The sequence below is a fragment of the Streptomyces neyagawaensis genome (assembly GCF_023516595.1).
Classification (GTDB): domain Bacteria; phylum Actinomycetota; class Actinomycetes; order Streptomycetales; family Streptomycetaceae; genus Streptomyces; species Streptomyces neyagawaensis.
The window spans coordinates 1-55269 of the sequence record NZ_JAMGBG010000137.1; the positions used below are offsets into that span (position 1 = coordinate 1).

At 71.7% G+C, this 55269-nt stretch carries 57 protein-coding genes and 1 riboswitch (1 of these 58 only partly in view); of the genes, 30 read left to right on the forward strand and 27 right to left on the reverse strand.

What is annotated here, in order from left to right:
• Positions 1-168 precede the first annotated feature (168 nt).
• Positions 169-1593 carry a DNA polymerase IV gene (locus tag M8J73_RS37130; protein WP_249829607.1) on the forward strand — a complete coding sequence of 475 codons (1425 nt, stop codon included), beginning with the start codon at positions 169-171 and terminating at the stop codon, positions 1591-1593.
• Between the two features lie 70 nt (positions 1594-1663).
• Here M8J73_RS37130 and M8J73_RS37135 read toward each other — a convergent pair whose 3' ends face one another.
• Positions 1664-2032, reverse strand: coding sequence for a PRC-barrel domain-containing protein (locus tag M8J73_RS37135; RefSeq protein WP_249829608.1), 369 nt, complete (start codon positions 2030-2032; stop codon positions 1664-1666).
• Positions 2033-2158: 126 nt separating this feature from the next.
• Positions 2159-2255: riboswitch (glycine riboswitch) on the forward strand.
• Between the two features lie 171 nt (positions 2256-2426).
• On the opposite strand from M8J73_RS37135, the gene gcvP reads away from it, so the two are divergent.
• Complete coding sequence (gene gcvP, locus M8J73_RS37140) at positions 2427-5312, forward strand: aminomethyl-transferring glycine dehydrogenase (RefSeq protein WP_055538556.1); 2886 nt, start codon at positions 2427-2429, stop codon at positions 5310-5312.
• Positions 5313-5429: 117 nt separating this feature from the next.
• On the opposite strand, the gene M8J73_RS37145 is transcribed toward gcvP, so the two are convergent.
• Positions 5430-5636, reverse strand: a complete 207-nt coding sequence (locus M8J73_RS37145) for a DUF5999 family protein (protein WP_055514925.1) — start codon at positions 5634-5636, stop codon at positions 5430-5432.
• Positions 5637-6038: 402 nt separating this feature from the next.
• Complete coding sequence (locus M8J73_RS37150) at positions 6039-6623, reverse strand: hypothetical protein (protein WP_055538555.1); 585 nt, start codon at positions 6621-6623, stop codon at positions 6039-6041.
• A 567-nt stretch (positions 6624-7190) separates the two neighbouring features.
• On the opposite strand from M8J73_RS37150, the gene M8J73_RS37155 reads away from it, so the two are divergent.
• Together M8J73_RS37155 and M8J73_RS37160 are read left to right on the forward strand one after the other, a co-directional pair.
• Positions 7191-8708, forward strand: a complete 1518-nt coding sequence (locus M8J73_RS37155; protein WP_055538554.1) for a glutamate-cysteine ligase family protein — start codon at positions 7191-7193, stop codon at positions 8706-8708.
• Positions 8709-8830: 122 nt separating this feature from the next.
• Positions 8831-9631, forward strand: a complete 801-nt coding sequence (locus M8J73_RS37160) for a CPBP family intramembrane glutamic endopeptidase (protein WP_055538558.1) — start codon at positions 8831-8833, stop codon at positions 9629-9631.
• A gap of 131 nt (positions 9632-9762) precedes the next feature.
• On the opposite strand, the gene M8J73_RS37165 is transcribed toward M8J73_RS37160, so the two are convergent.
• On the reverse strand, positions 9763-10572 hold the full coding sequence (locus tag M8J73_RS37165; RefSeq protein ID WP_055538553.1) for a PhzF family phenazine biosynthesis protein: 810 nt from the start codon (positions 10570-10572) through the stop codon (positions 9763-9765).
• Between the two features lie 89 nt (positions 10573-10661).
• Positions 10662-11552, reverse strand: a complete 891-nt coding sequence (locus tag M8J73_RS37170) for an aminoglycoside phosphotransferase family protein (RefSeq protein ID WP_055538552.1) — start codon at positions 11550-11552, stop codon at positions 10662-10664.
• Positions 11553-11751: 199 nt separating this feature from the next.
• Between M8J73_RS37170 and M8J73_RS37175 the strand changes: the two genes are divergently transcribed.
• Entirely contained in the window at positions 11752-12402 is a 651-nt protein-coding gene (locus M8J73_RS37175; protein WP_249829609.1) for a PadR family transcriptional regulator, read from the forward strand.
• Between the two features lie 164 nt (positions 12403-12566).
• On the opposite strand, the gene M8J73_RS37180 is transcribed toward M8J73_RS37175, so the two are convergent.
• The gene (locus M8J73_RS37180; protein WP_055541159.1) at positions 12567-12995 is read right to left on the reverse strand and encodes a type II toxin-antitoxin system Rv0910 family toxin; all 429 of its coding nucleotides are present in this window, start codon (positions 12993-12995) and stop codon (positions 12567-12569) included.
• A 216-nt stretch (positions 12996-13211) separates the two neighbouring features.
• Between M8J73_RS37180 and M8J73_RS37185 the strand changes: the two genes are divergently transcribed.
• On the forward strand, positions 13212-13742 hold the full coding sequence (locus M8J73_RS37185; RefSeq protein WP_063799276.1) for a Clp protease N-terminal domain-containing protein: 531 nt from the start codon (positions 13212-13214) through the stop codon (positions 13740-13742).
• Positions 13743-13857: 115 nt separating this feature from the next.
• On the forward strand, positions 13858-14871 hold the full coding sequence (locus M8J73_RS37190; protein WP_055541157.1) for an EamA family transporter: 1014 nt from the start codon (positions 13858-13860) through the stop codon (positions 14869-14871).
• Between the two features lie 14 nt (positions 14872-14885).
• Here the strand turns inward: M8J73_RS37190 and M8J73_RS37195 are convergent, their stop codons facing one another.
• Together M8J73_RS37195 and M8J73_RS37200 are read right to left on the reverse strand one after the other, a co-directional pair.
• Positions 14886-15542, reverse strand: a complete 657-nt coding sequence (locus M8J73_RS37195; protein ID WP_055541156.1) for an FMN-binding negative transcriptional regulator — start codon at positions 15540-15542, stop codon at positions 14886-14888.
• Entirely contained in the window at positions 15542-16228 is a 687-nt protein-coding gene (locus M8J73_RS37200; RefSeq protein WP_055541155.1) for a pyridoxamine 5'-phosphate oxidase family protein, read from the reverse strand. The genes M8J73_RS37195 and M8J73_RS37200 overlap by 1 nt, the downstream gene beginning before the upstream one ends.
• Before the next feature lie 35 nt (positions 16229-16263).
• Between M8J73_RS37200 and M8J73_RS37205 the strand changes: the two genes are divergently transcribed.
• Positions 16264-17598 carry an aminotransferase class I/II-fold pyridoxal phosphate-dependent enzyme gene (locus M8J73_RS37205; RefSeq protein WP_249829610.1) on the forward strand — a complete coding sequence of 445 codons (1335 nt, stop codon included), beginning with the start codon at positions 16264-16266 and terminating at the stop codon, positions 17596-17598.
• Between the two features lie 117 nt (positions 17599-17715).
• Here M8J73_RS37205 and M8J73_RS37210 read toward each other — a convergent pair whose 3' ends face one another.
• Entirely contained in the window at positions 17716-18645 is a 930-nt protein-coding gene (locus tag M8J73_RS37210) for a DMT family transporter (protein ID WP_055542512.1), read from the reverse strand.
• A 75-nt stretch (positions 18646-18720) separates the two neighbouring features.
• Between M8J73_RS37210 and M8J73_RS37215 the strand changes: the two genes are divergently transcribed.
• Both M8J73_RS37215 and M8J73_RS37220 read left to right on the forward strand, forming a co-directional pair.
• Positions 18721-19626 carry a LysR family transcriptional regulator gene (locus M8J73_RS37215; protein ID WP_055542513.1) on the forward strand — a complete coding sequence of 302 codons (906 nt, stop codon included), beginning with the start codon at positions 18721-18723 and terminating at the stop codon, positions 19624-19626.
• A gap of 146 nt (positions 19627-19772) precedes the next feature.
• Complete coding sequence (locus M8J73_RS37220) at positions 19773-20453, forward strand: hypothetical protein (protein WP_249829611.1); 681 nt, start codon at positions 19773-19775, stop codon at positions 20451-20453.
• A 151-nt stretch (positions 20454-20604) separates the two neighbouring features.
• Here M8J73_RS37220 and M8J73_RS37225 read toward each other — a convergent pair whose 3' ends face one another.
• Complete coding sequence (locus M8J73_RS37225) at positions 20605-21072, reverse strand: pyridoxamine 5'-phosphate oxidase family protein (protein WP_055541771.1); 468 nt, start codon at positions 21070-21072, stop codon at positions 20605-20607.
• Between the two features lie 156 nt (positions 21073-21228).
• On the opposite strand from M8J73_RS37225, the gene M8J73_RS37230 reads away from it, so the two are divergent.
• On the forward strand, positions 21229-21894 hold the full coding sequence (locus tag M8J73_RS37230) for a cysteine hydrolase family protein (RefSeq protein ID WP_055541770.1): 666 nt from the start codon (positions 21229-21231) through the stop codon (positions 21892-21894).
• Between the two features lie 14 nt (positions 21895-21908).
• Here M8J73_RS37230 and M8J73_RS37235 read toward each other — a convergent pair whose 3' ends face one another.
• The 5 genes from M8J73_RS37235 to M8J73_RS37255 form a co-directional block, all read right to left on the reverse strand.
• Positions 21909-22409, reverse strand: a complete 501-nt coding sequence (locus M8J73_RS37235) for a Rieske (2Fe-2S) protein (RefSeq protein ID WP_055541769.1) — start codon at positions 22407-22409, stop codon at positions 21909-21911.
• A 206-nt stretch (positions 22410-22615) separates the two neighbouring features.
• Positions 22616-23758 carry a CU044_5270 family protein gene (locus M8J73_RS37240; protein WP_249829612.1) on the reverse strand — a complete coding sequence of 381 codons (1143 nt, stop codon included), beginning with the start codon at positions 23756-23758 and terminating at the stop codon, positions 22616-22618.
• Positions 23755-24318: an RNA polymerase sigma factor gene (locus tag M8J73_RS37245; protein ID WP_055542620.1), complete on the reverse strand. Its 564-nt coding sequence runs from the start codon at positions 24316-24318 to the stop codon at positions 23755-23757. The genes M8J73_RS37240 and M8J73_RS37245 overlap by 4 nt, the downstream gene beginning before the upstream one ends.
• 139 nt (positions 24319-24457) lie before the next feature.
• The gene (locus M8J73_RS37250) at positions 24458-25165 is read right to left on the reverse strand and encodes a TetR/AcrR family transcriptional regulator C-terminal domain-containing protein (RefSeq protein WP_240501735.1); all 708 of its coding nucleotides are present in this window, start codon (positions 25163-25165) and stop codon (positions 24458-24460) included.
• Between the two features lie 52 nt (positions 25166-25217).
• Complete coding sequence (locus M8J73_RS37255; RefSeq protein ID WP_055542622.1) at positions 25218-26837, reverse strand: gamma-glutamyltransferase family protein; 1620 nt, start codon at positions 26835-26837, stop codon at positions 25218-25220.
• 249 nt (positions 26838-27086) lie between these two features.
• Between M8J73_RS37255 and M8J73_RS37260 the strand changes: the two genes are divergently transcribed.
• The 10 genes from M8J73_RS37260 to M8J73_RS37305 all read left to right on the forward strand — a co-directional run bounded on the left by M8J73_RS37260 (position 27087) and on the right by M8J73_RS37305 (position 36295).
• Positions 27087-27959 carry an ABC transporter substrate-binding protein gene (locus M8J73_RS37260; RefSeq protein WP_055542623.1) on the forward strand — a complete coding sequence of 291 codons (873 nt, stop codon included), beginning with the start codon at positions 27087-27089 and terminating at the stop codon, positions 27957-27959.
• A 100-nt stretch (positions 27960-28059) separates the two neighbouring features.
• Positions 28060-28923, forward strand: coding sequence for an amino acid ABC transporter permease (locus M8J73_RS37265; RefSeq protein WP_063799332.1), 864 nt, complete (start codon positions 28060-28062; stop codon positions 28921-28923).
• A gap of 124 nt (positions 28924-29047) precedes the next feature.
• Positions 29048-29791 carry an amino acid ABC transporter ATP-binding protein gene (locus M8J73_RS37270; protein WP_055542631.1) on the forward strand — a complete coding sequence of 248 codons (744 nt, stop codon included), beginning with the start codon at positions 29048-29050 and terminating at the stop codon, positions 29789-29791.
• Between the two features lie 254 nt (positions 29792-30045).
• Complete coding sequence (locus tag M8J73_RS37275; RefSeq protein ID WP_055542624.1) at positions 30046-30801, forward strand: HipA family kinase; 756 nt, start codon at positions 30046-30048, stop codon at positions 30799-30801.
• On the forward strand, positions 30798-31208 hold the full coding sequence (locus M8J73_RS37280) for a DUF3037 domain-containing protein (RefSeq protein ID WP_055542625.1): 411 nt from the start codon (positions 30798-30800) through the stop codon (positions 31206-31208). Before M8J73_RS37275 ends, M8J73_RS37280 begins: the two co-directional genes overlap by 4 nt.
• Positions 31209-31413: 205 nt before the next feature.
• Positions 31414-32175 (forward strand): 3-oxoacyl-ACP reductase FabG, encoded by a 762-nt coding sequence (gene fabG, locus M8J73_RS37285; protein WP_055542626.1) that lies wholly within the window; start codon positions 31414-31416, stop codon positions 32173-32175.
• A gap of 12 nt (positions 32176-32187) precedes the next feature.
• Positions 32188-32955 (forward strand): SDR family oxidoreductase, encoded by a 768-nt coding sequence (locus M8J73_RS37290; RefSeq protein WP_055542627.1) that lies wholly within the window; start codon positions 32188-32190, stop codon positions 32953-32955.
• Between the two features lie 224 nt (positions 32956-33179).
• The gene (locus M8J73_RS37295) at positions 33180-34760 is read left to right on the forward strand and encodes an ABC transporter substrate-binding protein (RefSeq protein WP_055542628.1); all 1581 of its coding nucleotides are present in this window, start codon (positions 33180-33182) and stop codon (positions 34758-34760) included.
• Positions 34761-34933: 173 nt separating this feature from the next.
• Positions 34934-35617 carry a uracil-DNA glycosylase gene (locus M8J73_RS37300; RefSeq protein WP_055542629.1) on the forward strand — a complete coding sequence of 228 codons (684 nt, stop codon included), beginning with the start codon at positions 34934-34936 and terminating at the stop codon, positions 35615-35617.
• A 189-nt stretch (positions 35618-35806) separates the two neighbouring features.
• The gene (locus M8J73_RS37305) at positions 35807-36295 is read left to right on the forward strand and encodes a hypothetical protein (protein WP_249829621.1); all 489 of its coding nucleotides are present in this window, start codon (positions 35807-35809) and stop codon (positions 36293-36295) included.
• A gap of 210 nt (positions 36296-36505) precedes the next feature.
• On the opposite strand, the gene M8J73_RS37310 is transcribed toward M8J73_RS37305, so the two are convergent.
• Both M8J73_RS37310 and M8J73_RS37315 read right to left on the reverse strand, forming a co-directional pair.
• Positions 36506-37003: a hypothetical protein gene (locus M8J73_RS37310; RefSeq protein WP_249829613.1), complete on the reverse strand. Its 498-nt coding sequence runs from the start codon at positions 37001-37003 to the stop codon at positions 36506-36508.
• An 84-nt stretch (positions 37004-37087) separates the two neighbouring features.
• A complete protein-coding gene (locus M8J73_RS37315) occupies positions 37088-37600 on the reverse strand; it encodes a DinB family protein (protein WP_055541150.1) in 513 nt (170 codons plus the stop codon).
• Between the two features lie 79 nt (positions 37601-37679).
• On the opposite strand from M8J73_RS37315, the gene M8J73_RS37320 reads away from it, so the two are divergent.
• The gene (locus tag M8J73_RS37320; RefSeq protein WP_055541149.1) at positions 37680-38597 is read left to right on the forward strand and encodes a Gfo/Idh/MocA family protein; all 918 of its coding nucleotides are present in this window, start codon (positions 37680-37682) and stop codon (positions 38595-38597) included.
• On the opposite strand, the gene lnt is transcribed toward M8J73_RS37320, so the two are convergent.
• Together lnt and M8J73_RS37330 are read right to left on the reverse strand one after the other, a co-directional pair.
• The gene (lnt, locus tag M8J73_RS37325) at positions 38509-40083 is read right to left on the reverse strand and encodes an apolipoprotein N-acyltransferase (RefSeq protein ID WP_055541148.1); all 1575 of its coding nucleotides are present in this window, start codon (positions 40081-40083) and stop codon (positions 38509-38511) included. The two genes, M8J73_RS37320 and lnt, sit on opposite strands and share 89 nt — an antisense overlap.
• A gap of 231 nt (positions 40084-40314) precedes the next feature.
• Entirely contained in the window at positions 40315-40809 is a 495-nt protein-coding gene (locus M8J73_RS37330; protein ID WP_249829614.1) for a nuclear transport factor 2 family protein, read from the reverse strand.
• Positions 40810-40954: 145 nt separating this feature from the next.
• On the opposite strand from M8J73_RS37330, the gene M8J73_RS37335 reads away from it, so the two are divergent.
• Positions 40955-41548, forward strand: coding sequence for a DUF4291 domain-containing protein (locus M8J73_RS37335; RefSeq protein WP_055542930.1), 594 nt, complete (start codon positions 40955-40957; stop codon positions 41546-41548).
• Positions 41549-41682: 134 nt separating this feature from the next.
• Here the strand turns inward: M8J73_RS37335 and M8J73_RS37340 are convergent, their stop codons facing one another.
• Together M8J73_RS37340 and M8J73_RS37345 are read right to left on the reverse strand one after the other, a co-directional pair.
• Positions 41683-42873 (reverse strand): serine hydrolase domain-containing protein, encoded by a 1191-nt coding sequence (locus M8J73_RS37340; RefSeq protein WP_249829615.1) that lies wholly within the window; start codon positions 42871-42873, stop codon positions 41683-41685.
• A 134-nt stretch (positions 42874-43007) separates the two neighbouring features.
• Positions 43008-43976 (reverse strand): expansin EXLX1 family cellulose-binding protein, encoded by a 969-nt coding sequence (locus M8J73_RS37345; protein ID WP_055542486.1) that lies wholly within the window; start codon positions 43974-43976, stop codon positions 43008-43010.
• A 247-nt stretch (positions 43977-44223) separates the two neighbouring features.
• On the opposite strand from M8J73_RS37345, the gene M8J73_RS37350 reads away from it, so the two are divergent.
• A complete protein-coding gene (locus M8J73_RS37350; RefSeq protein WP_249829616.1) occupies positions 44224-44964 on the forward strand; it encodes a glucose 1-dehydrogenase in 741 nt (246 codons plus the stop codon).
• A gap of 78 nt (positions 44965-45042) precedes the next feature.
• On the opposite strand, the gene M8J73_RS37355 is transcribed toward M8J73_RS37350, so the two are convergent.
• From M8J73_RS37355 to M8J73_RS37365, 3 genes are all read right to left on the reverse strand, one after another.
• A complete protein-coding gene (locus M8J73_RS37355; RefSeq protein ID WP_055536985.1) occupies positions 45043-45636 on the reverse strand; it encodes a chloramphenicol phosphotransferase CPT family protein in 594 nt (197 codons plus the stop codon).
• On the reverse strand, positions 45633-45812 hold the full coding sequence (locus M8J73_RS37360) for a hypothetical protein (protein ID WP_079054655.1): 180 nt from the start codon (positions 45810-45812) through the stop codon (positions 45633-45635). The genes M8J73_RS37355 and M8J73_RS37360 overlap by 4 nt, the downstream gene beginning before the upstream one ends.
• Before the next feature lie 162 nt (positions 45813-45974).
• Positions 45975-46850: an undecaprenyl-diphosphate phosphatase gene (locus M8J73_RS37365; RefSeq protein ID WP_055536984.1), complete on the reverse strand. Its 876-nt coding sequence runs from the start codon at positions 46848-46850 to the stop codon at positions 45975-45977.
• A 359-nt stretch (positions 46851-47209) separates the two neighbouring features.
• Between M8J73_RS37365 and M8J73_RS37370 the strand changes: the two genes are divergently transcribed.
• Genes M8J73_RS37370 through M8J73_RS37380 form a run of 3 tightly spaced genes read left to right on the forward strand, consistent with a single transcriptional unit; the run spans position 47210 to position 50051 of the window.
• Complete coding sequence (locus tag M8J73_RS37370) at positions 47210-48412, forward strand: Gfo/Idh/MocA family protein (protein WP_206187750.1); 1203 nt, start codon at positions 47210-47212, stop codon at positions 48410-48412.
• Positions 48409-49344, forward strand: coding sequence for a DUF6807 domain-containing protein (locus tag M8J73_RS37375; protein WP_055536982.1), 936 nt, complete (start codon positions 48409-48411; stop codon positions 49342-49344). Before M8J73_RS37370 ends, M8J73_RS37375 begins: the two co-directional genes overlap by 4 nt.
• Positions 49338-50051: a cupin domain-containing protein gene (locus M8J73_RS37380; RefSeq protein ID WP_055536981.1), complete on the forward strand. Its 714-nt coding sequence runs from the start codon at positions 49338-49340 to the stop codon at positions 50049-50051. The genes M8J73_RS37375 and M8J73_RS37380 overlap by 7 nt, the downstream gene beginning before the upstream one ends.
• 138 nt (positions 50052-50189) lie before the next feature.
• On the opposite strand, the gene M8J73_RS37385 is transcribed toward M8J73_RS37380, so the two are convergent.
• Positions 50190-50636: an anthrone oxygenase family protein gene (locus M8J73_RS37385; protein ID WP_055543315.1), complete on the reverse strand. Its 447-nt coding sequence runs from the start codon at positions 50634-50636 to the stop codon at positions 50190-50192.
• Positions 50637-50730: 94 nt separating this feature from the next.
• On the opposite strand from M8J73_RS37385, the gene M8J73_RS37390 reads away from it, so the two are divergent.
• On the forward strand, positions 50731-51309 hold the full coding sequence (locus M8J73_RS37390) for a TetR/AcrR family transcriptional regulator (RefSeq protein ID WP_055543316.1): 579 nt from the start codon (positions 50731-50733) through the stop codon (positions 51307-51309).
• 236 nt (positions 51310-51545) lie between these two features.
• On the opposite strand, the gene M8J73_RS37400 is transcribed toward M8J73_RS37390, so the two are convergent.
• A complete protein-coding gene (locus tag M8J73_RS37400; protein ID WP_055543317.1) occupies positions 51546-52328 on the reverse strand; it encodes a TVP38/TMEM64 family protein in 783 nt (260 codons plus the stop codon).
• A gap of 510 nt (positions 52329-52838) precedes the next feature.
• Here M8J73_RS37400 and tuf point away from each other — a divergent pair.
• Both tuf and M8J73_RS37410 read left to right on the forward strand, forming a co-directional pair.
• Complete coding sequence (gene tuf / locus M8J73_RS37405; protein ID WP_249829617.1) at positions 52839-54008, forward strand: elongation factor Tu; 1170 nt, start codon at positions 52839-52841, stop codon at positions 54006-54008.
• Positions 54009-54195: 187 nt separating this feature from the next.
• Positions 54196-55041: a spermidine synthase gene (locus M8J73_RS37410; protein ID WP_055541741.1), complete on the forward strand. Its 846-nt coding sequence runs from the start codon at positions 54196-54198 to the stop codon at positions 55039-55041.
• Here M8J73_RS37410 and M8J73_RS37415 read toward each other — a convergent pair.
• Positions 55003-55269 carry the 3' end of an MFS transporter gene (locus M8J73_RS37415; RefSeq protein WP_283947389.1) on the reverse strand. Its footprint extends 981 nt past the window's final position, so 267 of the gene's 1248 nt are visible here — the last part of the coding sequence; its start codon lies beyond the right edge, outside the window — the gene reads right to left on this strand; its stop codon occupies positions 55003-55005. The two genes, M8J73_RS37410 and M8J73_RS37415, sit on opposite strands and share 39 nt — an antisense overlap.

Sequence of the window (55269 nt, forward strand, 5' to 3'; positions counted from 1 at the left end):
GGCGGGCCCGAGGGACGGGCGGCGGTGGGCCCGAGTGGCGGGCGGCTGCCCCCCCCGGGGTCGGGATCGCCGCCGGCCCGCGACCGGGCGGGGGTTGTCCGTGGCGTCAGGGCCTCGCCCTCGGGTTGTGGCAGGGCATTGTCAGTGGTGTAGGGCAGCATCGGAGATGTGAGAACCGCGCCCACGATCCTGCATCTCGACATGGATGCCTTCTACGCCTCGGTGGAGCAGGCGTCCAAGCCGAGTCTGCGCGGGAGGGCCGTCATCGTGGGCGGGATCGGCCCCCGCGGTGTGGTCGCCACCGCCTCCTACGAAGCGAGGGTCTTCGGGGTGCACTCGGCGATGCCGACGGCGCAGGCCCGTCGTCTCGCGCCCAACGCCGCGTACCTCACGCCCCGCTTCACGTTCTACCGGGCGATCAGCCAGCAGGTCATGGGGCTGCTGCACGGCCTGTCGCCCCTGGTGGAGCCACTGAGCCTGGATGAGGCCTTCGTGGACCTGGAGGCCGGGGGAGTGGCCTGGGACGAGGCCTCGGCGCGTGGGACGGGCGTGCGGCTGCGTCAGGAGATACGGGAAGTGACCGGGCTGACCGGGTCAGTGGGGCTCGCCGCGTCCAAGATGCTCGCGAAGATCGCCTCCGAGCAGGCCAAGCCGGACGGCCTGGTGCTCATCGAGCCCGGCACCGAGCGGGCACTCCTCGGGCCGATGTCCGTGCGGATCCTCCCCGGAGTCGGGCCGGCCACCGGGGACCATCTGCGGCGCGCGGGGATCACCACCGTCGAGGAGATTGTGGAGGCCGGCGAGGACGAGGTCGTACGGCTGCTGGGGAAGGCCCACGGGCACGGCCTGTACGCGATGGCGCTGGCGCGCGACGACCGGGCCGTGGTCGCCGAGCGGGACGCCAAGTCCGTGTCCGTGGAGGACACCTATGACGTGGACATCCACGACCGGGTGCGGGTCCGGCTGGAGGTGCAGCGGCTCGCCGACCGGTGTGTGCGGCGGCTCAGGGGGGCCGGTCTGTCGGGGCGGACGATCGTGCTGAAGGTACGGCGGTACGACTTCTCGACGCTGACCCGGTCCGAGACGCTGCGGGGGCCTACGGACGACCCCTCCGTGGTGCGGGAGGCCGCGGCTCGGCTGCTGGAGGCCGTCGACACCACCGGTGGGGTGCGGCTGCTGGGGGTCGGGGTCAGCGGGCTCGCCGACTACACGCAGGAGGACCTGTTCGCCCAGGCCGCGGGGGAGCCGGAGCTTCCGGAGGAGGAGACGGTGGAGGAGGCCGTCGCGGAGGAGAGTGCTGGGCATGCCGTCGAGCGTCGGTGGTCGGCCGGGCACGACGTACGGCACCGCGAGTACGGGCACGGCTGGGTGCAGGGGAGCGGGCTCGGGCGGGTCACCGTGCGGTTCGAGACGCCCGAGGACAAGGAGCCGGGGCGGGTGCGGACGTTCCGGACGGACGACCCGGATCTTGAGGCGGTGGATCCGCTGCCGCTGGTGCCGGGCGGGCCGGCGCGACCGTCGGAGGCGGTGCCCGTGCCGGGGCCGGGATCGGAGCACGGGGGAGGGGCGGGGAGGGTGTCGGCGTCAGGATGAGGGGGTGTCGGCTGAAGGGGCTGGTGTCGCGGGCGGCTTCGGGCTGGGGTGGGGTGAGGCCGGAGCGGAGTCAGGGGTCTTCCTGGCTTGCCACGTTGCCGAAGTCGTGGTCCAGCGGGGGCGGCGGGGCTATGTCCAGGCCGTAGTGGTGGTAGAGCTGGAGTTCCTGTTCGGGGGAGAGGTGGCGGCCGACACCGAAGTCGGGGGCGTCCTTGATGAGGGCGCGGTCGAAGGGGACGCGGAGGGTGCCCTCGACGAGTTCGCTGGGCTCGAGGGGGATGAAGGCGTCACGGCCGAAGAGGCCCATGCGTATCGCGGCCCACTCGGGGACGCCGGTCGCGTCGTCGAGGTAGACCTCGTCCACGGTGCCGATCTTGGTGCCCTTGCGGTCGAACGCCTTGCGGCCGATCAGATTACGCGGATCGATGTCGGTCTGCACGGGCCCTCCAAGTGGTCTCCATGGGGGTTTGCAAATCCTTCCTCACCACTACGAAAAGGCACAACCGGGACGGCGGCCACTCGAAGGCGCGTGCGTTGACCGCGCTGATACGCTGGCATCGGCTGTTGAACCCGTGCGGGAGAGTCCTCCGGACACCATCCGGAGGCGCCGAAGGAGCAAATCCTCCCCGGAATCTCTCAGGCTCACGTACCGCACGGACGAGGTCACTCTGGAAAGCAGAGCGGGTGTCGACGGTTTCCGCTCTCACCGACGGTGAAAGCCGGCCCGTACCCGGGCCGGTGAAGCTCTCAGGTCGAGATGACAGAGGGGGAGGCCGTCGGGCACCCATGCCGTGGTGCCCTCGAAGGTCGTGTCAGACCAGGAGGCCTCCGCAATGACCGCCCACCGCATTCCGCTCACAGAGCTCGAACAGGGCATCCCGTTCGAGCGGCGTCACATCGGACCCGACGCCGAGGCCCGGGCCAAGATGCTCGCCCACGTCGGATACGGCTCGCTCGACGAGCTGACGGCCGCCGCGGTCCCCGATGTGATCAAGAACGCCGAGGCGCTGAAGCTGCCGGGCGCCCGCACCGAGGCCGAGGTGCTGGCCGAGCTGCGCTCGCTCGCCGACCGCAACCAGGTACTGGGCTCCATGATCGGGCTCGGCTACTACGGGACCTTCACCCCGCCGGTCATCCTGCGGAACGTCATGGAGAACCCCGCCTGGTACACGGCCTACACGCCGTACCAGCCCGAGATCTCCCAGGGGCGGCTCGAAGCGCTGCTCAACTTCCAGACCATGGTCGCCGAGCTCACCGGGCTGCCCACCTCCGGTGCCTCCCTGCTCGACGAGGGCACGGCCGCCGCCGAGGCCATGTCCCTGTCCCGGCGCATGGGCCGGAACAAGAAGGGCCTCTTCCTGGTCGACGCGGACACGCTGCCGCAGACCATCGCCGTGATCGAGACCCGCGCCGAGCCCACCGGGGTCGAGGTCGTCGTCGCCGACCTCAGCGACGGCATCCCCGCCGACATCGCCTCCCGCGAGATCAACGGCGTGCTCCTGCAGTACCCGGGCGCCTCCGGTGCCGTACGCGACCTCAAGCCCGTCATCGAGCAGGCCCACGGCCTCGGGGCGCTCGTCACCGTCGCCGCCGACCTGCTCGCCCTCACTCTGCTGACCCCGCCCGGTGAGCTGGGCGCCGACATCGCGGTCGGCACGACGCAGCGGTTCGGTGTGCCGATGGGCTTCGGCGGGCCGCACGCGGGCTACATGGCCGTGCACGAGAAGTTCGCGCGCAGCCTGCCCGGACGGCTCGTGGGCGTCTCCGTGGACGCGGACGGGCACAAGGCGTACCGGCTTGCCCTCCAGACCCGTGAGCAGCACATCCGCCGGGAGAAGGCGACCAGCAACATCTGCACCGCCCAGGTGCTGCTCGCCGTGATGGCCGGCATGTACGCCGTCTACCACGGCCCCGAGGGACTGCGGACCATCGCCCGGCGCACCCACCGGTACGCCACCGTCCTCGCCGCGGGGCTCGCCGCGGGCGGCGTCGAGGTCGTGCACGGCGCGTACTTCGACACGCTCACCGCGCGGGTGCCGGGACGTGCCGCGGAGGTCGTCGCGGCCGCGCGGCAGCACGGTGTGAACCTGCACCTCGTGGACGCCGACCAGGTGTCCGTCTCCTGCGACGAGACCACCACCCGGGCTCAGCTGGGTGCCGTGTGGACGGCGTTCGGGGTGGAGGGCGACGTCGAGGACCTCGACGCCGTCGCCGAGGACACACTGCCCGAGGCGCTGCTGCGCTCCGACGACTACCTCACTCACCCCGTGTTCCACGAGCACCGGTCCGAGACCGCGATGCTGCGCTACCTGCGCCGTCTCGCCGACCGGGACTACGCGCTCGACCGGGGCATGATCCCGCTGGGCTCCTGCACGATGAAGCTCAACGCGACCACCGAGATGGAGCCGGTGACCTGGCCCGAGTTCGGGCAGCTGCACCCCTTCGCGCCCGCCGCGCAGGCGCAGGGCTATCTGACGCTGATCCGCGAGCTGGAGGAGCGGCTCGCCGAGGTCACCGGATACGACAAGGTGTCGCTCCAGCCGAACGCCGGCTCGCAGGGTGAGCTCGCGGGGCTGCTCGCCGTACGCGGCTACCACCGGGCCAACGGTGACGACCAGCGCACCGTGTGTCTGATCCCGTCGTCCGCGCACGGCACCAACGCCGCGAGCGCCGTGATGGCCGGCATGAAGGTCGTCGTCGTGAAGACCGCCGAGGACGGTGAGATCGACGTCGAGGACCTGCGGGCCAAGATCGAGCAGTACCGCGACGAGCTGTCCGTGCTGATGATCACCTACCCGTCGACGCACGGTGTGTTCGAGGAGCACGTCGCCGACATCTGCGCCCAGGTGCACGACGCCGGCGGCCAGGTGTACGTCGACGGCGCCAACCTCAACGCGCTGGTGGGTCTCGCCAAGCCGGGTCACTTCGGCGGTGACGTCTCGCACCTGAACCTGCACAAGACGTTCTGCATCCCGCACGGCGGCGGCGGTCCCGGTGTCGGGCCCGTGGCGGTCAGGGAGCACCTGGCGCCGTATCTGCCGAACCACCCGATGCAGCCCGCGGCCGGCCCGGAGACCGGTGTGGGCCCGATCTCGGCCGCCCCGTGGGGCTCGGCGGGCATCCTGCCGATCTCGTGGTCGTACGTCCGGCTGATGGGCGGCGAGGGCCTCAAGAGGGCGACGCAGGTCGCCGTGCTCAGCGCCAACTACATCGCCAAGCGGCTGGAGCCGCACTACCCCGTGCTGTACACCGGTCCGGGCGGGCTCGTCGCGCACGAGTGCATCGTCGACCTGCGGCCGCTCGCGAAGACGACCGGGGTCAGCGTCGACGACATCGCCAAGCGGCTGATCGACTACGGCTTCCACGCGCCGACGATGTCGTTCCCGGTGGCGGGGACGCTGATGATCGAGCCGACCGAGTCCGAGGACCTCGCCGAACTGGACCGGTTCTGCGACGCGATGATCGCGATCCGCGCGGAGATCGAGAAGGTCGGGTCGGGCGAGTGGCCCGCCGAGGACAACCCGCTGCGGAACGCGCCGCACACCGCGGCCGCGCTCGGCGGCGACTGGAACCACGCGTACACCCGTGAGGAGGCCGTGTTCCCGGCCGGGGTCAAGCCCGCCGACAAGTACTGGCCGCCGGTGCGCCGGATCGACCAGGCCTTCGGCGACCGGAACCTGGTCTGCTCCTGCCCGCCGCTGGACGCCTACGAGGAGTAGTCGCCCGCGGATACGCGTCGGGGCCGGTTCGGAGAGTGCTTCTCCGGCCGGCCCCTCTTCGTGTCCGGGCGGGCGTCCGCCTGCGGGAACGCTCGCCCTGTGCGCACCTCTCGCGGCTCAGGCCGCCGTCATCACCGTGCCACTGCCGAGCGGGCGGTGCGGGGCGATGATCTGGCCGTCGGGAAGGAGCTCACCGGTGTCCTCGAAGAGCAGAACGCCGTTGCAGAGCAGGCTCCATCCCTGCTCCGGGTGGTGCGCCACGAGACGGGCGCCCTCCCGGTCGGCGGATTCGGCGGTCGGGCACGGTGGCTGGTGCTGGCACATGGTTGTGGGGATCTTTCGCTCTGTCGTGAGTGGTGAGATGGCTGTCGTGTCTGTATCGCGGCGTGAAGCCTCGCTCATGGCCGCCCCCCGTTGTGATAATTCGGTCCGGTCCCAGTGTTGCCCCACGGGCGTCAATCCGCAGGCATTTCGCAGCACGGCTTTCTCACAGGTTGATGACGCATCCTCCCCGCGCACGGTTCATCGCAACGCCCCTGTCCGTTCGGGTGGTTCGCCATGGTCGGATGGGGCTAGTCCGACGTGGGACGCGGACTATGAATGGCTCGTACGAGCGTATTGCCGCGCGTAAGAGCGGAATGCCGCGCTGATGACAATGGCGTACCCCGCCGCCCGGATATCGGCGGCGGGGTACGCGACGGTGCGAATGAGGTGGCGGCCCTCGGTTCAGGCGGGCGATCCCATGAGGGGTGCGGGGGTGAGGCGGGTGGTCAGGACCGGCAGGAGGTCGGCGACCCGGTGCGGACGGTGGGCCGCGATCCCGGGTGGTGCGGGCGCCAGCGGGACGAGGAGGTCGGTCGGTGCCGGGACGCCGGTGGCGCCGTCGGCGGTGGTGTCCGCGTGCAGCCAGAGGGTGAGCATGTACAGCTCGGGCACGGAGAGCAGGCGGGGCTGGTAGGGCTGTTGCATGAGGTCGGCCTGGCGCAGGGCGAGTTCGGTGGACGCGAGGTACGGCCCCTCGAAGAAGTGCGAGAAGGCCCAGCCGTCCGGGGTGAGGCGGGTCTCGGCGGCGGCCAGGGCGCGGTCGCCGGAGCGGATCAGGAAGCGCCAGCCCGCGAGCCGTGTGCGGCCGGCGCCCTCGGGGGTGATCCGGGCGAGCACGTGGACGGGCAGCGGGAGCTCGGGTGCGGCGGGACCTTGGGCGCTTCGCAGGGAGGGAGTTCGGGCCTCGCTGACGGCGGTGGGAGATCCGAGTGCCGTGAGGACGGTGCGCAGGGCGGGCGCGGGAGCCGGGGGGACAAGCAGCGGCATGGTGGGTCGCCTCTCATTCGACAGGCACGGTGGCGCGAGGGCGGGGGCGGACGGCGCTGTCAGCTCTCGGGGATCGGAGAGACGGGTGCCCGGGGTCCGGTGCGTGGGTTGGGGGTCCGCCGTGCGAGCTCCGACGACAGGACCGAGGACCGCGAGAGCCGACTCTCAGCCTCGTTTGCGGAGTTTATACGACGCGTGTTCAAGGAGTGTTTCGTCTAGCCGTCTTCGATATGAAGAGCAAGGCGGTATCCGGTCGCTGAATCGCGGGAATCATCCCGATTTTCTCTTGGGAGCGAGAGGATGACCTCGGATTACCGTCGCGTAACGGTAGGCCGGTTCTCATCGGCGCTTTTCACGAATCTCCCGGCATGGAAAGCGCGTGCTCTTTCGTGCCCCGTGAATGTGCCAGAAGCACGTCGCGTCCATTACGTGGAGGGTGACCGCGCTCAGCCTAGCGGGCGCAGGTCTCCCGCGGGACGTTATCGGCGGCTCTGCCTGGGCATCATCATCCGTGAACCGCAGTCGTGGCCGGCTCATCGGCCTGCCCATCCGAGGAGGGACACTTCGATGGGGGAGAAGGTCGTGGCGGGGTCGTTCGGCCTGTCCGACCGTCAGCTCTACCGTGACAAACTGCGGCAGTGTCTGGCGGGACTGGAGCGCCTGTTGGAGGAGAAGCGGTTCGATCGCCCCAAGAACCTGATGGGTGTGGAGATCGAGCTGAACCTCGTCGGGGCGGACGGTCTGCCGAGAATGATGAATGCGCAAGTACTCGAACGGATTGCGAGCCGAGATTTCCAAACAGAACTCGCCATGTTCAATCTGGAAGTCAACATCGCTCCACACCGGCTGGGCGGCCGGGTATTCGACCAGCTTTCCGAGGAGCTGCGTACGTCCCTGGCGTATGCCGACCGGAAGGCCGGGGAGGTGGATGCCGGCATCGTGATGATCGGTATTCTGCCGACGCTCGGCCGGGACGATCTGGTCTCGTCCAATCTCTCCGAGGGCGACCGCTACACCTTGCTCAACGATCAGATCGTCGCCGCGCGGGGCGAGGACTTCACGCTCGACATCGAGGGTGTGGAACGGCTCGTGTGCACCTCGAAGTCCATCGCGCCGGAGGCCGCCTGCACCTCCGTGCAGTTGCACCTCCAGGTCACCCCCGAGCGCTTCGCGGACGTGTGGAACGCGGCCCAGGCGATCACGGCGGCGCAGGTCGCCATCGGCGCCAATGCGCCGTTCCTGTTCGGGCACGAGCTGTGGCGTGAGTCGCGGCCGCCGCTGTTCCAGCAGTCCACGGACACCAGGCCGCCGGAGCTCCAGGCCCAGGGGGTACGGCCGCGCACCTGGTTCGGGGAGCGGTGGATCTCCTCGGCGTACGACCTCTTCGAGGAGAACCTGCGTTTCTTCCCGGCGTTGCTGCCCATCTGCGACGACGAGGATCCGCTCGGCGTCCTCGACGCGGGCGGCGTGCCGAAGCTCGCGGAGCTGACCCTGCACAACGGCACGGTCTACCGCTGGAACCGGCCGGTGTACGGCATCGCCGACGGGGTCCCGCATCTGCGGGTCGAGAACCGGGTGCTGCCCGCCGGTCCCACCATCACCGACGTGATCGCCAACGCGGCGTTCTACTACGGGGTCGTACGCGCTCTCGCCGAGGAGTCGCGGCCCGTGTGGACGCGGATGCCGTTCGAGACCGCGGCCGCGAACTTCGACGAGGCGTGCCGGCACGGCATCGACGCGCGGTTGCAGTGGCCGCGCCGGGGCCGGTACGGCGGGGTGGGTCCGGTGGACGCCGTGAACCTCGTACGGGAGGAGTTGCTGCCGCTCGCCGAGGCTGGGCTGGACGCGTGGGGTGTCGAGCCGGTCGACCGGGACTTCTATCTCGGGGTGATCGAGGAGCGCTGTCGGCGGCGGGTCAACGGGGCGTCCTGGCAGGTCGAAACGTTCCACCAGGCGCTGGACAAGGGCCTCGGACGAGACGCGGCGCTGGCTGCCACCACACGGAGGTACTGCGAGCTGATGCACGCCGGGGAGCCGGTCCACACGTGGCCGGTGGGGTTGCCGGAGCCGGTGCCGACGGGCTGAGGAGCCGGGCCTCGCTTCCGGCTCCGCCGGTGTGCCGAGCCCTGAACGTACGCCCCTGGAAAGATCCGTGGCGCCGCAGGCGATGATGGTCCTCCGGTGGGAACGGACCAGTGGAGGCGTGGGTGCAGGGGCAGGCGGAGTCGGTGGACGGTGCGTTGCCGCGGGAGCGGCCGACCCGGCGGATACTCAGGGACGAGACCCTGCTCGTGCTGGGCCTCTCGCTCGGCGCGAGCGGGGTGTCCGCGCTGATCAGCTTCATCGGTTCGGTCACCAAGCCGGGCGGGCTGAAGGACCAGGCGGCCACCATGAACGCCTCGGCGGCGCCCGGCCGCCCATGGCTCGACCTCGCGTGGCAGCTGTTCGGGATCACGACCGCCCTGGTTCCGGTGGCGTTGGTCGCGCACCTGCTGATGCGGGAGGGCGCGGGGCTGCGGACGCTCGGGTTCGACCGTACGAAGCCGTGGTTCGACCTCGCCCGGGGTGCGGCGATCGCCGCGGTGATCGGCAGCACGGGTATCGCCTTCTATCTGGCGGCCCGAGGCCTCGGCTTCAACCTCACCGTGGTGCCGGAGGCGCTGCCCGAGGTCTGGTGGAAGTACCCGGTGCTGATCCTCTCCGCGATCCAGAACGCGGTCCTCGAAGAGGTGATCGTGGTCGGGTATCTGCTGCGCCGACTCCAGCAACTGGGCTGGTCCCCGGGAGGCGCGCTGGCCGCCAGCTCGGTGCTGCGCGGCTCGTACCACCTCTACCAGGGCATCGGCGGGTTCGTCGGCAACATGGTGATGGGCGTGGTGTTCGTCTACCTGTACCGGCGGTGGGGTCGGGTCGGCCCGCTGGTCGTCGCGCACTCGCTGCTCGACATCGGGGCGTTCGTCGGATACGGGCTGCTCGCCGGCAAGGTGGGGTGGCTGCCGACGCCTTGACGGGGCGAGGGCGCCGTCACCAGCTCGCGCGGGTAGGGGCGTACGGCTGATTGCGTACGCCCCTGTGGTGTTCTTACGCGCCTGGGGTGGTCGTGGGCCCCTGCGGTGTTCGTGCGCCCCGTGGTGCGTCGTCAGGCCAGCAGTTCGCCGTCGATCACCGTGATCGCTCGGCCGATCAGGAGGGTGCGGTCGCCGCGGAGCTCCGTGCGGACGTGGCCCGAGCGGGCGGAGGCCTGGAGGCCGGTGAGGGCGGGGCTGCCGAGGCGCTCGGACCAGAACGGGGCGAGAGCGGTGTGGGCGCTGCCGGTGACCGGGTCCTCGTCGATGCCGACGTTGGGGAAGAAGCAGCGCGAGACGTAGTCGTGGCCGGCGGAGGGGTCCTCGGCGCGGGCGGTGGCGATGACGCCGCGCCGGGAGTGGCGGCCGAGGGCCCGGAGGTCGGGGGCGAGACCGCGGACCGTCTTCTCGTCGGCCAGCTCCACCAGCAGGTCTCCGACCTGGGGGCCGGTGTCGAGCACGGTGAGCGGTTCGGCGCCCAGAGCCTCGGCGAGGCCGTCCGGGGCGGTGACCGGGGTGAGGGGCGCGGTCGGGAAGTCGAGTGTGAGGGAGCCGTCCGGCCGGGGTGTCGCGGTGAGGACGCCGCTGCGGGTGGCGAACCGTACCGGGCCTTCGTGCGAGCCTGTGGATGCCAGCACGTGCGCGGTGGCCAGCGTGGCATGGCCGCACATGTCCACCTCCGTGACGGGTGTGAACCAGCGCAGCGCCCAGTCCGCCTCGCCGCCCTCGGGGAGCGGGTGCGCGAAGGCGGTCTCGGCGTGGTTGACCTCGCGGGCGACGTTCTGGAGCCAGGCGTCGTCGGGGAAGAAGTCGAGGAGGAGGACTCCGGCCGGGTTGCCGTGGAAGGGGCGGTCGGTGAAGGCGTCGACGATACGAATACGCATGGGACGACGCTAGAGGGCCGGTGGAGGCGCGGGCCAAGGCCAATCCACGGGCACTGGACCGATCACTGGATCCGACGATCGGAGCGCTCTCAGTCCAGCGACTCCACGATGCGGTCCAGGGTCCGGCGCCCCAGTCGGCTCATCGCCGGGTTGCTCTCGACGTAGTACCAGACCAGGCCCATCGCCTGTTGGAACGCCCACGCCTTGCCGCGCTCCCACTCCAGATCGTCGCAGGCCAGTGTCCGCCGGAGTACGTTCCGCGGGCCCCGCCGCAACAGGTGCCAGGCGCTCACCAGATCCAGCGCGGGGTCGGCGGGGCCGAAGCCGCCCGTGTCGAGTACGCCGGCGAGGCGGTCTCCCGCGACCAGGACATTGCCGGGGATCAGGTCGCCGTGGCTCATCACGTTGGGATCCGTGCGGGGCAGCTCCCGGAAGTGCTTCCACGCCTGGCGCAGCGGGGCCACGTCGAGCAGCGCCTCGCTCTCCACGAAACACTTCGCCATCCAGTCGTCGTGGTCGGTGAGAACACCGCCACGGCCCTCGCCGCTGAAGCGCCGCCCCCGCGTCTGCGCCTTCCGGAGGGTCGCGATGAAGGCCCCGAGGTCTTCGGCGAAGGCTTCCGACCCGCTCGGATCGGCATCGAAGGCGACCGTTCCCGGTATCCAGGTCTGGATCGACCACGGCATGGGGTAACCCGCTCCGGGTTTCCCCAGGGCGACGGGCTCCGGGGCGGGGAACCGGGACATCTGCGCCAGCTCGGCGCTCGCCCGCGCTTCCTGTTCCAGGATCGCCGACGCCTCGGCCACTTCGGACGGACGCAGGGGGAGGCGTGCGGAGAGGCTGTTTCCGATGCGGAAGATCGCGTTGACCGTCCCGGTCGACGACACGGGGCGGATCGCCTTGTCGCTCCACTGAGGGAACTGATCTCGGATCAAGGTCGCAACGACGTCGATGGTCACGTCCAGTTGGTCGTCGTGCACGGCCGCCTCTCTCGGGGGCTGAGGTGAGGGCGGCCAGTATGACTGCGCCAGGGCCGGGGCCACCGAGATTTTTCGGTAGCCCCGCATGTCTCGACCGTTGCGGGGCGGGTCGGCACGGCGAAGGGGGCTTGTCGTGCGACTGGTTCCGATATATCGTTGAAGCATCGCGACAGATCAACGATGGAATGGAGTGATCGTGATGCGTTCCCGTGGACAGGACTACGGACAGGGCTTCGGTTTCGAGCGGGGGCATGGGCGCCGTGGTGGCGGCCATCCGTTCGGCCGGGGTGACGGTGAGGCGCCGCGCGCCGCGTTCGGACCCTTCGGGCCGGGCCATGGCGGCCCCGGCCCCTTCGGGCCATTCGGTCCGGGGCCCTGGGGTGGACGAGGCCGGGGCGGTCCCCGGGGGAGGGCGCGGCGGGGAGACGTACGCGCGTCGATCCTGGCCCTCCTCAAGGACCGGCCGATGCACGGCTACGAGATGATCCAGGAGATCGCCGAGCGCAGCGGCGGGGCGTGGAAGCCCAGCCCCGGCTCGGTGTACCCCACCCTCCAGCTGCTGGAGGACGAGGGGCTGATCGCCAGTGCGACCGAGGGCGGCAAGAAGCTGTTCTCGCTCACCGAGGCCGGTCGTACCGCGGCCGAGGAGGGGCCCGAAGCCCCTTGGGAAGAGGCCTCGCGCGGGGTCGACTGGGAGGCTCTGAGCGAGATCCGGCAGGCCGGGTTCGGTCTGATGGAGGCGTTCGGCCAGGTCTGGAAGACCGGTGACAAGGATCAGCGCGACAAGGCGCTGGCCGTGATCAACGAGGCCCGCAAGAAGCTGTATCTCATCCTCGCCGACGAGGACTGAGGCAGGAGGCCGGGTCAGGGGGCCGGGTCAGGTCCTCTGTGGCAAGGGTCCGGGTGAGGTCTTCCTCGCTGTGGCTCGGGGTGCCCCGCGGAGTGGTTTCCGCGGGGCCTTTTCCATGTTTCGGTGGTGGGGGTGCGGGTGTGAGGTGGGGCCGTGAGGCGCTCTCACTTCACCAGGGCGTCCAGCTTGCGCAGGGACTCGCTGAGGGCGGCTGTCGCGGAGTCCTTGAGTTTGCCCGCCATGAGGGAGACGGCCGCGCCGGTGAAACTCCCGTCTATGCGGACCGTGGTGGTGTCGCCGTCGGGGGTGAGGGTGTAGCGGGTGGCCAGGTCGACGGCCATCGGGCCCTTGCCGCGGATGGCCAGCACCCTGGCCGGCTCCAGCTCGGCGATGGTCCACACGACCTCCGCCGGGAAGCCCATGAGCTTCAGGTTCTCCTGGAAGGTGCCGCCGACCGCGAGCGACTGCGGGCCGCCCTTGGGGAAGCCGGTGTGGGTCGTGTTCCACTCGCCGTGCGAGGGCCAGTCCACGAGTCGGGCCCAGACCTGCTCGGCCGGTGCCCCGATGCGTGCCTCCGCGCTGACATCGGCCATGCGACAACCCCTTCGTCTCGGACGGTGGTGTCGCGGAACGTAGCCGCGAGGGCCGAAACATTCAATACTGATGAACTGTCAGAAAGCTTGCGTGGTCAGGGTCGCGTCTCATCCGTAGGGAGGAGGCGGGAGTAGTCCTTACGCAACCTGCGTGGGACGCGAAGATGGTTCGTTTCGTGGATGCCCTCCGCCCCTGTGGCTGATGGGGTGGAAGGCGTGCGATCCCGTATTCCCCGGCAGGCGGCCGTCGGTGACGGTCTGAATCACGCGGAGCTCGAGAGCAGGCTCACGGACGAGCTGGCCTCGGTGGTCGGTGGCGCGCGCAGACGGGCGCTGCGGGACGGGGACCGGCAGATCGACACGGCTCATCTGCTGCACTCCCTCCTGGAGTCGGACCCGCAGGTACGGGCCACCTTCGACCCGCCGCAGATCGCCCGGCTTCTCGGCTATCTCGTGCAGCGGAGCATCGGGTACGGGCTGCGGTGGCAGATCGGCGTCGAGGACTCGGGGGCCGGCCCCGTCGCACCCGGCGTGCCGGGCTGGTCGCCGGTGGCGGCCCGGGCCATGACGGAGGCGTACGAGCGGGCGGCGCGGCGCGGTGCCGACCGGGCCCACGGGATCGATCTGCTCGCCGCGATCGTCTCGGTGCCGGCTTCACGGGCGGTCGAGGTACTCGGGCACGCCGGTGTCGATGTCGGGGCCACGGGTCTGCGTGGTGCGGGGTCCGGGGGTGGAGTCGAGGGCTGACGGTTCCGGGCTGAGATGTCGGGGGGTGAGAGTTCGGGGCTGAGAGTTCGTCGGGCGTCCGAGCGGTGAGACAGGAGCAATGGGGGGTGACGCTCCTGTTCTCGCCTGTCATCATGTGCCGGTGCATACGTCTGAGAGCAGCAAGGGGCAGGGCGGGCGCGTCGGACTGGGGCTCGCGCTCGGGTCCGCGTTCGCCTTCGGCGGGTCCGGCACCGCTGCCAAACCACTCATAGAGGCGGGGCTCGACCCGTTGCACGTGGTGTGGCTGAGGGTCGCGGGCGCCGCGCTGGTCATGCTGCCGCTGGCCGTGCGGCATCGGGATCTGGTGCGGCGGCGGCCCGCGCTGCTCGCCGGGTTCGGGCTGCTCGCCGTGGCCGGTGTGCAGGCCTTCTACTTCGCGTCCATATCCCGGATCCCCGTCGGCGTCGCGCTCCTCGTCGAGTACCTCGCTCCGGCGATGGTGCTCGGCTGGGTGCGGTTCGTGCAGCGGAGGCCGGTGACCCGGACCGCCGCCGCGGGGGTCGTCCTCGCCGTCGGAGGACTCGCCTGCGTCGTCGAGGTGTGGGCGGGGCTGAGCTTCGACGTGCTGGGCCTGCTGCTCGCGCTCGGCGCAGCCTGCTGTCAGGTCGGGTACTTCGTCCTCTCCGACCAGGGGAGCGACGCCGGGAACGAGGCTCCGGATCCCCTCGGCGTCATCGCCTACGGGCTGCTCGTCGGCACGGCGGTGCTCACCGTGGTGGCCCGGCCCTGGGGCATGGACTGGGCGGTGCTCGGGGGGAGCGCCCGGATGGACGGCCGACCGGTGCCGGCCTGGCTGCTGCTCGGGTGGGTCGTGCTGATCGCCACGGTTCTCGCCTACGTCACCGGGGTGGTGAGCGTACGGCGGTTGTCCCCGCAGGTGGCGGGTGTCGTCGCGTGTCTGGAGGCGGTCGTCGCGACCGTGCTCGCCTGGGTGCTGCTCGGCGAGCATCTGTCGGCACCGCAGGTCATCGGCGGGGCGGTCGTCCTGGTGGGGGCGTTCGTGGCGCAGCGGTCCGTGCCCGGGAAGGGGGCGGCCGGAACGGCTGAGGTGGTGGCGTCCGGCGGGGAGGGCGTCGAGCGGGGCGAAGTGTCCGCCGGACGCCGTTAGCTCGCCGGTGGCCATTAGCTCGCCGGTGGCCAGATGCCCCTGCGGTTCAGTTGGTGGTCGCGGGCTGCCGCGTCGCCCGGCCCACCTCGGGTCGTGAGGCCGGCCACGATACGGTCCTGGACCTCCTCGGGGCGGTGGGCGGCGTACTTGAACTTGGCGCGTACGGAGGTCACTTCGAGACGCAGGCCCCGAATGCCGGGGAGAAGGCGCCCGTAGGGCGCCTCGTCGACGGTCGCGGTGGCGGAGCCTCCCTCCGGCTGGAAGTGGGCCAGTTGGCGGTTGAGGAGAGCGGCCTTCTCCGCCGGGTCGTCGATGACGTGGGCCGTGCAGCGGAGTTGGACCGCCGCGTAGAAGCTGGTCGGAGTGCCGTGCTCCGGTGGGGCGTCCGGTGGCGCCTGCCAGGGGCCGGGGATGTAGACGTAGTCGTCCACGACGCTCAGCAGGACATCGGGCGCGGCCTCCAGCGCCGGCCACAGCGGGTTCGGGCGGGCCAGATGGGCGAGGGCGACGCCGTGTTCGCCCTCGTGGGGGTCGTAGGAGAAGTGCATCGGCTGGACGTGGGGCGGGTCGCCGGGCAGGCCGTTGACGGCGAGCTGGCCGAAGTCGTGGGCGGCGAGCCAGCGCCTCCATTCGCTGTCGTCGCGCGGGGCGTCCCACGGGTGGATCAGCATCACAGGCTCTTGAGGTACTCGGGGAGTTCGATGCCGGGCGCCAGGTCGGGCGACGGGATCGGGGCCTCGTAGCCCTTCCGCAGGGGGACGACGCCGGCCCAGTGGGAGAGCGTGAGGTCCTCGGGTTCGTCGTTGACGCCGCCGGTGCGGGTCTTGGCGGAGACCTCGTTCAGGTCGAGCCTGATCACGGCGGTCGCGGCGGACTCCTTGGCGTTCGCGGGCCGGGAGTCCCGCGAACGTCCGGGGACGACGTGGTCCACGAGGGCGTCCAGGGCGATCCGCCGCTCCTCCGGGTCGGTGACCTGGTGGGCGATGCCGTGCACGACCACGGAGCGGTAGTTGATCGAGTGGTGGAAGCCGGAGCGGGCCAGGATCAGGGCGTCCACGTGGGTGACCGTCAGGCACACCGGGAGGCCGGGGTCGGCCTTGCCCGTCATCCGCAGCGGACGCGACCCGGTCGAACCGTGCACGTACAGCGTCTCGCCGACCCGGCCGTACAGCGTGGGCAGCACCACTGGCGCGCCGTCCCGGACGAAGCCCAGGTGGCAGACGTACCCCTCGTCGAGTATCGCGTGCACCGCCTCCTTGTCGTACGACGCCCGGTCCGATGCCCGGGTGGGGACCGTGCGGTCGGTGGCGGCGTAGGCGGCCGGTGTCGGTGTCGTCGACTGCGGGGTCCCCGTCATTGCGCTCTCCATTGCACTAGTGCATAATTGGCTTTGTGCTAGGAGAATACACAATCGCTGGTCGGGGCGCAGCTGAGATCGCCGCCAGCGTGGAGCGCGCGGTGGGAGCCGGGGAGTTGGAACCGGGTCAACTGCTGCCTCCTATGCGGGAGTTGGCGGCACGACTGGGGGTGAACCCGAACACGGTCGCGGCCGCCTATCGCACGCTGCGCGAGCGCGGGGTCATCGAGACCGCCGGGCGGCGGGGGAGCCGGGTGCGGCCCAGGCCCGCCACCACCGGGCGCGAGTACATCCGGGTCGAGGTGCCGGAAGGGGTCCGGGACCTCGCCGACGGCAATCCGGACCCGGCGCTGCTGCCACGTCTCGCGGCCGCGTTCGCGGCGGCGGCGGAGCAGGGCGACCGCGAGCCCGTGCTGTACGGGGCGGGGCCCGTCGAGCCCGAGCTGGCACGGATCGCACGGGCCGATCTGGACGCCGACGGCGTCCCGGACGGCCCCGTCGCCGTCACCTTCGGTTCGCTGGACGCCATCGAGCGGGTGCTCGCCGTGCATCTCAAACCCGGGGACGCCGTGGCCGTCGAGGACCCCGGGTGGGGGAGCGTCCTCGATCTCGTCCCGGCGCTGGGCCTGCGGATCGTGCCGGTCGGCGTCGACGACGAGGGCCCGCTCCCCGAGGACGTACGCCGGGCCCTTGAGGCCGGGGCGCGCGCCCTCATCGTCACCGACCGAGCGCAGAACCCGACCGGCGCGGTGGTCGGCACCGAGCGCGCGCGTGCTCTGCGCGCCGTGCTGGGGGAGTACCCGGAGACCCTGCTCATCGAGGACGACCACGGTTACCGGATCGTCGACCAGCCCCTCCATCCCCTGGCCGGCGTCACCCGCAGCTGGGCCTTCGTACGGTCGGTCGCCAAGGCCTACGGCCCCGATCTGCGGCTCGCCGTGCTCACCGGGGACGCCGCCACCCTCGACCGGGTACGAGGGCGGCAGCGGCTCGGGCCCGGCTGGGTGAGCCGGTTGGTGCAGCGGGCCGTGGTGCGGCTGTGGGCCGACGGGGCGGTGGACGCGCCGGCCGTGGCAGCGGCGTACGGGCGACGCCGCGACGCGCTGATCCGTGCGCTCGCCCGGCGCGGGATCCAGGCGCGCGGTGCCAGCGGGATGAACGTGTGGATCCGCGTCCCGGACGAGACCGGCGCGGTCGCCCGCCTGCTGCACGCAGGCTGGGCCGTGGCCCCCGGCGCCCGTTTCCGGATGAGCGCCCCGCAAGGGATCAGGGTCACCGTCTCCACGCTCACGGAGGAGGAGATCGAGGACCTGGCGGACGCCGTGGCGTCCGCGGTGGGCGGCCCGGGGGTGGCGGGCGGGTACGTGTGAGGGGCGGGGTGCGTGGCGGGCGTCAGTCCCAGGGGTGGCGAGTGCGGTGGCAGCAGGGTTCCGGGTGTCGAGTGCGGTAGCAGCAGGGCTCCTGGGTGCCGTCGGCTCGTGGTCGTCTCAGGTGCGTGGCCTCGCCTGGGTCAGGGCCGCGCCCGCCAGGACTATCGCCGCGCCCACCGGGGTCGACCAGGTCAGGGATTCGCCGAGGAGCGCCACGCCCGCCGCCGTGGCGATGACCGGGATGAAGTAGGTGACCATTTGGGCGGTGGTCGGGCCGACCTCGGAGACGAGGCCGTACTGGACGAGCATGGCGACTCCCGTGCCCAGGGCGCCCAGGGCGATCACGGCCAGCAGGGGCAGGACCGGGAAGCGGCTCGGCAGAGTGGTGAACAGCGGGGTGACGACGGCGAGTTGCGCGGTGGCCAGGAGGAGCTGGGCGCCGGTCAGGGAGAGCGGGGAGTGGTCGGTGCCGGCCAGGGTGCGGCGGACGTAGATCCAGCCGATCGGGTAGCTGAGGGAAGCCAGCAGGGCCATCGCGGTGCCCCTCGGGTCGATGCCGTCGAAGCCCTGCCAGGCGCCGAGGACGGTGAGCACGCCGAGGAAGCCGAGGCCGAGACCGGCGACCCGCACCCGTGTCGGCCGGTCCTCCGAGAGCGCCACCAGCGACAGGGCCATGCCCCACAGCGGGGAGGTCGCGTTGCAGATACCGGCGAGCGTGGAGGGGATCGTCAGCTCGGCGTAGGCGAAGAGCGAGAACGGCAGGGCATTGAGGAGGAGAGCCGCCACCGCCAGATGCCCCCACGTGCGCGCGCCGCGCGGCAGCCGCTCACGCTTCACCGCCATCGCCACCGCCAGGACCAGCGTGCCGAAGATCAGCCGCCCGAAGGTCACCTGGAACGGTGCGTAGGCCTCCGTGCCCACCTTGATCAGCAGGAAGCTGAAGCCCCAGATGAGGGAGAGAAAGCCGAAACGCAGCCGCCAGTCGACGGTGGCGCGGCGCTGTGCGGAGGCAGGGGAGGGGGCTCGGGTGGGCGTCGCCGTGGTCATGCCTGACACGATGCTCCGCAAAGATCTCGTAGCACAAGCGAGATTTCGTGATTCGCTTCTCGTAGCATCGCTTACATGTTGAATCTGGAGCGCCTGCGCACCCTCGACGCCCTCGCCCGGCACGGCTCGGTCAGCGGCGCGGCGGAGGGTCTGCATGTGACCACGTCGGCCGTCTCCCAGCAGATGGCGAAGCTGGAGCGGGAGGTGGGGCAGCAACTGCTCGCCAAGAACGGACGCGGAGTGCGGCTCACCGACGCGGGACGGCTCCTCGCCGACCATGCCGCCCGGATCCTCTCCCAGGTCGAGCTGGCCCAGTCCGACCTGGAGGCCCAGCGGGGGCAGGTCGTCGGCGAGTTGCGGCTCGCCGCGTTCCCCACGGCCGTGCGGGGGCTGTTCCCCGCCGTCTTCCGCACGCTCAGGGCCGACCATCCGGCACTGCGGGTGCGGTCGCGGGAGCTGGAGCCGGAACTCGCGATCAACGCGGTAGTGCGGGGCGACGCCGACCTGGCCGTTGTCCTCGACTGGTACAACAAACCGCTGCCCGTGCCGGAAGGGCTCGCTCGTGCCTCGATCCTCGACGATCCCGTGGAGGTCGCCCTGCCCGAGGGCCACCCGCTCGCCGGGCGGGACGAGATCGACCTCGAGGAACTGGCGGACGAGGCGTGGGTGGCGTGGCCCGAGGGCGAGTTCTGCCACGAATGGCTGCTCTACACCCTGCGCGCCAACGGCATCGAGCCCCACATCGCCCACCGGGCCGGTGAGCACCACACCCAACTCGCCCTGGTGGAGGCCGGGTTGGGGGTGTGCATCGCGCCCCGGCTGGGACGGGACCCGATGCCGGCCGGGGTACGGACCGTGCCCGTACGGCACCGGGTCCATCGCACCGTCTACGCGGTGTGGCGCGCCGACGCGGACCGCAGACCGTCCATCAGGGCGGCCGTCGAGGCACTCAGGGCAGCCGGGGTGGCGTGCGGGGCGTAGGAGGCTGCACTCAGGGCAGCGGGGGCCGGGTGCGGGGCGTGGAGTGATCTCCCGCTTGTCATACTTCCCGTGTGGATGCGCGAGCGAGGGAGACGGCGCGGCGATGGCTCGCCGATCAGGGGGTCACCCAGGTGGGGGAGGGGTGGGTGAGCGCCGGGGAACCCGGTCGGCCGCTCACCGCCGGCGAGGTGGCGCACTCCTGGGCGGCCGACGTGTTCGCCGAAGAGGGGCTGGACGACGCCGACCGGCTGCGGCTGGCCTTCGGATTGCTGGACCTCCTCGACGAGTACTGGGTCACGTGCGAGATCCGCTTCGCGCACCAGGGCCCCGACGGCCCCTTGCCGTCCGACGTCCTGTGGGACGGCTACCGTCGGCGGCTGGAGGTGGACGGGGACGCCGAGACCCTCACCTATTCATTGTGGGTCGACTGGTTCGAGGACCGGGAGACCGCCGCGGTGGCCTTCGCCGGAGTGCTCGGCGACGACATCGAACACCTGGTCGCCGAGCCGTCGGAAGGTCCGCTCCGCCGGGCCCGCCGGGTCCTCGACTGTTCGGGCCCGGTGCCCTGGCCGGTGAAGGAAGCGACGTATCGTGCCGCCGCACGACTCCCCGTCCTGCACGCGGCCCTCTTCGCGGGCCTCCGCGGCGGCTACCACGATCTCTACGGCGACCTCGAACCGGCCGCCGCCCTGGCCCTCCTCGACCGGCTGGAGCTCCCGGCCGACACCGAGCACCTCGCGGAACTGCGGCACGTGCTCGCCGCAGGGCACCGGAACCACCACCGCAGCCCCGGCGCGTGGGACGAGGCGGTGCGTTCCCGCGGCTGAGCGGGGCGGGGCTGCGGCTGGGTGGGGCCGGCCGGTGGCCGAGCGAGGCGGGAGGCCCGAGTCGGCCGCCTCGGCGGTTTGGGGGAGCGCTACGGCGTAGGCGCGCTCGGTCGCCGTCCCCGGGGCCGGTGTCTCGTCGAGTGCGCCCCGGTCACAGTGAACCGAGCTTGCGGAAGTCCCAGGACGTGATCGCGTCCGGGGTCAGGCGCAGCCAGGCGTGTCTGCCGTCGTGCGGCATGTCGTCGATGCCGAAGTTCTTGCGGGCGAACAGGCGCTCCACCTCGGCCAGTTCGGCGAGCGGCTCGCCCGTCCGGGGAACCTCGCCGACCACCTCGACGGTGCCGGACAGCTCGACACCCCGCAGCTCGCCGTAGTCCTCGCCCGCGTCGACCACGACGGCGACGCGCGGATCGCGGCGCAGCTCCGACCAGCGTTTGCTGCGGGTGATCGAGTACAGCCAGAGCGAGGTGCCGTCCCAGACGAACCAGAGCGGGCTGATGTGCGGCGCGCCGTCGGCCGAGACCGTCGCGACCCGGCACGTCCGCTGTGCGCCCAGGAACGCGTCCAGCTCGCCGGGTTCCATCATGATCTTCCGGCCCCGGCGCTGAGTGGCGGCCATGGAATTCCCCTTCTCTGACGTGGCGTCAGAAGAGCATGGGTCGTCTTCCGTCCATGCGCAAGAGGCGTTACGCTCGCCCGCCCCGGTCACCGGCACCTGTTGCCGCCGGTCGCCGATGCCCCGCTCTCGACCTCGCTCGAAACCCTGGGGGAGACCATGCCGTCGTACGCGAACGAGTCGAAGAGGCAGCGGGAGCTGGGCGAGCTCCTCGACCCCGCCACCACCGCGCTGCTCACCGTGGAATGCCAGCAGGGCGTCGTGGGGCCGGACAGCGCCCTCCCCGAACTCGCCGAGGCGGCCCGCTCCTCGGGGGCGCTCGCGAACGTGGCACGGCTGGTCGCCGCCGCCCACACGAGCGGGATCCAGGTCCTGCACGCGGTCGCCGAGCGGCGGCCCGACGGGCGGGGCGCCAACCACAACGCCCGTCTCTTCCGGGCCGCGGCGCGACTCCCCGTACGGCAACTGACGGGGACCGCGGCCGTACGTGTCGCACCGCCCATCGAGGTCGCCCGGGAGGACCTGGTCGTCCGGCGGCTGCACGGGCTGTCCCCGCTGGCCGGCACCGACGTCGACGCGCTGCTGCGCAACCTCGGCTGCCGCACGCTGATCGTCGCCGGCGTCTCGGCCAACGTGGCCGTCCCCAACGCCGTCTTCGACGCGGTGAACCTCGGCTACCGCGTCGTCGTGCCCGGGGACGCCATCGCGGGGGTGCCCGCCGACTACACCCCCGCGATGATCCGCCACACCCTCGCGCTGGTCGCCACGGTCGTGACCACGGGCGAGGTGCTGGCCTGTATCGAGCGGGCCGGGCGGCGGACCTGAGCGCCCGAGGGACGTCAGGCCAGCGTGATCGACGTCCCGCTGACCTTGATCTCCTTGGCCGGCAGCGCCTCCGTCGCCGGGCCGCTCTTCACGCTGCCGTCGGCGATCGAGAAGTTGCTCTGGTGGCAAGGACAGTTGATCACCCCGTCGGCGACCGTCTTCACGGCACAGCCACGGTGGGTGCAGGTGGAGGAGAACGCCTTGAACTCGCCCGCCTTCGGCTGCGTGACCACTACGTTCTTGTCCTCGAAGATCTTGCCGCCGCCCTCCGGGATGTCGCTCGTCTTGGCCAGCTCGGTGCCGCCCGACCCCGCGTCGTCGCCGCCCGAGCCGCCACCGCTCGTGCTGCCGCCGCTCGCGGAACCGCTCGCGTCGCCGCCGGTGCCCGACGAGCCGGACGACTCGTCGCCCGACCCGCACGCGGTCAGCGCGACGGCGAGCCCGGCCGCACCGGCCGCCGCCATCATCGTGCGACGGGCCGGTTCAGAAGCGGGTTTGATCGTTTCGCTGCTCATGCGGACGAATCCCTCCGAGATCGCTTTGCGCTTTCGCCCATGGATACGGCGACCGCGCGGTTGAACGTTCAGACAGGGGCACATCTTGGCCCGCCCGGCATCACGATCGCGTCAAGTGAAGCTGTCTCGAACCTGTCGATCCGGAGATCGGCGGGCCCCGGCGCACTGCTCGGTGCGCGCCACTCGTGCGCACCGCTCGGGCGGTCTCAGTGGTCGGACGGGGTCCCCGGGCCCGGGTCGGGGGTGTCGGTGTCGAAGGGCGGCGCCTCGTCGGTCCACTTCATCGACATGATCGTCGTGTAGCTCAGGGTCTCGCCCTCGCGTGCCCCGTCACCGCTCCGGGTGGCCACCGTCTCGGTTCCCAGGGGCATCCCCGTCGACTTGTCGAAGATCAGGCGGAGTTCCGGGGCGGACACGTAGGGGCTCGGGAGAGCCACGGCGTAACCGGCGCGGCCCGTGTGGTCCTTGACGTCGCCCAGGGAGCGCACACCGGGTTCGGCGGCGAGGAGGCGGTAGGCGGCGGCGCGGAGGGCCGGACTGGACGGCAGCGACGTGGCCAGTTCGATGGCGGAGCTGACGACGATCCGGTCGAGCACCCTCTTCGGGCCGTTGTGGTCCTTGTCCACCAGGGCGAACAGACGCTCGCGAAGAGCCTTCGCGTCCGTGGGGAGCGTGGGCAGCAGACGGAGGGGGACCGCTCCGTACGGCCCGGAGTCGGCCTTTCCACCGGGGGCGTCGCGCTCGATCTCACCCTTGCCGGCGTAGGTGACGGTCTCGTCGGGCGCGTCGGACAGCCTCCACGACGTGGGGGAGCCGTCCGCCCTCCATGCCACCTCGTCGGCCTTCGTGGCCGGGCGGGCGCCCGAGTCCAGGTACTGCGACCAGTACGTGTTCTTGTCCGTGGACTCCGTGGACGTCCAGTACCGCTGCTCGGAGCGGACGTCGACGGTGTAGTCCCCGCCGGGGACCTTGTGGAAGGAACCCATGTGTTCCTCCACGTACCAGTACCTGCCCGAGCCGACCGGCTGGCGCTCGACGTGGGAGGCGGCGGCGAGAAGGATCCGGGCGCCGGATTCCGACACCGCGGAGGACGGGGGTGCCGGGTTCTCCGGCGCGGTGTCCGTGACCACCAGGGCCACCACCGCGGCCGCGGTGGCCAGGGCCAGACCAGAGAGGAGCGGGCGCCCCCACCTGCGCGGACGGCCGGTGACGCGAGCGCCGAGCGGCGCGCGGGGACGGCTCATCGCCGTCGCGAGCTCCTCGTCCCGCACCGGCGAGGGCGTGGGGAGCCCGGGGTCCAGGTGGGCGGGCCGGGCGGCGGTCAGGCGGTGCAGCACGTCGTTCTTCACCGGGCTTCCTCTCCTACGGCGATCCGGGCAGGGGTGGACTCGTGCCGCACGGCTGCGGCCTCCGCCACGGGCGGGGAGGCCGACGCGGCCTGGTCGAGGCGTCTGCGCGCCCGGTGCAGACGGACCCGCAGGGTGAGCGCCGAGCAGCCGACCACCGTGGCGGCCTGCGCCGGGGTCAGCCCCTGCCACGCCGAGAGGATCAGCAGTTCCCGGTCGTCCTCCGGCAGCGTGGCCAGCGCCTTGAGCAGGGCGCTGCGCTCGGACACCTCCTCCGCGATGTCCGCCTCGGCCGGTTCCACCCAGGACATCCACTCGGCGGTGAACGACACGCGCCTGGCCTCGGCCCGGACGGTGTCCCGCAGGATGTTGCGGGCGACCACGAGCAGCCACGGCAGCGGCGGCTCGGGGATGTCGTCCAGCCTGCGCCAGGCCACGGTGAACGTCTCGTTCACCACGTCGTCGGCGACCTGCCGTCCCGCGCGGCTGACCACATAGGCCCATACGCGTTGTCGGCAGCCGTCGTAGATGGCGGTGAATCGATCCGCGTCGGAGTCGACCATTGCCGCACCTCCCGTCCCTCACGGTGTGTTCTGTCGTCGGGTAGTGGTCCGAGCGGGCTGATCGTTACAGCGGAAACCCGGAAAACCCTCCCGAGGGACGAGGCGTGGATCACATCGGCCGTGAGGAGTCCGGCCGTGGCTACGACCGGGCGTTCGCCCTCGCCCGGATCGTGTCGATGACCGCCTGGACCGCGGTGACGAAGTTCTGCGGGTCGTCCAGCGCCTTGAACCGCGGGGCCAGCCGGGCGATGTGGGGGAACTTGTCGGGCGGCAGGGTCAGATAGTCCGTCTTCCACGCCCTCAGGTCCGCCTCCCGGAGCTCCGGGGACAGCGACGCGAAACTCGCGTCCATCGCGCTGTAGGACAGCACCAGATCGGCGAAGACCCGGTAGTAGCGGACCGCGTCGTCGTCGTCGAGGCCGGCGCGGCGCATGCAGTCCAGTTTGCGTTCCACGGTCCGGAACTCGTTCTCCCGGCGGGCGGTCCGCGCCGCCGCGAGGGCACCCACCCGAGGGTGCCGGAGGAACGCCTGATGGGTGTGGACCGCGATCTGCATCAGGTCGTGGGCCCAGTCGTCCGTCGGCGGCGGGATGTGCGCCAGCGCCTCTTCGTGCAGGGCGTCGATGAGGGCGAGCAACAGCTCGTCCTTGTTGCGGAAGTGCCGGTAGATCGCCGTCGGATGAGCGGCCAGCTCACGGCCGAGCGCCGAGAACGTCAGCTTGTCCATCCCGGACGAGTCGGCGACCCGGAACGCGGCCTGGACGATCATCTCCTGGCTCAGTGTGCCGCGGGGCAACCGGCTTCGGCGGGCGCCCTTGGCCGTACCGCCGGCGTTACTCGAGGTCATATGTCCTTCCTCATCTCGGCTGTCTCCCATAGTGGTCCACCGGCGGCACGCGTCAGCCCGCTACGGCCGAGCCGTCCGCACGAGGATCGGTGGCCGCGACCAGGCGCGGACCGTCGGCGCCGCCCGCCCGGCGGACCAACTGGCCGTGCCCGACACCGTCGTCGTGCGCGTCGATCAGCTCGACGTCGAACCCCCCGCCTTCGATCGCACGGACGCCCGCCGTGGGCACGTCCCGCTCGGCCTTGACGGTACCGGCGCCCTCCGTCACCCCGGCCTCCATGGCCCCGAGCACCCAGCGCGGTGCCGACACGGCACGCTCCGCGGAGGCGCCGGCGGCCAGGTGCAGGGCCAGATGGGTGTGCACCTGGGGCTGCGCGCGTCCTCCCATCACCCCGTGCGCTCCGACGAGCTCGCCGCCCTGGCGGACCAGGACGGGCATCAGCGTGTGCAGGGGGCGCTTGCCGCCGGCGAGACGGTTCGGCGACGCCGGGTCGAGCGAGAACGACGCGCCCCGGTTGTGCAGGACGACACCGGTACCGGGATCGAGCACCCCGGAGCCGAAGCAGTGGAACACGCTCTGGATCAAGGACACCCACGTACCGTCCCGGTCCGTCACGACGACGGCGACCGTGTCACCTGACGCCTTGCGCTGACCGAGCAGTTCGACCGGGGTGCCCGCCATCGCCCGCTCGGCGATGCGCCGCACGTACGGCTCCGACAGCAACTCCTCGGCGGGGGCGGCCTCTCCCCATTCCGGGTCGCAGCAGAAGCGGTCGCGGTCGGCGGCGGCCTGGGCGAGCACGGAGGCCACCACGCCCGCGTCGCGGCCCAGCGGATCGAGCGTTCCGCGGACGGAGCGGACCACGTCGAGGGCGCGCAGGCCCTGGAGGAAGTACAGGCCCTGCGAGTTGTCGCCGCCGGAGAGGTGGTCGACGCCGTCGTACACCGCGCTGTGCGTTCCCGACAGCCGTACCGTGTGCTCGGCGAGGTCCTCGACCGTCATGGCCGAGCCCCGCTCGGCGAGCAGTCTCACCAGGCTCAGGCCCACGTCTCCGCCGTACAGCGCGGACGGGCCCTGCGCGGCGATCGACGCGAGCGTCCGGGCGAGGGCCGACTGCCGCAGGGTCCGACCGGCCGCGAGGACGTCGCCGTCGGCGAAGAACACGCCGCGCATGCCGGGGTCGCGGGCCAGGGTCCGCTCCTCCCTGCGCAGGTCCAGAGCGAGTCCGGGAGCGACGGGGACGCCGTCGAGGGCCGCCGCCTCTGCGGGCGCGAGGGCCGCCGAGAGCGGACGGGTCCCCCAGGTGTCGGCGAGCGCGGCCCAGCCGGCCACCGCGCCGGGGACCGTCACCGGGAGCGCGCCGAGGACGGGCATGCTCTCGTAGCGTGCCGCGATCTCCCCGGCGTCGACGGCCCGCGGCGCCCGGCCGGCGGCGTTGACGAAGCGGACCTCGCCGCCGGCGGTGCCCACCAGGGCGAGCAGATCGCCGCCGACGGAGCACTGGTTGGGGTAGACGACGGTCAGCATGGCGGCGGCCGCGAGGGCGGCGTCCACCGCGTTGCCGCCGCCGCGCAGGACGTCGGCCGCGACGTCGCTCGCCGTCGAGTGCGGTGTCGCGACGGCCCACTCGTCGCCCGTGGCGGAGAGTCGGCGAGCAGTGAATTCGGACATGGTTCCCTTCCCCAACACCGATGCGGATCCGCTGAGGTGCGCCCGTCCACCGGTGCGGCAGAGCCGTGAACCCGGATGCGCGGCTGGGCTCCACTCCTTGGGCAATCGTTGTTAACCGCCCTGTTACGGGAGGTTCCTTGACAGCCTCTGAGCGCCCGCCCTAGCTTCCCCTCATAGTCAACGACATCGACTATGGCACTGACTACCTGTCGGGGCAACCACGGAAAAAACTCCTGAAGGGGGCCGGCAATGGCAAGATCATCGCGTCGTGCCTGTCGTACGACACTCCCCGCCGCCTGTGCCGCGTTCGCGGCCGCGGCCGTGCTCGCCGGCTGCGGTGGCTCCACGGAGAAAGCGGCCTCGCCCGCGGCCTCTCCCGTGGTCGACCTGCCGGCCGGGACGTTCGTGAAGGACGGGCAGATCACCTACTGCTCGGACATCAGCGCACCGCCCCTGACGTACTACGACGCCGCGCAGAAGCCGGTGGGCGCCGAGATCGAACTCGGCGACGCGCTCGCCGCGCAACTCGGCGTCAAGGCGAACTGGGCCAACACCGCCTTCAACGGCATCATCCCCGCGCTGCAGGCCAAGCAGTGCGACGCGATCATCACCCAGCTCTACATCAAGCCCGAGCGGGAGAAGGTCGTGGACTTCGTCCCGTACATGTACGCCTCCAACACGTTCGTCGTGTCCGCGAAGGACGACAAGGGCATCAAGAGCGCTGGCGACCTGTGCGGAAAGAAGGCCGCGGCACAGACCGGTACGACCGTCGCCGACTACCTCTCCACCCAGTCGAAGAAGTGCGTCGCGGACGGCGAGAAGAAGGTCGACATCCGGCTGTTCACCAAGGACACCGACGCCCTCCAGCAACTGCGCCTCGGTCTGGTCGACTCCTACGGGACGACCCTCGAGACCGCCGCGTACGTGATGAAGCAGCAGCCGGACATCTTCCAGCTCGTCGGGGAGCCCTTCAACCGCATCAAGGTGGGCGCCGCGACCCGCAAGGACGACACCGCCCTGCACGACGCGCTGACGAAGGCGTTCGCGGAGGTCCGGAAGAACGGTGAGTACGCCGCCATCCTCAAGAAGTGGAACCTGACCGGCGACGACATCGCCGGATAGCGCCCGGCCCGTTCGACCGGTGGCGCCGCTCGGCCGCCGTCCACCGGGGTCGGCAGGGGCCGGCCCGTCCGCATCCGCACATACGCAGGGAGAGGATGACGTGGCTGACACGTCCTTGCTCGCCGACTCGGCGCAAGTGGCCGGCTTCGACTGGTCGTTCTTCTGGCACTACCTCATATCCCCCTCGGGCACCTTCCTGGAGGGCCTGTGGCGGACCGTGTACATCTCAGTCGTCGCCCAGGCGCTCGGAGTGCTCCTCGGCCTTGTCATCGCGCTGGCCCAGCGCAGCCGTTTCGCCGCACTGCGCTGGGCCGGCGGCGCCTATGTCTGGCTCATCCGGGGCACGCCCCTGCTCGTCCAGCTGGTCCTCGTCTACAACGGCCTCGCGGCGGCCGGCGTCTACCGCTTCACCGACGTCCAGGTGGGAGGACTCGTCCTCCTCGGCGTCGTACAGGCGGCCGTTCTGACGCTCGCCGTGAACGAGGCGGCCTACATGGCCGAGATCATCCGCGCCGCGCTCGACGCCATCGACCGCGGGCAGACGGAGGCGGCGCAGGCGCTCGGCATGACTCCGTCGCTGACGATGCGCGTGGTGCTGCTGCCCCAGGCGCTGCGGATCATCGTTCCGCCGCTGGGCAACGAGTTCAACCTGATGATGAAGTCGACGTCGCTGCTGTCGGTCATCGGACTCCAGGAGATGTTCCTGACGGCCCAGTCGATCAACTCGGCGACCTTCAAGACGTTCGAGATCTTCCTCGTCGCCGCCTGCTACTACCTCGCCCTGACGACGGTGTGGTCGTTCGTCCAGCGGTTCATCGAACGCAAACTGGCGGATCCCGGGAACACGCCGCCGCCCGGTCCCTCCCTCAGGGAGCGGCTCGTCGGCGGCAGGGGCGGTCCCGCGCCCCGCGGCACCGCAGTCGTCGGCAAGGAACCCACGCTCGCAGGCAGGGAGGCGTCCTGACGTGGAACCGATCGGGAGGACAACGACGGTGAACGACCCGCACGGTCCGCACGACCGCCCCACCACCGGGCATACGGGCCCGACCGGTCCCGCGGATCCGACGGCTGTGCTGTCGGCGCGCGGGATGGTCAAGGCCTTCGGTGGCGTACGGGTGCTCAACGGTGTCTCGATGGACGTCCGGGCCCGCGAGGTGGTGGTCGTCGTCGGGCCGTCCGGCTCGGGCAAGACGACGTTCCTGCGGTGCCTCAACCACCTGGAGAGCATCGACGAGGGGGAGATCCTCGTCCACGGCCGACGGGTCGGCTACAAGGACGGCCTGGACCGGCTGGTCGAGGAGCGGCCGAGGGCGATCGCCGCCCGCAGACGCAACATCGGCTTCGTCTTCCAGCGCTTCAACCTCTTCCCCCACCTCTCCGCCCTGGACAACGTGGCCGTCGCCCCGGTGAAGGTCCTCGGCGTGCCGAAGGCCGAGGCGAGGGAGCAGGCGCACGCCCTGCTCACGCGGGTCGGCCTCGCGCACAAGGCGTCCTCGCGCCCGTCCGTCCTCTCCGGAGGCCAGCAGCAGCGCGTCGCCATCGCGCGCGCCCTCGCCATGAAGCCGGAGCTGATGCTGTTCGACGAGCCCACCAGCGCCCTCGACCCGGAGATGGTCGGCGAGGTCGTCACCGTGATGAAGGAACTGGTCGAGGACGGCCTGACCATGATCGTCGTCACCCACGAGATGGGCTTCGCGCGGTCGGCCGCGGACAGGCTCGTCATGTTCGACCAGGGGGTGATCCTGGAGGAGGGCACCCCCGAGAAGCTCATGACGGACCCGGACCACCAGCGCACCCGCGCCTTCCTGCGACGCATCGACGGCCACGGCTGAGCGGCACGGCGACGGCCATGTGCTCAGGGCGGGGGGACCGTCCGCGACGGTCTCCCTCTGTCCCCAGCCAGATCCAGAACCTGAGTCGGCCGAGCCGGGGCTTTCCCGCCGCGCCCCCGGTGACACCCCGTCACCCCGCTCCTGTGATCACCCTCGGTTACTATGCTCACTTCACGCCGCAGACCGGACTCGCTGGTGAACACCCCGAGACCGACCGTGGGTTGCGAGGAAGACGAAGTGGGTGGCCTGAGGACATGCTGAGAGAGGTCGTCGCGACCCGCTACATCACACCCCTGCGTGAGGGCGGCTCGCTCCCCGGACTGGTCGAGGCCGACGACCGCGGCACGTACGTACTGAAGTTCACCGGCGCCGGACAGGGCCGCAAGACCCTCGTCGCGGAGGTCGTCTGCGGCGAACTGGCCCGGCGGCTCGGCCTGCGCGTCCCCCGCCTCGTGACCGTCGACCTCGACCCCGTCCTCGGGCTCGGCGAACCGGACGAGCAGGTGCAGGACCTGCTGAAGTCCAGCGGCGGCACCAACCTCGGCATGGACTTCCTGACCCGGGCGATCGGCTTCGACCCGCTCGCGTTCGAGGTGAGCCCCGAGGAGGCCGGACGGATCGTCTGGTTCGACGCGCTGATCAACAACGTCGACCGGTCCTGGCGCAACCCGAACCTGCTGATGTGGCACGGCGAGCCGTGGCTCATCGACCACGGCGCCACGATGATCTGGCACCACCACTGGCCCGGCGCCCGCACCTCCGCCGCCAAGCCGTACGACGCCTCCGACCACGCCCTCGCCCGCTTCGGCCCCGACGTCGCGACGGCCGCCGCCGCGCTCGCCCCCCTGATCACCGAGGAACTCCTCGCCGAGGTGACCGCCGAGATCCCGGACGTGTGGCTGACGGACGAGCCCGGCTTCGACACCCCGGACGCGCTGCGGCGGGCCTACGCGGAACCGCTCCTCGCCCGGGCCGCCGGCATCCACGAACGCATCGAGGGGATCAAGTGAGCGACCGCTTCCTCGCCACCGGGGCGACCGGGCAGGACGTCTACGAGTACGCGCTGCTGCGTGTCGTGCCGCGGATCGAGCGCGGTGAGTGCTTCAACGCCGGTGTCCTCGTCTACAGCCGCTCCCGGGCCGTCGTGGCAGCCCGCACGCATCTCGACGAGGCCAAGTTGCTCGCCCTGGACCCCGAGGCGGACGTGGCGGGCGTACGGGCCGCGCTGCGGGCCGTGGAGGGCGTCTGCGCCGGCGGGGAGGCGGCGGGCCAGGCCGCCGGCGACGACGCCGGACGACGGTTCCGGTGGCTGGTCGCGCCGCGGTCCACGGTCGTACAGGCCGGACCCGTGCACACCGGGCTCACCCCCGACCCGGTGGCCGAGGCCGCGCGGCTGCTCGACCTGCTGGTCAGGTGAGACCCTGGCGGACGGGGCGGACGACACTCCCGGTGGCCGGGTGGTGACACACCGCCGATCGGCCGGGCGTAAGGGATCACACCTGGTGGGGCGTTGACACCGGGTGCCAGGACTTCTAGCGTCACGTGTGCCGAAGGTACTAAGCGGTCGCTCACCGGGTGGGCGAGCCGCAGGAGCCGCATCCCAAGGGCGAGGAGAACCAGCAATGTCCACCACTGAGCAGCGTGTCGCCGTGGTCACGGGTGGCGCGCGCGGCATCGGCGCCGCGACCGCCGTACGACTGGCCGCCGAGGGGCGGGCCGTCGCGGTGATCGACCTCGACGAGGCCGCGTGCAAGGACACCGTCGAGAAGATCACCGCCGCAGGCGGCAAGGCGCTCGCGGTCGGCTGCGACGTCTCCGACGAGGCCCAGGTCGAGGCCGCTGTCACCCGCATCGCCGAGGAGCTGGGCGCCCCGACGATCCTGGTGAACAACGCGGGCGTGCTCCGCGACAACCTGCTGTTCAAGATGAGCGCCTCCGACTGGGACACGGTCATGAACGTGCACCTGCGCGGCGCCTTCCTGATGGCGAAGGCCGTCCAGAAGTACATGGTCGAGGCGAAGTTCGGACGGATCGTCAACCTGTCCTCGTCCTCCGCGCTCGGCAACCGCGGCCAGGCCAACTACTCCGCCGCCAAGGCCGGTCTCCAGGGCTTCACCAAGACCCTCGCCATCGAGCTCGGCAAGTTCGGCGTCACCGCCAACGCGGTCGCGCCCGGCTTCATCGTCACCGACATGACCGCCGCCACCGCCGCCCGCGTCGGCATGGGCTTCGAGGAGTTCCAGGCCGCCGCCGCCACCCAGATCCCGGTCCAGCGCGTCGGCCGGCCGGAGGACATCGCGGGCGCCATCGCCTACTTCACGGGCGAGGACGCCGGATTCGTCTCCGGCCAGGTGCTGTACGTCGCCGGCGGACCGCTCAACTAAAGGACCGGGAACATGACTTCGGTGGAACTCTCCGAGCTTTCGGGCAAGGTCGCCCTCATCACTGGCGGCAGCCGCGGCATCGGTTACGGCATCGCCGAGGCCCTCGTCGCGCGCGGCGACCGGGTCTGCATCACGGGCCGCAACGAGGACGCCCTCAAGGAGGCCGTCGACCAGCTCGGCGCAGACCGCGTCATCGGCGTCGCGGGCAAGGCCCACGACGAGGCCCACCAGGCCCAGGCCGTCGAGCGCACGATGGAGGCGTTCGGACGCGTCGACTTCCTGGTCAACAACGCCGGTACGAACCCGGTGTTCGGGCCGATCGCCGACCTCGACCTGAACGTGGCGCGCAAGGTGTTCGAGACCAATGTCGTCTCGGCGCTCGGCTTCGCCCAGCGGACCTGGCACGCCTGGCAGAAGGACAACGGCGGCGCGATCGTCAACATCGCCTCCGTCGCCGGTGTCTCCGCCTCGCCGTTCATCGGCGCGTACGGCATCAGCAAGGCCGCCATGATCAACCTCACCCTCCAGCTGGCGCACGAGTTCTCGCCGAAGGTACGGGCCAACACGATCGCGCCCGCCGTGGTGAAGACCAAGTTCGCCCAGGCCCTGTACGAGGGCCGGGAGGCGGAGGCCGCCTCCGCCTATCCGCTCGGCCGGCTCGGCGTGCCCGCGGACATCGGGGGCGCCGCCGCGTTCCTCACCTCCGAGCAGTCCGACTGGATCACCGGCCAGACGCTCGTGGTCGACGGCGGCATCTTCCTCAACGCCGGGGTCGGCTGACCGGCGACCGGGCCCCGCCCCGCGGGCGGGCACCGAGGGTGTTTCCGAGGGCTCCCGCCGAGCCTTCGCCGAATGTCCCCGGTGCCCGCCGCGAGCCTTCACCGGGGCTCGGCGAAGCCGTCACCAGGAGTCGATCAAGCGTTCTGCCAGCCGGACGGTCACGGCCGGCGGGGCCTGCGGTATCGTTCGGCCACTCTTGGTACGGCATTTCGAGGAGCATGCACGTGTTCAACCGGAACCGATACTTGCCGCCCCTCGCGGCGATCGCGTCCATATCCATGGTGGCCGGGTGTGGTGTGTTCTCCTCGGATGCCTCGGAGGAGCAGGCCCCGATCGTCGTGGGCACCACCAGCGCGCCGAGCACGCTGGACCCCGCGGCCGCCTGGGACAGCTCCTGGGAGCTGATGCGCAACGTCTTCCAGCCCCTGCTGAACTACACCCCCGGCGGGTCCGACCCCGAGCCGGACGCCGCCGAGAGCTGCGAGTTCACCGACAGTGGCAGCACGACCTACGCCTGCACGCTCCGCGAGGGCCTGAAGTTCTCCAACGGGAACACGCTGGACGCCAAGGCCGTCAAGTACTCGATCGACCGGATCAAGAAGATCAACGTCAACGGTGGTCCCGCCGGTCTGCTGACCACGCTGTCCCGGGTGCAGGCCAAGGGCGACCGCGAGGTGATCTTCCACCTCAACCAGCCCGACGCGACCTTCCCCCTCGTGCTCACCACGCCCGCCATGTCCATCGTGGACCCGGCGGAGTACCCCGCGGACAAGCTCCGTGAGGACGGCGGGGTCACCGGCTCCGGGCCGTACAACCTGGAGTCCTACGACGAGGGCAAGACCGCCGAGCTGGTCGGCAACGACAGCTACAAGGGCATCGCCGACCGGAAGAACTCCGCGGTCACGATCCGGTACTTCCAGCAGTCGGACCAGCTGGTCAAGGCCCTCAAGGACAAGGAGATCAGCGTCGTCTACCGCGGTCTGAGCGCCAAGGACGTGGTGGACATCGAGGCCCACCGCGACGAGGAGGGCCTCCAGATCGTCGAGAACGCCACGACCGAGATCAGCTACCTGGTGTTCAACCCGAAGTACGAGTGGGCCAAGAACCCCGCCGTCCGCAAGGCGGTCGCCCAGGTCCTCGACCGGCCGGCGCTCGCGCACAACGTCTACAAGGACACCGTCGAGCCGCTGTACTCCATGATCCCGAGGGGTCTGGTCGGCCACACCACCGGCTTCTTCGACGACTACGGCACCCCCAGCGCGACCAAGGCCAAGAAGATCCTGGAAGGCGCGGGCATCACCGAGCCCGTCCCGCTGACCCTGTGGTACACCAGCGACCGCTACGGCTCCCAGACCAAGCCCGCCTTCGAGGAGCTGAAGCGCCAGCTGGATGAGTCCGGCCTCTTCAAGGTCACGCTGAAGAGCCGCCCCTGGAAGACCTATTTCCAGGGCTACCAGAAGGGCGAGTACCCGGTCTTCGGCCGTGGCTGGAACCCCGACTTCAACGACGCCGACAACTTCATCGCCCCCTTCGTCGGCAAGCAGAACGCCCTCGGCACCCCGTACGACTCGCCGGAGATCACCGACGAGCTGCTGCCGGAGTCCCGCGCGGAGAGCGACCGCGGTGCCGTCGGCGAGGAGTTCGAGGAGGCCCAGCAGATCCTCCTGGACGACGCCCGGCTGATCCCCCTGTGGCAGGGCAAGCTGTACGTGGCCGCGGACGAGGAGATCGCCGGCATGGACAAGCTCATCGACCCGGCGACGATGATGACGATGTGGGAACTCTCCCGGAAGACCAGCTGGTAGGACCCGACGCGGGCCGGACCGTCCGACGGTCCGGCCGGTATCTCCGGAGGGCGGCCCCGATTGTCAGTGGGCGCCTGTAGGTTCTGTGCTCTGACGGCGGCCGCGCCTGGCGCGTCCGTCCATGGCCGCGCGCATCGCGGTCGTGAAGTGAGCGCACACCGGAGGAAGTTGACGTGACCGACATCGCCATGCTGCCCGAGTCCTGGCGCGGGGTCCTGGGGGACGAGCTGCAGCAGCCCTACTTCAAGGAACTCACCGAGTTCGTCGAGGAGGAGCGAGCCAAGGGTCCCGTCTACCCCCCGCGCGAGGAGGTCTTCGCCGCTCTCGACGCCACGCCGTACGAGCGGGTCAAGGTGCTCGTCCTCGGCCAGGACCCCTACCACGGCGAGGGCCAGGGCCACGGCCTGTGCTTCTCCGTGCGACCCGGTGTGAAGACCCCGCCCTCCCTGCGGAACATCTACAAGGAGATGCAGGCCGAGCTGGGCACCCCGATCCCGGACAACGGCTATCTGATGCCGTGGGCCGAGCAGGGCGTGCTCCTGCTGAACGCGGTGCTCACGGTCCGCGCCGGTGAGGCCAACTCCCACAAGGGCAAGGGCTGGGAGAAGTTCACCGACGCCGTGATCCGCGCCGTCGCCGACCGGCCGGACCCGGCCGTCTTCGTGCTGTGGGGCAACTACGCGCAGAAGAAGCTCCCGCTGATCGACGAGGAGCGCCACATCGTGGTGAAGGGCGCGCACCCCTCGCCGCTGTCGGCCAAGAAGTTCTTCGGCTCCCGCCCGTTCACCCAGATCAACGACGCGATCGCCCGGCAGGGCCACGAGCCGATCGACTGGACCATCCCGAACATCGGCTGACCGCCGCCGGCGCTCCGGCGCTCACCCGCCCGTCCTCCGTACGGCCGCCGGGGCGCCCCTCGGCCGTACGGAGCCGCCTGACCGGGATTGTCAGTGCCTGCCGCTAGCGTCGGCGGGGACAGGCGGGACCGGGGGGCGACGAGCGTGGAGGATGCGGTGGAGCGACAGGAGCAGGCGGCGCCGGACGCCATGATGACCCGCATCGGGCAGACGGTCATGCTGCACCACGGAGGGGACCGCGAGGAGGCCCGGGACCGCTTCCTGAAGCTGTGGGAGGAGATCGGTGATGACGGCGATCCGTTCCACCGCTGCACCCTGGCGCACTACATGGCGGACACCCAGGACGACCCGGTCGACGAACTGGCCTGGGACCTCAGGGCCCTGTCGGCGGCGGACGAGCTGACCGACGAGCGGGTGGCGCGACACCACGAGGGCCTCGCGGTGCGCGGCTTCTACCCCTCGCTGCACCTCAACCTCGCCGCCGACTACGCCAAGCTCGGCCGCCCCGAGGCCGCCCGCAGCCATCTGGCCCTCGCCCGCGGCACCCTGGGCGCGCTGGCGGACGACGGCTACGGCGACGGCATCCGGGCCGCCCTCGCCCGGCTGGAGTCCCGCCTCGACGAGGAGAGCCCGGCCACCGGGGGAGAGACACCGGGGCCGCCCAGACAGCGGCCGTAGGGCCTGCGGCCCGGCGCCGGGGCGCCCGGCCGCCGGGATGTGCCTGACCGGCCGTGTCGGACGGGGCGGGCCGCCCACCCAGGCGGGCGCACCCGGACAGCCCGCCTGGACGCGCCCGTCCGGGACACGCCCGTCTGGATATGCCCGCCTGGGCACGTCCGTCCGAACGGGCCTGCCCGGCGCCGCGCGTGGCGCTCCTCCGGAGGCTTCTCAACGGCCGTAGACGTCCTTGCAGATGACCGCCTGGGGAGTGTCCTTGCCCCAGCCGCCGTACTTGTGGCCGAGGGCGCACACGTCGCCGTTCCTCGGGGGATTCGTCGGGATCGTCTCCGGGATCGGGGGGATCTCGACACGGGGCTGGGACTTCGGGCGCGGGGCGGGCCGTCGGGGTGGGGTGGGCCTTTCCCGGCGGGCAGCCGGTGCCGGGGGCGTGGACGCGGCGGCGGGGGCCGACGTGGCGGCCGGCCTCGGCGCCGGTGAGGGCGCGCTCGGCGTGGGGCGACGCGAGGGGCCGATCAGTTCCAGCGCCTCCCGCGCCGGGGCCTGCACGATCCGTGTCGCGGTGGTGCCGTCGGGCCGTGGCTCCGACGACTGGGACGGAGTGGGCGGCGTTCCGGGCGGGGACGGGCGGTGCGTGGTCACGCAGCCGGTGAGAGCCGAGACGGCCACGGTGACCAGGAGCGTTGCGGTGGTGGTCGGTCGATGCACCCGCGCAACTCTGCTGTGTCCGCGCCGCTTTGGGGAGGGGAGAGGCGGAGGATGCCCCCACACGGGTGACCCCCGGGCGTCGGGTCAGTGACCCGTCGCCCCGTCGATCCGTTCGCGGAGGAGGTCGGCGTGACCGTTGTGGCGGGCGTACTCCTCGATCATGTGGGTGTAGATCCACCGGAGGCTCGGTGCCTCGCCCTTGCGTCCGTGCGTCGACTCGGCGATGTCGTCCAGAGCGGCCCGCGCGGCGTTGCGGCGGGCGACCGCGATCTCGTCCTGCCAGACCCGGTACGCCTCCTCCCAGGTGTCCCGTTCGGTGAGGTGGAACTCGCCGTCCGGGTCCTCGTCGCTGAAGTAGATCGGTCCCTGGTCGTCACCGGCGAGCACCTTGCGGAACCAGATGCGCTCCACCTCCGCCATGTGCCGGACGAGCCCCATGAGGGACAGCTCGGAGGGCGGCACCGAGGCGAGTCGCAACCGGGCGTCGTCCAGGCCCTGGCACTTGAGCGCGAGGGTTTCCCGGTGATGGTCGAGCCATCCCTCCAGCATGTCCCGTTCACCGGCGGTCACGGAGGGTTCGGTGCGCTGCGATGTCATGCACGCATCCTCACCCACCCGGGCCCCGCACGGCCACGCATATGCTGGGGCCTCGGCACACCGTGGACGGGAGACCCCTGTGAAGGTCGGCTGCATCGGGCTCGGCGACATCGCCCGGAAGGCGTATCTGCCGGTGCTCGGCACCCAACCGGGCGTCGAACTGCACGTGCAGACGCGGACGCCCGCCACGCTCACCGGCGTCGCCGACAGCCTGCATCTCCCGCCGGGACAACGCCACGCCGACCTCGACGCGCTGCTCGCCCAGGACCTCGACGCCGCCTTCGTGCACGCGCCGACCGGCGCCCACCCCGAGATCGTGACCCGGCTGCTGGAGGCGGGCGTCCCCACGTACGTCGACAAGCCCCTCGCCTACGAACTCGCCGAGTCCGAGCGCCTGGTGCGGCTCGCCGAGGAGCGGAACGTGGGTCTCGCCGTCGGCTTCAACCGGCGGTACGCGCCCGGGTACACCCAGTGCGCCGACCATCCGCGCGAGCTGATCCTGATGCAGAAGAACCGCATCGGCCTGCCCGAGCACCCCCGCACGATGATCCTCGACGACTTCATCCACGTCGTCGACACCCTGCGGTTCCTGGCCCCGGGGGCCGTCGAGGACATGACCGTGCGCGCCCGGACCGAGAACGGGCTGCTGCACCACGTCGTCCTCCAGCTCTCCGGGGACGGCTTCACCGCGCTCGGCGTCATGAACCGCCTCAGCGGCTCCGCGGAGGAGATCCTGGAGGTCTCCGGGCAGGACACCAAGCGCCAGGTCGTGAACCTCGCCGAGGTCATCGACCACAAGGGGCAGCCGTCCCTGCGGCGGCGCGGGGACTGGGTGCCGGTGGCCCGGCAGCGCGGCATCGAACAGGCGGTGCTCACCTTCCTCGACGCAGTCCGGGCCGGCAAGGTGCTCAGCGCACGGGACGCGCTCGCGACCCACGAGATGTGCGAGCGGGTCGTACGGGAAGTGGAGGACCGCTCCCGTCCCGGTCGCCTCTAGCCCGCACGGTCCGCAGGGCCTCGAAGGCGCCCCAGACCATCAGGATCAGCAGCGCCGCGTGGAGCGGCCAGTCGCCGAAGCGGACGTACGGCGTCGTACCGCTCGCCGTCGGCACGTCGTACACCGCGGAGGTGCTCTCGTCGGTGCCGAGCCAGGAGCCGACGCGTTCGCCGCTCGGACCGTAGACGGCGGAGACACCGGTGAGGGTCGCGTGCACCATCGGGCGGCCCGTCTCCGCGGCCCGCAGCGCGGCCAGTGAGGCGTGCTGCTCCGGCGCCCAGCTCTGCTGGAACGTGGACGTGGCCGACTGGGCGAGCAGCACCTCGGCGCCCTCGTCGACGAGATGGCGGCTCATGTCGGGGAACGCGCTCTCGAAGCAGACCATCGGTCCGACGCGCAGCCCCTTGCCGACGTCCATCACCACCTGCTCCGTGCCGCGCCTGCGGTCCTCGCCTGCCGCCTCGCCGACGGAGGTCGCCCAGCCGAGCAGGGAGCGCGCCGGGATGTACTCGCCGAAGGGGACCAGCCGCATCTTGTCGTAGCGGTCGCCGGTCGGGCCGTCGGGGCCGACGAGCACGGAGCTCTTGTAGATGCCGGGGCGGTCCGAACGGTGGGCGTCCACGTTGACCAGGATGTCCGCGCCCGTCGCGCGGGACAGCGCGGCGATGCGGTCGGCGAGGTCGGGACGCTCGACCAGGTCGTAGCCGACACTGCTCTCGCCCCACACGATGAGATCGAGGTCCTGGTCCGCGAGACGCCGGGTCAGCGTCTCCTCCCTCGTGAACCGGTTCTCGGGTCCGTCGGTGACCCCGGGCTGGACGACGGCGACCCGTACCCGGCCGTCCACGTCGGGGCGCGGTGACCACACCCACGCGGCGGACGTCACGGTGGCCGTCGCGACGAGGCCCGCGACGGCGGGGACCCGCGCCTGCCGTATCGCGACAAGGACGGCGATCGCGACGTTCACGGCGACCACCAGGAAGCTGAGCAGCCAGACCCCGCCGACCGAGGCCAGCCGCAGCGCGGCCTCCACCTGCCACTGGCTGGACCCCAGCAGCCCCCAGGGCCCGCCGAGCCCCTGCCAGGACCGGACGAGCTCGATCGCCAGCCAGCCCGACGGCACGACCAGCAGGGCGGCGGCGACCCGCCGGGACGGGGGCGAGCCGGCCAGCAGACGGTGCACCAGCCAGCCCCAGGGCGCCCAGAACGCCCCGAGCAGGGCGGCTATGACGAAGGTGAAGACATGCAGGTTCGGCAGCAGCCAGTGGTGCAGCGCCAGCATGTACCCGAGGCCGCCCAGCCAGCCGTCGTACGCCGCCCGCCGGGCGGTCGGGGCCGTGCGGACCAGCAGCAGCCAGGGCACCAGGGCCACGTACGCGAACCACCACAGGGCCGGTCCGGGGAACGCGACCACGGGCAGGGCACCGGCCGCGGCGGCGCCGAGACCACGCCGCCATGGGGAGGCGGTCCCTTCGGGCGTCGTCATCCAGCGCCTCCCTCCCCGGTGATGGGTGTCTTCCAGTGTGCGCCCCCGAGACGATCTCCGACAGAGGGCGTGGGGAGGGACGGGCGTGACGGGCGTGACGGGAGGGTACGCCGGGGCAGGCGGGCAGGCGGGCAGGCGGGCAGGCGAGGGCGGCAGTGGCGCGGGGGCCGGGTCGGTGCGGCGGTGGCGGGGGGCAGGTCGGGGCGGCGGTGCGCGGGGTCGGGCGTGGGGTCAGGCCGGGTGGGGGTGGTGGTCGGTCGGGAGGCCCTCGGGGGCACGGCGCCATTTCTCCCGGACCACGACCTCGCTGAGCCGCCAGCCGTCGTCCGTGCGGACCAGGCCGAACGCGTAGCGGCCGCCGCAGACGAAGTCGGGCGCGGTGGATCCGCCGTCGTGACCGGCGAAACGCATGGGGTTGATGTAGTCCGCCTGGACCTCGGCGGTGTCACCGGTGTCGTGGTCCAGGTACCCGAACCGCACCCGCCGGTTGACGATCAGGTGCTGGCGCATGGGGAACAGCTCCATGCTGCGGGCCAGCCAGTCGGCGACCTGCTCGGCGTCGCCCTCGATGCCGCCCGCCGAGCGGTAGTCGGCGCGGCCGCCCGGGGCGAACAGCCCCCGGTACGCCGTCCAGTCGCCGTCGTCCACCGCCACCGCGTACTCGGTGATCAGGCCGTCGACGGCGAGCCGGTCCATCACGGTCGCGAGCTCCACACGCTGCGTCATCGGCTCAGTCTTGGGGCAGGGGGCGCGACACGCCAAGGGGCGTGCGGTGACGACATACGACCGGCCGATATTCGGTGGCCCGCGGAGCCCATGGTGATCGAATCTTGCTCCCGTGAAGGAAAGCGATCGAGAACGAACAGAAGACATGACCGAGCCCCGATTCCAGGTCCGGGCCCGCCACACGGCGGACACGATCACCGTGTACCAGGCCTACCGGCCCGGGATCGGCGGCCCGGCCGCCCGCGACGGCCGCTTCCCGGCCGCGTGGAAGCGGGATCGGATGACGTGGATCAAGCCCTCGTTCCTCTGGATGATGTACCGCTGCGGATGGGGTCTGAAGGAGGGCCAGGAGACGGTGCTCGCCGTCGAGATCCGCCGCGAGGGCTTCGAGTGGGCGCTGCGCCACTCCTGTCTGTCGCACTACGTCCCGGAGCTGCACGAGAGCCAGGCCGCCTGGCAGCGGGAGCTGCGCCGGTCGCCCACCCGGGTGCAGTGGGACCCCGAGCGGGGTCTGCGGCTGAACCCGCTGCCGTACCGCTCGTTGCAGCTGGGCCTGGCGGGCGAGGCGGCGGCCCGGTACGCCGACGAGTGGATCGTCGGGATCGAGGACGTGACCCCGCTCGCCCGGGAGGTGCACGGCCTCGTCCGGGCGGGCGAGCTGGAACAGGCGGCGGAGCTGCTGCCCGAGGAGCGGCCGTACCCGCTCGACGACACCATGCCGGCACATCTGCGCGGCTGAGCCGGCCGGCCGGACGGGTCGTACAAGTCGTACGGGTCGGGGCGGGCCGGGTGGGCCGTATGGTCGGACCGGTTGGACGATTGGACCGGTCGGACCGGTCGGACCGGTCGGACGGGTCGTGCGGGCCGTCGGTGTCAGCGGTGGTGGCGGCCGAGGAGGACGCAGACCGCGTTCTCCTGGATCGTGCGCAGCCGCGCCAGCAGGGCGGGGTCCGAGGCCCTGTTCACCTGCGTCGTGATCGAGAAGGTGATCGACTTCCGCCCGTCGGGCGTCGCCGCCATCAGCTGTGTGTAGCCGGGGAAGTTGCCGGTGTGCCCCAGCACGACCCCGCAGCGGGTGCTGTAGCGAAAGATGGCCAGGCCCGCCGAGTTGCGGCCGGGGCCGGCCGGTTCGGAGGCGCCCTTGATCCAGTGGCGCTGCTCCTCGCGTTCGGCCGGCGACGTCAGTTCACCGGCGGCGTAGGCGCGGATGAATCGCGTGAGGTCGCTCGGGGTGGAGACGATGCCGCCCGACGCCCATACCCCGGAGGCGCTGAGCAGCTCGCTGACGTCCTCCGGCGGCCCGGGCGGGCGCACGTCGTACCCGTGCATGTACGGCTCCGGAAGCGCGTAGCCCAGCGGGAGGCTGGTGTCGCGCAGGCCGAGCGGCCGGTTGACGAGGCGGTGCAGCAGATCCTCGTACGTCCGCCGGGTGGCCGACTCCGCCATGAGGGCCACGGCGATGTTGTCCGAGTTGGAGTACTGGTACCGGGAGCCCGGGTCGAAGCGCAGCCCTTCGTTGGCGACGAAGTCCAGCAGCCGTCGCGGGTCGAAGGTGCGGCGCGGGTCCGCGGTGAGCAGTTCCAGGAAATCCGGGTCCTCGGTGTAGTCGGGCAGTCCGCTGGTGTGGTTCAGCAGCTGCCGGAGGGTCACCTCGTGCCAGGCGCTGGGGAGTTGCGGGAGCCGGAAGCCGATCGTGTCGTCGAGGGCCAGGGCGCCCTGCTGCACCAGACGGAGGGCGACGGCACCGCTGAACGCCTTGGCCGTACTCGCGATCCGCATGTGGTCGGTGGGCTGGATCGGGCGGTCGGTCGTCAGGTCGGCGACACCGGCCCGCAGCACCCGGGTCCTCTGCTCGCCCTGGAGGACGACGATGACGCCGGGCGGTCCTCCCGGCGCGTGGACCAGTTGTTCGAGCTGGCGGCGCAGGGTGCGCTCGTCCCCGCCGCCGGGAGCGGCACCCGCCGCCGGAGCGGCGAGGAGGCCGCCGAGACAGGACGAGCCGAGCAGGGCGACGAGCGCCGGACGGACACGGGCGCGAGGACGGGGGCGGCGGGTGAGCGGCATGGTGGTCCCGGGGAGCGTAGGGGGGGCGGGCCCCCTCAGCATGGGCAGGACCGGCGGCCGTGCGCGCGCGAGCTTGCTCTGTCCGGCGGATCGGCGAACCCCGGTCACCCTTCCGGGGCCCGCCGGGGGGTGCGTCAGTGCCGGGCGAACTGGACCCGGGTCGGCTGCACGGTGTTGGGCCGCAGCGCGATCCCGTCGAGTGTCAGCTGCTCCCCGTAGATGTCGGTGATCCTGATCGCGCCGCCGCACCCGGCGCCGTGCTCGGAGAGGAAGTAGTTGTAGCCGGTGCGGGCCAGCGCGGTCCAGCCGCTGCCGGTGCGCACCTCCAGCCGGGCCAGCGGGTTGCGGTGGCCGAGGGCCTGGATACCGCACCAGTAGCGGCTGGAGCCGGTCTTGTACCGGATGGAGAGCGTGTCGGGCGAGCCGGGGCTCACCAGGCTCCAGGTGATCGGTATCTGGCCGCGCGACGGATCGGCGAGCTTGGCGAAGGCCTGGGCGGAGAGGTCGAGCTGGCCGGGCTTGCAGGGGGCCGGGCACTCGTTGGTGATCCGGACCGTGACGGAGGCACTGCCCGACCGGACCAGTACGTACGCCCCGCACGCCCTGGACGTCTCGTAGTCGGTGGTGTTCATCGCGGCGATCATCATGTCGGGGCTCGGGCCGAACGAGCAGGCGCCGTCGCCGTTCCCGGCGTCGTAGAGGGTGGCGATCCCCTGGTAGGTAGTCCTGGGGCGGATGCGTCCCGCCAGGGTCGCCGTGCCGGACCCCGCCCGGCGGGCGCTCGTGACCTTCGGCTTCGGGGACTTCGCGGTCGGGGTCGGCGACGGGCTGGGGGACGCGCTCTTCGACGCCGACGGACTCGGGGACGGCGACGGCGAGGACGTACGCCCGGTCGGTGTCGGCCGTTCGCGCGCCGGGGTGTCGGCGGCGGCCGTGGTGGTGACCTTCCTGGCCTCCTCGCCCTCGGCCCCGCGGCCGGAGCCGAACGCCACGACGAGGGACGCGACGAGTGCGACGGCCGCCACGGCGACGGCGGAGACGAGGGCGGTGCGGCTGCCGGGCCGGGAGGAGCGGCGCGGTGAGCGGTGTGAACGGGATGCCACGGATGAGTCCTTGCCTGGCTCGGGCGAACGGATGGTGCGTGTCGGGCTCCCGTGGGGGGAGCGCACACCTCATCTGTGGCCGCCGGGTGCGGAAAGGTTGCCGTCACTTTCGCATCAGGTCGGTGGACCGGGTGGGGGAACGAGCGAAAACCGCCTATGCCCTGGTGGCCGACTGGTGTTCATAGGATGATCGATCATTGGGCGGGGGGACGCAGATGCGGAGCCGCCGGGGTACAGGGAGGTCGTTATGTCACGTCCGGTCACGGTGGTCACGGGGGGAAGCCGGGGCATCGGCGCCGCGACCTCTCTGCGGCTCGCGGCGGACGGCCATGACGTGGTCGTCGGATACGTGAGCGACGGTGCCGCCGCCGAGTGGATCGCGACGGGGGTCCGGGCGAACGGCGCCCGGTGTGTCACCGTCAAGGCGGACACCTCCGTCGAGGCCGACGTCGACCGGCTCTTCGAGACGGCGACGGAACGGCTCGGCCCGGTCACCGGGCTGGTCAACAACGCCGGTGTGACAGGCCCGTTCGGCAGGCTGGCCGACACCGACCCGGCCGTGCTGCGGCAGGTGGTGGAGGTCAACCTCCTGGGCGTACTGCTCTGCTCCCGCCGCGCGGCGCGCGCCATGGCAGCCTGGGGCGGCGGAGCCATCGTGAACGTGTCCTCGGCGGCGGCCACGCTCGGCAGCCCCGGTGAGTACGTCCACTACGCGGCGACCAAGGCCGCGGTCGACACGCTCACGACGGGGCTGGCCAAGGAACTCGGGCCCGACAACATCCGGGTCAACGCGGTCGCGCCGGGCGTCATCGACACCGAGATCCATGCCAGGAACGGGGATCCCGAGCGGCCCGAGCGGATCGCCGCGTCCATTCCACTGCGGCGGCCGGGGCGGGCCGACGAGATCGCGTCGGCCATCGCATGGCTCATGTCGCCGGAGGCGTCGTACACCACGGGTGCGGTGCTGCGGGTGGCCGGCGGGAGGTGAGGGGCGGGCGCCGGCCGCGTGAGGAGTGGGGATGCCTGGGGTGCGTGGGCGGGTGCGGCCCGCAGCCCCGCACCGTCGTTACCGGCCGTCCCCCTTCTCGCGCAGTCGTTGGAAGGCGGTCGGGGTGGGGCGGTGGGGCAGGAAGTCCTTGATGTGCCTTGCGCAGTCCCGCGGGGCCGCGCGGGACGTGTCGCACTCGATGTCGTAGATCCCGTGGGTGTGCACCTGCGCCAGCTGCCGCGCCGCGAGCCCCGGGGGTCGGTCACCCCGCTCACGCTCCCGTCGTTCGAGTTCGGCGCGAGGGCAGTGGACGCCGACGAACACGACGTCCTGCGGTACGAACAGGTCGAGGCAGTCCCGTAGCCGCCACTCCTCGCTGAGGACGTGGTCCACCACGACGTTGTTGCCCGCGGCGGCCATGCCCGCGATCGCACGGTGGTAGCCCCGCCAGGTGCGGTGGAGCACGGTGGCCAGCCGCTCGGGGGCCATCTCCTGCCGTGTCCGCATGGCGTGGAACGCGTCGACCGGCAGATGGAAGAACGGCTCGTCCAGGATCCGCAGCAGCTCGACGGCGATGCTCGACTTGCCCGAACTGGACGTGCCGTTCAGGAAGATGATCAGCCCTCCGGGGGCGCCGTCCCGCACGGCCGCGCCCTGCGCCGGGTCGCTCACGCGGCCTCGATGACCTCTCCGCGTATCGCCGCGGCCCACTCCACCACCAACAGCTCGTACTCCGCGCGCTCCTGGGCCGACAGCGAACCGCCCGCGCGCCGCCACAGGGCGCGGATCTGGTCGTTCACATCGGCAGCGGACCGCACGGAACCACAGGCAAGGGAATCGGGGGACATGCGGACAAGCGTAGGCGCAAGAGCTGACGGTGCGCTACAGCCCGGCTACGGATCCCATATGTGCTTGGTCACTGAAGGGAGTTGGGGCGTCCGCTCAGCTGCGAACGCCCCGACTCACGTGCTCGGGGCGGCCCCTTGGCCGGCCGCCCGCGGATGGCCCGGTCAGCCCGCCGACTCGCCGGCGTGCGGGCTGAGCACGCCCATCGAGACGAGGACGACGATGACGATGCCGAGGGCGATGCGGTACCAGACGAAGGGCATGAAGCTCTTGGTCGAGATGAACTTCATGAACCATGCGATCACCGCGTAGCCGACCACGAACGCGATCACCGTGGCGAAGATCGTCGGACCCCAGGAGACATGTCCGCCCTCCAGGGCGTCCTTCAGCTCGTAGCCGCCGGAGGCCAGCACGGCGGGGATGGCGAGGAGGAAGGAGTAGCGGGCCGCGGCCTCGCGCTTGTAGCCCATGAGGAGGCCGCCGCTGATCGTGGCGCCGGAGCGGGAGACGCCCGGGATGAGGGCCATGGCCTGGCAGACACCGAAGATCAGGCCGTCCTTGACGCTCAGCTGGTCCAGGGTCTTGCGTTCCTTGATGGCGCGGTGCTTGCCGCCCGTCTCGTCGCGGGCGGCCAGACGGTCCGCGACGCCCAGGACGATGCCCATCACGATCAGCATGGTCGCGGTGATGCGCAGATCGCGGAACGGGCCCTCGATCTGGTCCTTGAGGGTCACGCCGAGAACACCGATCGGGATGGAACCGACGATCACCAGCCAGCCCATCTGGGCGTCGCGGTCGCCGCGCATCTCCTTGTTGAACAGGGAGCGGGACCACGCCGAGATGATGTTGACGATGTCCTTGCGGAAGTAGATCAGCACCGCGGCCTCGGTGCCGATCTGGGTGATCGCCGTGAAGGCCGCTCCCGGGTCCTCCCAGCCGGAGAAGGCCGCCGTCAGGCGCAGGTGCGCGCTGGAGGAGATGGGGAGGAACTCGGTCAGCCCCTGGACGAGTCCGAGGATGAGGGATTCAAACCAAGACATGAAGTTACGTGGTCCAAGCGCTGATCGTGAGGGGCCGACGGGAAAGGTGACACACCGCCGACCCGGCCGCCGGGCGGCCGTGCGGGGCGGGTGATCACAGGTACGGGGGCAGCCTAGCGTCCCCGGGTGACAGGGCTGCCACAGGGGTTTGGCAGGGCCGTACGGGGGAGGGGTGCGGACCGGTGTACCGAGCGGTGCAACGGCCGAATCCATGGTGTTGACCAGTGACTATGTCCGCACATACGTTGCTGGCTGGAGAAAGCGCTTGCCGTTGCGAGGGTCGCCGTACCGCCGGAGCCCTGGCCACCAGGCGTTGGCCACTGTCCGACGTCCCGTTCGATGGAGTGCTGATCACGTCCATGCCCACACCCAGCAACGATCCGAGCCCGACTCCGGACCAGCCGCAGGCCCCCCTGAAGGGCCGCCGTGTCCGTGCCGCCGTCATCGGTATCGGCGCCATCGGCGGCGGCTCCCATCTGCCCGCGCTCGCGCGCCTCGCCGAGGAGGGTGAGACCGAGGTCGTCGCGGCGGTCGACATCGATGCCGAGGCGGTGCGCGCGTTCTGCGCCGAGCACGGCATCCCGCACGGCTACACCGATCTGGACCGCATGCTGGCCGAGCAGAGCCCCGACCTGGTCTGCGTGTGCACCCCGCCCACCCTGCACCGCGACCAGACCGTGGCCGCGCTGCGGGCCGGCGCCTGGGTGTGGTGCGAGAAGCCGCCGGTGCCGACGCTCGCCGACTTCGACGCCGTGGAGGCGGAGGAAGGCGCGGACACCGGCGGGCCTTTCGCCTCGATCGTCTTCCAGCACCGCTTCGGCTCGGGCGCCACGCACGTACGGAAGCTGATCGCCGAGCAGGCGGTCGGCCGTCCCCTCGTCGCGCACTGCCAGACCACCTGGTACCGGAACACCGCCTACTACGCCGTGCCCTGGCGCGGCCGCTGGGCGACCGAGGGCGGCGGCCCCGCCATGGGCCACGGCATCCACCAGATGGATCTCCTCCTCGATCTGCTCGGCCCGTGGAGCGAGGTCCGCGCCATGGCCGGGCGCCTCGTCCACGACGTGGAGACCGAGGACGTCTCGACCGCCCTCGTGCGCTTCGAGAACGGCGCCCTGGCCACCGTCGTCAACAGCGTCCTCAGCCCCGACGAGGTCAGCCGCATCCGCATCGACTGCGAGCGCGCCACGATCGAACTCACCCACCTGTACGGCCACTCCAACGCCGACTGGTCCATCACCCCCGCCCCCGGCACCCCGGACGCGGACGCGGCGGTCTGGCGGGACTTCGGCGCCGACGTGCCCAGCTCCCACCTGGCCCAGCTGCGCGAACTCGTCGCGAGCATGCGCGCCGGTGAGCGGCCCCGCAGCAGCGGCGCCGACGGCCGGACGAGCCTGGAGCTGATCGCCGCGCTCTACAAGTCGGCGTTCACGGACACGACCGTACGGCGTGGCGAGATCGGCCCGGGGGACCCGTACTACACGGCCATGCACGGCGGAGCCCCCGGCTGGGCGCCCGCACCCGCCCAGGAGCCCGCCACGAGTGAGGAGATCCCCGCATGACCTTCCACGACGGGCTGCGCGTCGTCCATGCCCACGGCGACCGGATCACGGTCACCGAGCCGGGCACCGGCGTCGAACTGTTCAGCTACGTGTACCGGCCGGAGGCGGCCTGGGAGGCCCCGAAGCCGTATCTGCACCCGGTCCGCACCCTCGCGGGCGACGTCGTCACCGACTACCGCCCCAACGACCACCGCTGGCACAAGGGCATCCAGCTGACGGCCTCGCATCTGTCGGGCCAGAACCTGTGGGGCGGCAACTCCTACGTCCACGGCGAGGGGTACCTGCCGATCCCGGAGCGGGTCGGCTCGATGGCCCACGTCGGTTTCGACGAGGTCGTCTCCGACGGCGACCGGGTGGTGATCGCCGAGCGGCTGACCTGGCATCCGTACGGCGGGGAGCTGTGGGCCGACGAGGAGCGCCGGATCGAGGTGCACGACGTCGACACCGAGGCGGGGTCGTGGGCGCTCACCTGGACCAGTGCGATCACCAACCGGCGTGACGAGCCGCTGCTGTTCGGCAGTCCGACCACCGCCGGGCGTGAGATGGCCGGCTACACCGGCCTGTTCTGGCGCGGCCCGCGCGCCTTCCGGGAGGGGCGGATCATCGGCCCCGACGCCGAGGGGCCGGAGCTGATGGGCGGGCAGGCACCATGGCTGGCGTACTCGGGTGAGCACGACGGCACCGACGGGCACGCCACGCTCGTCTTCGTCCACGCGCCCGAGAACGACCACACGGGTGCCGAGGGCGCCCACCCCGCCCACTGGTTCGTCCGCAACGAGCCGTTCGCGGCCGTCGCCCCCTCCTGGGCGTTCTTCGACGAACTGGCGCTCGCCCCCGGCGACACGCTCACCCGCCGCTACCGGGTCGTCGTGGCGGACGGGGCCTGGGAGCGGGAGGAGATCGCCAAGTACCTGGAGGCGCACCCGTGGTGAACGGTGACGAGGGACTGCCCGGCGGCGTCGCCGTCTCGCACCTGTCCGTCTACGACTGGCCCGCGGCGGACGGGGTGTGCGGCGGAACGCCCCATATGCACCTGACCTGTTCGGAGGGGTACGTCGTCACCGGCGGACGCGGTGCCGTGCAGACCCTGACGGCCTCCGGGTACGAGGTCACGCCCCTGACGCCGGGAACGGTCGCCTGGTTCACGCCCGGCACCATCCACCGGCTGGTCAACGAGGACGAGCTGCGCATCACCGTCCTGATGCAGAACAGCGGGCTGCCGGAGGCGGGCGACGCCGTGCTCACGCTGCCACCGCGGTACCTGACCGACCCGGAGACGTACGCCGCGGCGACCCGTATCCCGGTGGACGCGCCGGAGGAGGAGCAGGAGCGGGTCGCCCGGGCCCGCCGCGACCTCGCCCTGGAGGGCTACCGGGCGCTGCGTGACGCGGAGGGACCCGAGCCGCTCGCCGCGTTCCACCGGGCCGCCGCGGCGTTGGTCCGGCCTCGGCTCGCGGAGTGGCGGGCGCGCTGGGTACGGGGCGCGCGGGCCGCCGCCGAGGCGACGGGGGAACAGTTGGACCGGCTGGGGCGCGGGGATGTGACCTACTTGGCCGATGCCCTGGTCCGGGCGCAGGAGCCTTCGGCGTACGGGAAGTTCGGGATGTGCGGGCGGCTGGACGTCTATCAGGGGGACTGAGCGGGGGCGCCGCCAGGGTGACGGGGTGCCTACGGGGCGGGGGCGACGGTCACCTGGCGGCTGCGGGTTGTGGGGGCTTGTCGCGCGGTTCCCCGCGCCCCTTCAGGGCGCGGGTGGGAGCCTCTTGTTGCCGCCTTGTCAGACGAGGGCGGCGGCCAGCAGGGCGAAGGCGGCGATGATGAGGGCGACGCGGCCGTAGTGGTAGCGCTCCCAGCGGTTCATCTGCTCCTTCCAGTCGGCGGGCCGGTTGTCGGGGGTCCAGGTCTTGCCCCGGTTGTTGATCGGGACGAGCAGCAGGACCGACATGATCACGCTGAGGAGCAGCAGCACGCCGGCGGTGACGACGAGACCGGTGCCGGCATCGTGCCAACCGGCCGCCGTCCAGACCCCGACGAGGGCCAGCGAGCTGATGTACCAGACCGGCATCACGGCACCGAGCATCCGGCCCCCGTGGGAGCGGCCGAGCTGGCCGCTGTCGCCGGGGAGCGCGTCGAGGATCCGGTTGAGGACGAAGGCGACGGAGAACTCCACTCCCACCATCACGCCGACGGACACGAGGGTGACGACCTGAAGCGCGTTGAGCATGGTGATGCCTCCCGATCGATCTAGCGTTGCTAGCTGATGTGGCAACGCTAGTACTGGCGCCGCTCGATTGTCTAGCGGTGCTAGGATTCGAGGCATGTCGGTACAGGAACGCAAGGAACGCGAGCGGGCGGCCCGCGAACGTCTGATCGTGGCGACGGCCCGCGAACTCGCCGAGGAGCAGGGCTGGGACGCGGTCACCACCCGTCGGCTGGCCGAGCGCATCGAGTACAGCCAGCCCGTCCTCTACAGCCACTTCCGGGGCAAGCGGGAGATCATCGGCGCCGTCGCCCTCGAAGGCGCCACCGAGATGGCCGCGGCGCTGCGGGCAGCGGCCCCCACCGCGGACGGCCCGCGCGCCCGGGTCGTCGTCCTCGCCCGCACCTACCTCGACTTCGCCGAGCGCAACCCGGCGGTCTACGACGCCATGTTCCAGCTCGACGGCGGCCTGGCGTTCGCGCGGGAGGACACCCCCGCACCGCTGAAGGACGCCTTCGCCGCGCTGCTGGAGACCCTCGCGGAGGTCGCCGGGGACGGCGTCCACCCGGGCGTGTTCACCGAGGTGTTCTGGGCGTCCCTGCACGGGCTGGCGACCCTGACCCGGGCCGGACGGCTGCCGGCGGAGTACGCCGAGGGGAGACTGGAGCTGCTGGTGGACAGGCTCGCCGTGGTCTGACGCGGCCCACGCCGCCCGCGGAGCCCACCACGGGAACGGGCGGCGGTGTCACCCGGGCCGGCGCATGCATGCCCAGGGGCACCGGTCCAGGCCGCGCGCCGCTTCCCGCGCGCGGATCGCCCGCAGGCAGGGGGTGACCCCACCGCGCGTAGGAGGGGGCGTTCCACGGGACTTCGGTGAACGTGGTCAGGGCCACGGCGGGTGACGGCCCTTCGGGGCCGTCCCGCCCGGCGGTGTCAGCGGGCCCGCAGGTGGTGGCGCTTGCGCCAGGCCACGGCCGCGCCCAGCAGGGCCGGGAGCGCGATGCACGCCATCGCGAGCAGGAAGGCCGGGGACGTCGGGGCGGAGGCGCGGGCGCCCGCGACGGCGTAGGCGGCGGTGTTGGGGATGGAGCCGAGGGCGGTGGCCAGCAGGAACGGCAGATAGCCCATGCGGGAGACGGAGGCGCAGTAGTTCGCCGCCCAGAACGGCACCCCGGGGAAGAGACGGGCCGCCAGCATCGAACGGAACCCATGACGGCTGAGCTGGCCGTCCGCCGACTTCAGCCAGCGGTGCCTCAGCAGCGGCCGCAGCGCGTCCTGCCCGAGCATCCGGCCCAGAGCGAACGCGATGCCCGCCCCGAGGACGGTTCCCGCGAGAGCGGAGGCCAGACCCAGCTGCGAGCCGAAGAGAGCGCCCGCCGCGATGTTGAGGATCGGCCGGGGCACGAACGCCACCGTGCACAGCCCGTACGCCACCGCGAACACCACGGCCGCGGTGCCGCCGCTCAACTGGGGCGGCCAGCCGTCGGCCAGCAGCCGCTGCGGCTCGAACAGCAACACGGTCACCACGGCGCCGGCGAGCAGCGCCAGCAGCAGCGAGAACCGCGCCCACGGCGAGAGCAGCGCTCTGCCCCAGCGGGCGGCGCCGTTCGGCGAAACGGCGGGGACGGCTGCGGGTGCGGCGACGGCGAGCTCCGTGGCGGCGGCCCGGGGAAGGACCGAGGCGGTGCCCCCAGAGCGGGTGGTGGCATCGAGCATTCGTCGACGGTAACCGACCGATGTGCGCGTATGCCCCACGGAACGTCTCACCGCGGTCACAGGAACCGGAACGACAGCCCCCTCGGGCATCGGCCACCGGGCGCCCGGCCGGGGACCGTACACCGCGCGGCCTGCGCCTTCGGGAGCACGCGCACCGCCCGGCCCGCGTTCACTCGGCCCCCGACCTGTGAAGCATCTCTCTTCGGCCCGGTTCCCGAACTCGCCCGCCCGGAAAACCATTCGACGCGGGCCGACAGGTCGGCGAGGATCGACCCATGTTCCGGTACGCCTTCGTTCTCGCAGCGTCCGCGGTAGACGCGGATGCGCCGAAGGCTGCCCTTCTGATCGCCGTGGCCGCCGCAGACGGCGCCCGAAGCTGACCCTTCCCGGAGATTCCGGCGGACCCCGCAGGGGGAGGGTCGGCGCATTCTCGGGGTCCCCGTCCCGGCCACGCCCTCACGGCTCCGGGGCCATCACTCAGTACCGCTGAAGAGGCTTCGAGGTAGCGCCATGTCCAAGACCGCTTACGTCCGCACGAAACCGCACGTCAACATCGGCACGATGGGCCATGTCGACCACGGCAAGACCACCCTGACCGCCGCCATCACCAAGGTCCTCGCCGAGCGCGGGGCGGGCACGTTCGTGCCGTTCGACCGCATCGACCGCGCCCCCGAGGAGGCGGCGCGCGGCATCACCATCAACATCGCGCACGTCGAGTACGAGACCGACACCCGGCACTACGCGCACGTCGACATGCCCGGCCACGCCGACTACGTCAAGAACATGGTCACCGGCGCCGCGCAACTCGACGGGGCGATCCTCGTCGTCTCCGCGCTCGACGGGATCATGCCCCAGACCGCCGAGCACGTCCTGCTCGCCCGGCAGGTGGGCGTCAACCACATCGTGGTGGCGCTCAACAAGGCCGACGCGGGTGACGAGGAACTGACGGACCTCGTCGAGCTGGAGGTGCGCGAGTTGCTCACCGCGCACGGCTACGGCGGCGACTCCGTCCCCGTCGTACGGGTCTCCGGGCTCAGGGCCCTCGAAGGGGACCCACGCTGGACGGCGGCCGTCGAGGCGCTGCTGGACGCGGTGGACACCTATGTCCCGATGCCCGAGCGGTATCTGGACGCGCCGTTCCTGCTGTCCGTGGAGAACGTCCTGACGATCACCGGGCGGGGGACCGTCGTCACCGGCGCCGTCGAGCGGGGCACCATCCGGGTCGGCGACCGGGTCGAGGTGCTCGGCGCGGACGTCGAGACGGTCGTCACCGGTCTGGAGACCTTCGGCAAGCCCATGGCGGAGGCGCAGGCCGGGGACAACGTGGCGCTGCTGCTGCGCGGAGTGGCCCGGGACACCGTCCGGCGGGGACACGTGGTGGCCGCGCCGGGAAGCGTCGTGCCCAGCCGGCACTTCACCGCGCAGGTGTATGTGCTGTCGGCGAAGGAGGGGGGCCGTACGACGCCGGTGTCCAGCGGGTACCGGCCGCAGTTCTACATCCGCACCGCCGACGTGGTCGGTGACGTCGACCTCGGGGAGGCGGCCGTCGCCCGGCCGGGCGACCGGGTCACGATGAGCGTGGAGCTGGGACGGGAGGTTCCGTTGGAGCCCGGTCTCGGGTTCGCGATCCGTGAGGGCGGCCGCACGGTAGGTGCGGGGACCGTCACGGCCGTCCGCTAGTCGGGGGCAAGGAGGGTGGGGGACCGCGGGCCGTCGTGGCCGGTCACGCGGTCCCCCACACCGCTTTCCGGCCGGTCACACGGTCCCCCACACCCCGTTCCGGCCGGTCGCGCGGTGTGCCACGTCCCCTGTCCGGCAGCGCTCCGACGGTCCCTCGGTCGGCTCCGCGCCCGGCAGAATGGGCCCCGTGAACGAAGCCATACCCGTCTCCCGTGCCATCGACCGGGGCACCGCCAAGCTCATGCCCGACGTCGACCGGGAGCGGGCCTGGCTGCTGACGGTCGACGGGGCCCCGCAGTCGTACGTCGACCTGGACGAGCCCACGCACCTGGAGTTCGAGTACGCGCGGCGGCTCGGGCACGCCCTGGACACGGTGGCGGAGCCGGGGCGGCCGCTCGACGTGCTGCACCTCGGCGGGGGCGCGCTCACCCTGCCGCGCTACGTGGCCGCCACCCGCCCGGGGTCCCGGCAGGACGTCGTCGAGTACGACCGGGGGCTGCTGGACCTCGTCGTCGAGCAGTTGCCACTGCCGGCGGACGCCAGGATCACCCTGCACGGCGCCGACGCGAGGAAATGGCTCGAAGGCGCTCCCGCGGGCTCCGCCGACGTACTCGTCGCGGACGTCTTCGGCGGCTCACGCGTGCCCGCGCATCTGACGACCGAGGGATACGCGCGGGCCGCCGCACAGGTCCTGCGGGCGGACGGCGTCTACCTCGCGAACCTCGCCGACGCCGCGCCCTTCGCGTTCCTGCGGTCCCAACTGGCGACCCTGGGCACCGTGTTCGAGGAGTTGGTGCTGATCGCCGAACCCGGGGTGCTGCGCGGCCGGAGGTTCGGCAACGCCGTGCTGCTCGCCTCCCACCGGCCGCTCGACATCGGCGTCCTCGCCCGGCGCACCGCCGGTGACACCTTCCCCGCGCGGGTCGAGCACGGGGCGGCGCTGCGCGACTTCATCGGCGGTGCCGCGCCCGTCGGCGAGGAGGACGCGGTGCCGTCACCCGAGCCGCCCGACGGCGCCTTCGGCATCGGCTGAGCGGGGCTCGGCGTCCGGCTCGCCGAGGGCGACGGGCTTGGTGCCCCACCGGGTCAGGGTCCGCACGTCCCGGATGCACAGCACCGCCGCCGTGGCCGCGACGCACAGCCCGGCACAGCCCCACAGGGCCGCCGGACGGCCGAAGGCGCTCTCCGCGGGCCCCGCCAGCGCGGCGGCCAGCGGCACCATCGAGACCGAGCCGAACCAGTCGTACGCCGAGACGCGGGA

Excerpts from the sequence above, each read along its gene's own strand:
- M8J73_RS37175 (WP_249829609.1), top strand. The coding sequence starts at position 11,752 with ATGCGTTCCCGTGGACAGGACTACGGACAGGGCTTCGGTTTCGAGCGG.
- M8J73_RS37255 (WP_055542622.1), bottom strand. The coding sequence starts at position 26,837 with ATGTCCGAATTCACTGCTCGCCGACTCTCCGCCACGGGCGACGAGTGG.
- M8J73_RS37330 (WP_249829614.1), bottom strand. The coding sequence starts at position 40,809 with ATGACGCAGCGTGTGGAGCTCGCGACCGTGATGGACCGGCTCGCCGTC.
- M8J73_RS37195 (WP_055541156.1), bottom strand. The coding sequence starts at position 15,542 with ATGCTGATCCACCCGTGGGACGCCCCGCGCGACGACAGCGAATGGAGG.
- M8J73_RS37275 (WP_055542624.1), top strand. The coding sequence starts at position 30,046 with ATGCTGAGAGAGGTCGTCGCGACCCGCTACATCACACCCCTGCGTGAG.
- gcvP (WP_055538556.1), top strand. The coding sequence starts at position 2,427 with ATGACCGCCCACCGCATTCCGCTCACAGAGCTCGAACAGGGCATCCCG.
- M8J73_RS37315 (WP_055541150.1), bottom strand. The coding sequence starts at position 37,600 with ATGACATCGCAGCGCACCGAACCCTCCGTGACCGCCGGTGAACGGGAC.
- M8J73_RS37235 (WP_055541769.1), bottom strand. The coding sequence starts at position 22,409 with ATGAGCAGCGAAACGATCAAACCCGCTTCTGAACCGGCCCGTCGCACG.
- M8J73_RS37200 (WP_055541155.1), bottom strand. The coding sequence starts at position 16,228 with ATGACGGGGACCCCGCAGTCGACGACACCGACACCGGCCGCCTACGCC.
- M8J73_RS37335 (WP_055542930.1), top strand. The coding sequence starts at position 40,955 with ATGACCGAGCCCCGATTCCAGGTCCGGGCCCGCCACACGGCGGACACG.
- M8J73_RS37390 (WP_055543316.1), top strand. The coding sequence starts at position 50,731 with ATGTCGGTACAGGAACGCAAGGAACGCGAGCGGGCGGCCCGCGAACGT.
- M8J73_RS37245 (WP_055542620.1), bottom strand. The coding sequence starts at position 24,318 with ATGGTCGACTCCGACGCGGATCGATTCACCGCCATCTACGACGGCTGC.
- M8J73_RS37375 (WP_055536982.1), top strand. The coding sequence starts at position 48,409 with ATGACCTTCCACGACGGGCTGCGCGTCGTCCATGCCCACGGCGACCGG.
- lnt (WP_055541148.1), bottom strand. The coding sequence starts at position 40,083 with ATGACGACGCCCGAAGGGACCGCCTCCCCATGGCGGCGTGGTCTCGGC.
- M8J73_RS37230 (WP_055541770.1), top strand. The coding sequence starts at position 21,229 with ATGCCGTCGTACGCGAACGAGTCGAAGAGGCAGCGGGAGCTGGGCGAG.
- M8J73_RS37210 (WP_055542512.1), bottom strand. The coding sequence starts at position 18,645 with ATGACCACGGCGACGCCCACCCGAGCCCCCTCCCCTGCCTCCGCACAG.
- M8J73_RS37290 (WP_055542627.1), top strand. The coding sequence starts at position 32,188 with ATGACTTCGGTGGAACTCTCCGAGCTTTCGGGCAAGGTCGCCCTCATC.
- M8J73_RS37180 (WP_055541159.1), bottom strand. The coding sequence starts at position 12,995 with ATGGCCGATGTCAGCGCGGAGGCACGCATCGGGGCACCGGCCGAGCAG.
- M8J73_RS37340 (WP_249829615.1), bottom strand. The coding sequence starts at position 42,873 with ATGCCGCTCACCCGCCGCCCCCGTCCTCGCGCCCGTGTCCGTCCGGCG.
- M8J73_RS37215 (WP_055542513.1), top strand. The coding sequence starts at position 18,721 with ATGTTGAATCTGGAGCGCCTGCGCACCCTCGACGCCCTCGCCCGGCAC.
- fabG (WP_055542626.1), top strand. The coding sequence starts at position 31,414 with ATGTCCACCACTGAGCAGCGTGTCGCCGTGGTCACGGGTGGCGCGCGC.
- M8J73_RS37145 (WP_055514925.1), bottom strand. The coding sequence starts at position 5,636 with ATGTGCCAGCACCAGCCACCGTGCCCGACCGCCGAATCCGCCGACCGG.
- M8J73_RS37225 (WP_055541771.1), bottom strand. The coding sequence starts at position 21,072 with ATGGCCGCCACTCAGCGCCGGGGCCGGAAGATCATGATGGAACCCGGC.
- M8J73_RS37155 (WP_055538554.1), top strand. The coding sequence starts at position 7,191 with ATGGGGGAGAAGGTCGTGGCGGGGTCGTTCGGCCTGTCCGACCGTCAG.
- M8J73_RS37385 (WP_055543315.1), bottom strand. The coding sequence starts at position 50,636 with ATGCTCAACGCGCTTCAGGTCGTCACCCTCGTGTCCGTCGGCGTGATG.
- tuf (WP_249829617.1), top strand. The coding sequence starts at position 52,839 with ATGTCCAAGACCGCTTACGTCCGCACGAAACCGCACGTCAACATCGGC.
- M8J73_RS37305 (WP_249829621.1), top strand. The coding sequence starts at position 35,807 with ATGATGACCCGCATCGGGCAGACGGTCATGCTGCACCACGGAGGGGAC.
- M8J73_RS37370 (WP_206187750.1), top strand. The coding sequence starts at position 47,210 with ATGCCCACACCCAGCAACGATCCGAGCCCGACTCCGGACCAGCCGCAG.
- M8J73_RS37250 (WP_240501735.1), bottom strand. The coding sequence starts at position 25,165 with ATGACCTCGAGTAACGCCGGCGGTACGGCCAAGGGCGCCCGCCGAAGC.
- M8J73_RS37165 (WP_055538553.1), bottom strand. The coding sequence starts at position 10,572 with ATGCGTATTCGTATCGTCGACGCCTTCACCGACCGCCCCTTCCACGGC.
- M8J73_RS37150 (WP_055538555.1), bottom strand. The coding sequence starts at position 6,623 with ATGCCGCTGCTTGTCCCCCCGGCTCCCGCGCCCGCCCTGCGCACCGTC.
- M8J73_RS37260 (WP_055542623.1), top strand. The coding sequence starts at position 27,087 with ATGGCAAGATCATCGCGTCGTGCCTGTCGTACGACACTCCCCGCCGCC.
- M8J73_RS37365 (WP_055536984.1), bottom strand. The coding sequence starts at position 46,850 with ATGTCTTGGTTTGAATCCCTCATCCTCGGACTCGTCCAGGGGCTGACC.
- M8J73_RS37350 (WP_249829616.1), top strand. The coding sequence starts at position 44,224 with ATGTCACGTCCGGTCACGGTGGTCACGGGGGGAAGCCGGGGCATCGGC.
- M8J73_RS37400 (WP_055543317.1), bottom strand. The coding sequence starts at position 52,328 with ATGCTCGATGCCACCACCCGCTCTGGGGGCACCGCCTCGGTCCTTCCC.
- M8J73_RS37360 (WP_079054655.1), bottom strand. The coding sequence starts at position 45,812 with ATGTCCCCCGATTCCCTTGCCTGTGGTTCCGTGCGGTCCGCTGCCGAT.
- M8J73_RS37270 (WP_055542631.1), top strand. The coding sequence starts at position 29,048 with ATGGTCAAGGCCTTCGGTGGCGTACGGGTGCTCAACGGTGTCTCGATG.